Raw genomic sequence first — 57,671 nt, forward strand, 5'->3', positions numbered from 1 at the left:
GCTACTGGTGGCACGCCACCGCCCGCTACATAGAAATCGTTGGTTGAACCTGCTCTAGCCCAAATCGCAATACCAATATATAAAGCGAAGGTAGCGCCAACCACGATAAATGTGAGTGTTTTAATATCCATCGGGTTTACTCCTCCTCAACTTTATATTTTTTATCGAGCGTATTCATTTGCTTGATATAAATGAATATCAACACGATAAAGGTGTAAATTGCGCCTTGTTGTGCAAACCAAAAGCCCAACTTAAAGCCGAAGAAGGTGATGTTGTTTAAAACATCTACCAGTATGATACCGAACCCAAAAGAAACGATGAACCAAACCGATAATAGCTTGAGCATTAACGAAAGGTTCTCTTTCCAATAGGCCTTGGCATGATCTTGCGATTCAAATGCCATGCGTGTGTCCTCCAGTTGTTGTTATCAGTGCCACCCTGTTATCTGTGCGGATGGTTTTTTACCACTTTACCCATGCAAGCATCGTTCATGCCGACACTTTCGGAAATTGGACGTTAGTCTAATATGTATAAACTTGCTGAACCGACGGCCTACCGTGTATCTTGTTAGCTATTCGCTAACGCCTTGCTTGTGGGCATTTCGCCCCGTTGAGCATTCGAAAAAGAACGAACCGAATTTATGACTTGGATTTTAATTGGCGCTGCGCTTGGCTATATCGCCTTATTGTTTCTGATTGCCTTATGGGGGGAGAAGAAACATAGCCTAGGCTACAAGATCAGCTTGCACCCATGGGTTTACGGCCTTTCGCTCGCTATTTATTGCACCACCTGGACCTATTATGGTGCGGTAGGCAATGCGATTGATGGCGGCTGGAGTTTTTTGCCGATTCTGTTGGGGCCAATTTTACTGTACCTATTCGGCATGCCAGTAGTGCGCAAGCTAGTTGCGGTAAGTAAGCAGCAAAACATTACTTCGATTGCCGATTTTGTGGCCTCGCGCTACGGTAAAAGCCATAAAATGGCGCTTGTAGTTACCCTATTCGCTGCCGCCGCAGTAATTCCCTATATCGCTCTGCAACTAAAAGCCGTTGGCATTAGCTTTAATTTGCTCAGTGAATTAAGCCCTGAAGCCAGCGAAAACTCCTTCAAAGAATTAGGCGTAGCCATTTTAATGGCCGTTTTTGCGATCGTATTTGGTACCCGGCGGTTGGAAGTAACCGAATACCGCAGCGGCATGATGCTCGCGATTGCCTTTGAATCAACGGTTAAACTCGTGGCCTTATGTGGCGCCGCAGTATTTGCGTGGATGCTATTTCGCAGCGGTTCCAGCGCAAGTGTTGCCGAGCAACTGGCCACCTTAGATTTAGCTAGTGGTTGGACAATACGAGGCGCCCTAACCCCAGAGTTCTTTATTCAACTGGCTATGGCCGCCGGTGCCATTTTATGTTTGCCGCGGCAGTTTCACGTTACCGTGGTAGACAACGTAAAGCTGGAGCATTTAAGCACCGCGCGCTGGCTCTTTCCCCTGTATTTAGTGCTTACATCTATGGCCATTGCGGCGCTGGCAGTTAGTGGCATGGCGTTATTCGGTGCCAACGATATGAATGTTCCCGGTGTTGGCGGTGAAGTTGATGGCTCGGTGTATCCGTTGTTAATTCCCTTCTTACATGGGCAAACGTGGCTCGCTATTTTGGTATATATCGGTGGTATTTCTGCCGCCACCGCCATGGTAATTGTGGCTACCTTAACCCTAAGCACCATGATTAGTAACGATGTGGTAACGCCGATATGGCTTACCCGCGAAGGCCGCCGGATACCCCAACCACATCGCTTTTCACGCCGCTTAATTCGGGTGCGGCGGCAAGCCATTGTGGTGGTGTTGCTGCTCGGCTGGGCTTGTTATCACCTGTGGGTGGCGCAACTCAATCTGGTAAGCATCGGCTTACTCGCATTCTCGGTAGTACTGCAATTACTACCAGCAATTTTAGGTGGTTTGTTTTGGCGCAAAGGCCACGCGAAAGGCGTATACATGGGCATGATCGCCGGCTTACTCGGCTGGCTTTTTGCGGTATTACTGCCCCTTACGCAATTACCAGCAAGCGAAGCTGAACGCGTTATTACCCACGGCACCTTGATTAGTTTAGCGCTGAACACCGCTGCATATGTTTTATTTAGCTACCTAGCGGTACCTGCGCTCGTGGATAGAATCCAGGCTACTGCCTTTGTGAACCCACGCAAAAGCGGTGAACCAGTGCGCGTTAGCCCAGGTATTCAAGAAACCCGCGTGGCTGATTTACTGCTACTAATGGAAACCTTTTTAGGGGTAGAGCGCTGTGAAGAATTGCTGCGGGCGTATGAACGCCATCAACCGTTAAACCGCCACGGTGCCGCCGATACCCTATTCACCGATTATGCGGAGCGCGCCATTAGTGGTGTGTTAGGTGCAGCAACGGCCCGCTCTTTAGTGAATGCCGCGCTTGAGAATCGCCAGCTTAATTTGGAAGAAGTGGTGCATTTTTTTGATGACACTACCCAAGCCCTGCAAGACCAACAATCGATTATGTTTAGCTCGCTAGAGAATTTGGCGCAAGGCATATCGGTGGTAGATCGCAACCTGCGCTTAGTAGTGTGGAATCGGCGCTATCTAGAGCTATTCGAATATCCCGATGGCATGGTGCAGCCCGGCAGGCCTGTTGCCGATCTAATTCGTTACAACGCCGAACGCGGTGAATGCGGTGTAGGCGAAATTGGCGAACTGGTAGAAAAGCGTATTCGCTACATGAAGCAAGGTTCACCTCATCGCTTTATTCGCCGGCGCTCGGATGGCCGGGTGATTGAAATGGTGGGTAACCCGTTACCCAGTGGTGGCTTTGTTACCAGTTTCACTGATGTAACCGAGCACATTGAAACGCAACAAGCCCTAGAAGATGCCAATATCGATCTGGAAGCACGCATTCGCAGCCGCACCGATGAAGTGCGCGAGATTAACCGCGAGCTTACCGAAGAAATTGATCGCCGGCGGGAAATTGAAGTAGCTCTGCAAGCAGCGAAAGCCGAAGCGGAATTTGCTAATGCCAGTAAAACTCGCTTTTTGGCGCTGGCGAGCCACGATATCTTGCAGCCATTAAACGCTGCTCGGTTGTATCTTTCTGCGGTGGATACGGAAAGCTTAAGCGCGAAAACTAAAGGCTTGGTACATAAAGTAGATAACGCTCTGGATTCTACTGAACACCTGCTATCGGCCCTGCTTTCGATTGCGAAAATGGAACAAGGTGCCATGCAACCGCAACTGAAACACATTGATTTAAATACTATTTTAGGGCCGTTAGTACCCGAGTATTCGGTGCTGGCTGAACAACAAGATCTGCAATTTACCGCTCGTTTGAAAAACTTAACCGTGTATACGGATCCAACTTATTTGCGGCGCATTATTCAAAACTTTTTATCTAATGCCATTAAATATACCCAATCAGGAAAGGTACTGCTTACGGTGCGTAAACGCGGCGAGCATGCTGAACTTGCGGTATGGGATACTGGCCCGGGGATTCCCGAGCAAAAACATGAAGAAGTATTTGAAGCCTTTATTCGTTTACACCAAGGCTCTATCAGCGGTGTTGGGCTGGGTTTAAGTGTGGCTAAACGCATGGCAGAACAGCTCGAGTGTCCATTGCAAATTAAATCAGCGTTAGGCAAAGGCTCGCGTTTTTCGGTACTAGTGCCTCTTGGTTCCGCAGCGCTGGTTATTCCGCGTGTGCGGCCTGAACGTTCTAACCAAGCCTATAGCGGTTTGCAGATATTGTGCGTAGATGATGACCCAGAAAATTTGGCCGCGTTACAAGCATTGCTCAGTAAATGGAATTGCCAAACAGTACAGTTTAGCACCCCGCAAGATGCACTCTCTTGGGCTGCGGAAAACCCTCCACCGGATGGTGCGCTGCTGGATTATCAACTAGCCGAACACGGTGATGGTATTAGTTTGTGGCAAGCCCTGCAGAAAATTTGGCAAAAGCAGGTTCCAGGAGCATTGGTAACTGCGGTGCGTGATCCTGAATTAAAAGCCGAGGCGCGCAAGTTGGGCTTACAGTATTTGGCCAAGCCGGTTAAACCAGCACAACTTAAGGCACTCATGCAACATATGCAGCGGCACAAGGAAACTCATTAATGTATCAATTAGTGATTGCGGATGATCATCCACTTTATCGCGAAGCACTTGCGCATGTGGTGGCACATTATTTTCCTACCAGCACCTTACACAGTGCAGCAAACCTTAATGAAGTATTCAGCTTGTTAGCGCAACAGCAAACGATTGATTTGCTGCTGCTTGATTTGAATATGCCGGGTATGAATGGCTTAAATGGCGTAGCGGAATTACTCGCGGCCTACCCCACTTTGGCCATTGCCATGCTCTCTGCTGAAGATCATAAACAGGTGGTGTTAGAGGCAATGTCGCTTGGCTGTATTGGTTATATTTCCAAAGCTAGCGAGCGTGCCGAGTTGGCTCGTGCCATCGAGCGTATTCTTGCGGGTGATGTGTATATGCCAGCCGAAAGTTTTCGCAGTGGTGAAGCTAATCACTCGCACTCCGATCAGCCAACCATTAGGTTGGCCGAGGCTGCAAGCGCAGGGAACGCTAGTGAGAGCGATCCTTCAATATCACTGGCAGAGCTTACTCGCCAACAAATCCGCGTATTGCGTGCGATGGTGAACGGTGCCGCAAACAAACAAATCGCCTACGAACTGCATATTAGCGAAGCAACGGTGAAATCGCATGTATCGGCGATACTGCGTAAGCTTCGCGTACACAATCGTGTGCAAGCTATCTTGCTCGCCAAAAACGCCAACTTTAGTGCCTATTTAACCGATTAATCCCCACTGTTCACACTCACAAGTTGGCTACCGGCGCAAAGACCGCATCAGCATACGCAACTGCAGTGGCCGCGCCGGTTTGTGCAGAATGCTGTAGCCCAACTGCTGCGCTTGCTCTTGCAACGCTTGACTGTGATTTGCGGTTAACAATAGCACTTGTGGCAACGGTAAACCTTGCTCCGCTCGCTCTTGCAATAATTGTTGCGCCACCTCAGTACCTAAATCATTACCCAAGTGATAATCCACTAACAACATATCCAATGGTACATGCAGCCAGTTACCCTGTTCATGCAATTGCCGCCTGCTCAGCGCAACATGCACCCGATAACCCCAACCCCCAAGCAAGCTTTCAAGCGCTTGGCAAATATTCGGGTCATTCTCGATAATGCCAACCACGCCGCCCTCATCTAATGCACTCTGATTTTCTATACTTTGCACCGGCGCTCTCATCACAACTTCAGTAAGTGGCACCTGAACTGCAAATACAGAGCCGCGATGCAACTGAGAATTTACCTGCAAATCATGTTTCAGCAAGCGCGCTAAGCGTTCCACAATAGCTAAACCGAGCCCTAAACCGCCAGAATGGTGCTGCTCTGCTTCCGGTAAGCGATGAAATTCTTGGAAAATTTGCTGTAATTGCTCAGCAGCAATACCCACACCGGTATCAATTACTTGAACTTCTACTCCATTGGCCCGTCGCCGACAGCCTAGCAACACCTCACCACCCACCGGCGTATAACGATAGGCGTTACTGATAAAATTACGCAGTATGCGCGCCAGTAATGCACTATCGGTACGCACCCACAATCGCGTAGGCTGCACACGGAGGCGGATGTTTTTCCGCGCTAACATAGCTTCAGCTTCATCGGCCAAGCTCTGTAATAAAGGCTGTAACGGCACGGATTCAATTTGCGCCGCTAAAGCCCCCGCATCAAGCTTCGAAAGATCCACCAAAGTGCGTAATAAATCCGCCACATCATCGAGAGAGCGGGCAGCTTTTTTCGCTAATTGCCGAACATTTTCCGCTAACGGCAAATCTAGCATCGCACCATTGAACAACCGCGCTGCATTCAACGGCTGCAACACATCATGGCTTACTGCCGCTAAAAATTGCGATTTAGAGGCATTCGCCTGCTCTGCTTCATTTTTTGCTTGGCTAAGTGCCGCCGTGCGCTCTTGCACTCGCCGTTCCAATAACACATTCGCTTGCCGCAACGCCTCGGAGGTGCGCTTGCGCTCGGTAATATCGCGATTTAACACGAAAAACCCCAGCACGCGCTGTTCGCTATCCATGTTAGGTACATAAGATTTCAGCAAATGGCGAGGTTCGCCTTGCAAATTTTTCTCAGTAATCTCAAACACCACGTTATCGCCTTGCAGTACCTGATAAATGTAAGGCTGCAAACGCGCAAAACCTGTATCACCATGAATATCGGTAATATGGCGGTGTAAAATAGTATGCTGCCGAGGTACGTAAAAATCGGCATAACCGCGGTTCACAAACTCATAAATACCGGCTGCCGATAGGTATGCGATCATCGCCGGCACGTTATCGGTTATCGTGCGTATCCAACGCTCACTTTCAGCCAATGATTCGGCGTACAAGGCATGGGCGGTAATATCAGTAAGCGCCAGTAAATAACCACCATCTGGCAAATGGTGACGTTCGTAAGCAATGGTGCGGCCATCTACTAACGTTTGCTCACCTTTATTTTCGGCAAACAGTAAAACCGGCTGGGGAAATTGGCTTGCCTTAAACAGGGCAACAATATCGCGTTGGTAATGTAATTGGCGAGGCACAATGCCACTGAGCTGCAGGAGTTTTTGGTTCCACACATCAAGCAGGCCCATTTTATTCACCAAGGCCACGCCTTGGGAAAGGTTATCTACCGTGCTTTGCAGCAGAAGCATCTTTTCCGCCAGTGCTTTTTGCTTGCTTACATCGGCACTGTGCTTCAGTGCACGAGTATGCTCGCGCACCTGTTCGGCGAGCACCGCCGCATGCTGAAATGCGGCAAAGGGCGAATGCACTCCATTCAATTGCGGCGATCCGCCCTGCTCAATACGTTGAATAAGCGCCGCATTAATGCGTTGCAATCGCTCTATTTGCGCCTGTTGATCTGCCACCTGCTGGGCCAAAGCGCTGGTATCATAATTTGCCATTTGTTACTCCAACCGCACTGTTGCTTCGGCTAGCCATAACCACCTCGGCCAATAACCACGCCTGAAAAGGTTTGGTTAATATGAATACCATTAAAATGCTCACCATAGGTATTAAAGCCCACCACGTGGTGCTGCTGGTAAAATGCAGAAGCAGCCGCCTGCTCATTACGCTGTTCACATTCAAGGCGGCGAAGCACACAATCACAAGCAATAGTAACCAACGGCATGCCAATTTCTCCTTCTATTGCGGCAAAACGTTGCTCTAAATCAGGCAAAATAGGCTGGGTTTCCATGGCGGTAAGCACTGCACCTTCTCCCACAGCACAATAAAAGGTTAGGCTGCCATCGGCATTAACACGCTGAATTGAGCGCACGAAATATTCATGGCCCATGCGCACGGCCAAGGGCTGCATGGCAAATACCGCAGCATTAAGCTGATCCGTGGTAACACCCACAAACTGAGCGTACGCTGTTGCCGCCGGCTCGGCGTTAAGCTCATATACTGTGCGCGTATCGGCACTGGAGGCCGTTACCACAAACTTTTCCGCTCGTGGTTCCATATGATGAGTACTAAACACTCGAAACGGCAACGCGGTAGTAAACATTAACAACACCGCGGCATTAGTATGAAAGGTGCCAGCATAGTATACATAGGTATCGGTAAGCTGATTATCATCTCCTGCCGAGCCACCAAAATGGGGAATGCGCCCCAAAGCCGTTTGCAATGAAAACAGCGCCAACTCTTCTTGCGCCGAAAGGCCATCAAACAAAGTTAAGGCAAAGCTTTGCCGTTGCGGTTGGCCAAACTCGGCTTCACATGGCAGCAAAGTATCAATTAAGGCTTGCGCTTGCAGTAAATCAAATGTGTCTAGTTGCTGAATAGGGCCAATCGCCACGCTAAACTCATTAACTTCAAAACCTAAAGCCACAATACTGCCTTGCGCGTAACCTTGTAAGTTAAGCTCACCGGCACTGGTGCAGCCACTTTTTGGCAAGCCTGGAAACTCGTGCTCTAGCGCCGCTGCCAATTCCTCTAGCGGATATTCGGTGGAGCAAAAAAAAAGCAAAAAGCCCAAGTTTGCCGAGGCAAACTGGGCTGCAAGTTCCGCTACTGCGGTTGCTGGATTTTTGGCTACCGACATTGCACTAATGATCGGTGTATCCATAGCAAGCTTCCTTATGATTAAACCCCTGCGGGCTTAAAAGAAGCCCATTGGGTTAACATCGTAACTTACCAGCATATTTTTGGTTTGCTGGTAATGATCTAACATCATTTTGTGGTTTTCGCGGCCCACCCCAGATTTTTTATAACCACCAAAGGCTGCGTGAGCTGGGTAGTGGTGATAGCAGTTGGTCCATACGCGGCCTGCTTCTATGCCACGGCCCATGCGGTAAGCTCGGTTCATATCGCGGGTCCATAAACCGGCCCCTAAACCAAACTCAGAATCATTAGCAATAGCCAAGGCCTCTGCTTCATCTTTAAAGGTGGTAACCGATACCACTGGCCCAAAAATTTCTTCTTGGAATACGCGCATGCTGTTATTACCTTTAATCAGCGTTGGCTGAATATAGTAACCTTTGGCGAGCTCGTTGTGCAGCTGCTCTTTATCGCCGCCCATTAAAATTTCCGCGCCTTCACTACGGCCAATATCAAAGTAGCTCATAATTTTATCAAACTGCGCTTGCGAGGCCTGCGCACCTACCATTACTTCGGTATCAAGTGGATTACCGCGCTTAATTTTCTTGGTGCGTTCAATAACCAGTGCAATAAACTTATCATAAATACTTTCTTCAATAAGCAGGCGTGATGGGCAGGTACACACTTCACCTTGATTGAAAAACGCTAACACAACGCCTTCCACACATTTTTCCAAGTAGCTATCTTCATGGTTAAACACATCAGCAAAATAAATGTTCGGTGATTTACCACCAAGCTCTACTGTTGAAGGAATAATATTTTCCGCCGCACACTTCAGAATATGCGAACCTGTTGGCGTAGAACCGGTAAAAGCAATTTTGGCGATGCGCTTGCTGGTTGCCAAAGCTTCACCAGCCTCTTTACCAAAACCATTCACAATATTTAATACGCCAGGAGGTAAAATATCACCCACTAGTTCAATAAACTTCAAAATCGACCAGGGCGTTTGTTCCGCTGGCTTCAACACAATGCAATTACCTGTTGCCAATGCTGGGGCTAATTTCCATGCTGCCATGAGTAATGGGAAGTTCCAGGGAATAATTTGCCCTACAACCCCGAGCGGCTCGTGATAATGATAGGCTACGGTATTGCCATCAATTTCACCAATCGAGCCTTCTTGTGCACGAATAACACCGGCAAAATAACGGAAATGATCAACTGCCAAAGGCACATCGGCGTTTAGGGTTTCACGAATGGCTTTGCCGTTATCCCAAGTTTCAGCAATAGCAATCTGCTCGAGATTCTGCTCTAACCGATCGGCAATTTTTAGTAACAAATTAGAGCGTTCAGTAACCGAAGCTTTACCCCAACTAGCTTTTGCTGCATGCGCCGCATCGAGGGCTAATTCAATATCTTCAGCACTAGAACGAGCAATTTTGCAAAACGCTTCACCGGTTACCGGCGATACATTATCAAAATATTGGCCTTTTACCGGCGCAACCCACTCACCATTAATATAGTTATCATAGTGATCTTTCACCGTTACTTGCGAATCTGCATGGCCTGGATGTGCGTAAATCATATCATTCACCTTGTTGTTTGTTTGCTACAATAAAGCCTATTTAGCCATGCTATGCCTTTCGTTAGGGCAACCGCTATTCACCAAGAGCATGAAAAAATTCATACTTTAGTTGGAGAAGTTATGACCCAATTTAACGCGCAACACAGCTTAGCTGAGCTTGGTTCTTTTTTTTCTCGTGCAGCCAGCCCAAGCGCGGTAAAGGCACCGCAATGGCTAGCCTTCAACAGTGAATTAGCTGAGCAGTTACAACTGCCCAGTGATGTGCTCGCTAATGATGCCGGTTTAGCCATTTGGAGTGGAAATGCAGTAGCCGAATGGGCCCACCCTATTGCCCACGCGTATGCAGGCCATCAATTTGGCAGCTTAGTACCACAGCTCGGCGATGGCCGCGCCATGCTGTTAGCTGAAGCGGTAGATAGCGCCGGAAAACACTGGGATATTCAATTAAAAGGGGCCGGCAGAACCGAATTTTCACGCGGTGGTGATGGCCGTTCGGCGATTGGCCCAGTAATTCGGGAGTATTTACTCAGCGAAGCCATGTATGCACTAGGTGTTCCCACTACCCGAGCCCTGGCCGCTGTGGCTAGTGGTGAATTGGTATATCGAGAACAAGGCGGCGTGCCAGGTGGCATATTTACTCGCGTGGCTAGCAGCCATTTGCGCGTGGGCAGTTTTCAATTTGCATCGCTGCACGGCGGTAGCGAAAAGGTACGTCAGCTGGCTGATTACGCTATTGCTCGGCATTTTTCGGGAATTAACAGCCCTGAGCTCAATACAAACAGCCTTGAGCCCGATACAAACAGCCCTGAGCTCAATACAAACAGCCTTGAGCCCGATACAAACAGCCCTGAGCCCAATACAGCCACCCCTGAGGGCACGGATAAAACAGCAAGTTCGCAGCGTTATTGCGCTTTTTTAACCGCGGTAGCAGAACGCCAAGCAGCGTTAATTAATCATTGGCTGCGGGTTGGCTTTATTCATGGCGTAATGAACACTGATAACACCTCTATTTGCGGTGAAACCATCGATTATGGCCCAGCAGCGTTTTTAGATACCTACCACTCACACAAGAAATTTAGCGCGATTGACCGCCAAGGCCGCTACGCATTTAGCCAGCAAGCCGCAATCGGCCAATGGAACTTGGCTCGTTTAGCGGAGTGCTTTTTGCCGCTGTTGCAACCGAAAGAACAAGCCGTAGCGCTTGCTACGCAAGTGCTGGCAAACTACAGCCAGCATAGTGAAGCGCTATGGCTAGCAACTATGGCAGCCAAACTCGGCATTGAACAGCCAGAGGCGGAAGATGATAATTTAATTCAAGATTTTCTGGTGCTTTTGCAACAACATGAAATTGATTACACCCACGCATTTTGGCAGCTGGCGAATGAACTCGATGGCAGTAGTGCCAGCAGCGGCCCAAAGGCTGCTACTGCAACCTTATTTGCCGAGCCGAATGAGTATTTGCAATGGCGCCAACGTTATCTTCAGCGCCTAGCAGCAAACAGCCGCCCTATTGCCGCTACCATTGCCCGTATGCAAGAAGTGAACCCGGCACTAATTCCACGTAACCATCGTATTATTGAGGCCATAACTGCAGTAGAAGAGCGGGGCTCGCTGGAGCGGTTTTACCAATTGCTGAATGCTTGGCAAACGCCCTATAAAATGCCCAGTACGGAGCTTGAGTTGGAGTTATATGAAGCGCCTGCAGCCAATGAACAAGTGCAACGCACCTTTTGTGGCACCTAAGGTTCTGCCACCTAAGGCAGCTGATTAGGGCGTATTTTCCGGTGGCGAGAGTTGCAAACGTTCGGCCAATAGCACCGCTTGCGTGCGGCTATATACGTTCAACTTGCGGAAAATAGCGGTCATGTGAGCTTTCACCGTAGCTTCGGTGATGCCCAGTTGATAAGCAATTTGCTTATTTAACAAGCCCTCGTGCACGTAATACAGCACGCGGTACTGTTGCGGGGTTAAATCGGCAATTTTCTCTGCTAATTCTTTATCTTCTTGGCTTACATCACCAATTTGTTCGGCCATTCCTTCAGGCAGCCACTCATCACCATCAAGAATGCTAGCAATAGCTTGGGCAATCTCAGCAGAAGCCAATGATTTTGGAATAAACCCAAGCGCACCAAAACCCATGCAACGGCCGATCACTTGCGGATCTTCAGCGCCAGAAATAACCGCTACGGGAAGCATAGGATAATCATTGCGAATACGAATCAGGCCATACAAATCACCTGCACCCGGCATGTGCAAATCGAGCAACAGTAGATCGATATCATCATCCACACTTAAAGCTTCAAGTGTAGAATCCAGAGTATCGGCTTCACGAATATTCAGATCGGCAAAATGATTCGCGAGGGCTCCTCGCAGAGCCTCGCGAAATAAGGGGTGATCGTCGGCGATCAGTAATCGGGTCATAGCACTTTATCCGGAAGCGCTACACACTTCGCTTCCTATCCTTTAGCGGTTTAATCGGTTCTCGATAAGAGAATCTACCACACTAGGATCGGCTAGCGTAGAGGTATCGCCTAAATTACTGTAATCGTTACCCGCTATCTTGCGCAAAATGCGGCGCATGATTTTACCCGAACGCGTTTTCGGTAAACCAGGGGCCCATTGAATGAAATCTGGCGTAGCGATTGGGCTCAGCTCTTTGCGCACCCATTGCACCAATGCTTTGCGCAATTCATCATCCGCATCTACACCATCAACCACGGTAACGTATACATAAATGCCTTGGCCCTTCAGATCATGCGGATATCCTACTACCGCAGCCTCAGCAACCGCCTCATGAGCAACCAGCGCGCTCTCGATTTCCGCCGTACCCAAACGATGGCCAGATACATTCAATACATCATCTACCCGGCCGGTAATCCAGAAATCGCCATCTTCATCACGGCGCGCGCCATCACCAGTGAAATACACATTTTTATACGTACTAAAGTAGGTTTGCTCGAAGCGCTCATGATCACCCCATAAGGTGCGAGCTTGCCCCGGCCACGAATCTTCGATAATTAAATTACCTTCCGTAGCGCCTGCAAGCGGCGTGCCTTCGTTATCTACTAATTTCGGTTTTACGCCAAAGAATGGCAGCATCGCCGAGCCCGGTTTCATATCGGTTGCGGCGGGGAATGGTGCGATTAAAATACCGCCCGTTTCTGTTTGCCACCAGGTATCTACAATCGGGCATTTGCTGTTACCGATGGTTTTGTAATACCACTCCCACGCTTCTGGGTTAATGGGCTCACCCACCGAACCTAAAATACGCAATGTATCGCGCTTACTGCCCTTCGCGGCAGCATCGCCTTTCGCCATTAGTGCACGAATCGCTGTAGGCGCGGTATAGAGAATATTTACCTTATGCTTATCCACTACTTTACCGATACGAGAAACATCCGGATAGGTAGGTACACCTTCAAACATTAACGTTGTAGTTCCATTGGCGAGTGGGCCATACACAATATAACTATGGCCGGTAACCCAACCCACATCAGCGGCGCACCAGTACACATCATCTTCTTTTAAATCAAATACATATTCGTGGGTTATGGCGGCATACACCATGTAGCCACCGGTAGTATGCACTACGCCTTTCGGCTGCCCGGTAGAGCCGGAAGTGTACAAAATAAATAATGGGTCTTCGGCATTCATTACTTCTGCTGGGCAATCAGTATCGCAATCACCTATCAACTCATGCCACCACACATCGCGGCCATCATGCATATCGTAAGCAACATCGGTGTGCTTCAGTACTACTACACTTTCAACTGTTGGGCAGGCATCTTTCGCTAACGCTTGATCTACGTTTGGTTTCAACGCTACGCCTTTACCACCGCGGCGCCCTTCGTTAGAAGTAATCACTACTTTAGCTTGGCAATCGTTCACGCGATCAGCAATTGCATTCGGCGAAAAACCAGCAAAAATTACTGAGTGCACAGCACCTAAGCGTGCGCACGCTAACATGGCATAAGCAGCTTCTGGCACCATGGGCATATAAATCGCCACACGGTCACCTTTCTTCACACCTAGTTTTTTCAAACCATTCGCAAAACGCGCCACATGTTCATGTAACTCGCGGAAGGTAATGTTTTTTTGCACATCAACTTCATCGCCTTCCCAAATAATCGCCGTTTTATCCGCCCGGTTGGTTAAATGACGATCCACGCAATTGTAGCAAGCGTTCAATGTGCCATCGGCATACCATTGAATATCAATGTTGCCCGGCGCAAAGCTAGTTTGCTTCACTTTAGAATAGGGGCTGAACCATGTAATACGCTTCCCTTCTTCACCCCAGAAGGATTCTGGATCGGTAATTGATTCGTTGTATTTGTGCAAATAGTTTTCTGGATTCAGACGCGCAGCAGCTTTTACTGCTTCTGGCATTGGGTATACGTGTGCTGACATTGGCTTTCCTCCTGAATTTTTATAGTGCTCATTTGTACTGATTTCGCGGCCTGAAACCTATTAGACCATAGTCTAGATTGACCAAAACTGCATATTCCCGAATGCTAAGAGAATGCACACATTAGTAACATTACTGCAATTATTCGTGCTGAAGCAATCTGTTGATTGCTAACAACGAGGAATTAACAATGCAACGTTTAAGCACTCCGCGAAAAAAATCAAACCTGAGCTTAAAAATAAGCTCAGTAGCACTCGCCACCAGCCTTATTCTTGGTGGTTTCGCAACAATGGCGAGCGCCAACGCCGAAACAGAATATCAGTTTGGTGGCTATATTAAAGTAGATGCACTCATCTCCCGCACTGATAGCGGCAAGATATCTACCGGTAGCATTGGCCGCGATTTCTATATTCCCAGCCTTACTCCAGTAGGCGATGGCGCCAGTAATACTTACACCGATTTTCATGCACGGGAAAGCCGTTTCTTTTTCCGCGCTACGCAAACCTTGGAAAATGGTGAAAAAATATCGGGATACTTCGAATTTGATTCTCTTGCCACGCCAGGCGGCGATAAGCGCATAACCAACTCTTATTCTCCACGGGTTCGCCACGCCTTTATTCAATACCGAAATTGGCTGGTGGGGCAATTTTGGAGTAACTTCCAAGATGTAACGATTATTCCTGAATCGCCCGATTTCATTGGCGCTCCCGATGGTATTGTGTTCAACCGGCAACCACAGTTACGTTACACCATGGGTAATGGCTGGAGCTTTGCTGTAGAGGCACCGGAAACCACGATAACGCCTAATCAAGGTGGTACTGCTCGCATTACTACGGGTGATACTGCTATGCCTGATTTAACCGCTCGTTATCAAACCAGAATCGATAACGTTCACTACAGCGTGGCGGCCGTAGTGCGCCGCTTAGAGTTTCGAGAAAACGGCGTAAACGATACGGTAAATGGCTATGGTATTAATCTTTCAACCAAAATCGATTTGGGCGCCAATGATATTCGCGTCGGTTTTGTGCATGGTGAAGGGATTGGTCGCTACGTAGGAGTGAACTCTACCAACGATGCAGTTGTGGATGATACCTTAAACTTAGATACCTTAGGGTACACCGGTATCACCCTCGCCTACCGGCATGTTTGGAGCGATCAATACCGCACCAACGTTATTTTTACGCGAGGTAAATTCGAAGATAAACGCGAATACACCGGCATTAACGCCAATGATTACACCCAACGGCTAGCGGCGAACCTGATGTATCAAGTAAATGAAAAGCTTGTAGTGGGCGCTGAAATAAGCCGCGCTACCCGCGAATTACTTAGTGGCAGCAAAGGAAACCTCGATCGCGTGCAATTTAGTGCGATGTACTCGTTCTAGGGGAATCGTTTTAAGAGAATCGTTTTAAGTTGTCCACACACATCAATTCAGCGTAAGCGATGCACTAGTCGTCGCTTACGCTCCTTTTATTTGGCTACCCCCCACAATTTTTTGGTAAACTCCGCTACTCAGGTGTTTTTCGAGTAGCGGAGGTTTTTTATGGCCCACGATGATTCCCCTAGCGATAGCGATTTATTTCGTGAGCTTATGCAGGATGTAAAGCCGTTACCAAGCGCTGATGTTGTGCCCACCACAACCAGCAAACCCACTGCAGAAACGCTTGCCGAGCGCCGCCGTGCGGCTGAAGCTCGGGAAGAGGAAGAAGCAGCAGCCGCGTTAAGTGAAGAAGTGCGCGATTGGCTTGAGCCCACTGATATCATTAGCTGGCGAATAGATGGCATTCAAGACGGCGTGTTTCGGCAATTAAAACGTGGCAACTATGAACCACAAGCCAGCTTGAATTTGCACAAGATGCGGGTAACTGAAGCACGCAAAGAGGTGGCCGGGTTTATTCAAGAGTGCTATCGCGATGGCGTACGCACAGCGTTGGTAATTCACGGCCAAGGGTTGCGCAGCCAACCACGGCCTGCATTGTTGAAATCGCTATGTAATCAGTGGCTACCAGAATTAGAACCGGTATTAGCAATGCATTCGGCACAGAAATTTCACGGTGGCAGCGGCGCTACTTATGTAATGCTGCGCAAAAACCCAACAGTAAAACTCGCCACCAAAGAACAAAATAGAAAACGATAGCTTGCTATTGCAAGAAAAGGGAAATGATTATGTTCAATAAGCCTTGGCAAAAATTAAAAACCACCAGCATCATCTTCATGACTGCGTGTACATTTATGGCACCCCTAGCTAATGCCAGCTCTGCGAACCAAGTTAGCGAACCACCTGAGAAGGTAATTTTGGTGATTGCCGATGGCATGGGCTTTCCATTTTTATCTGCCTACCGCTACTTTAAAGACGGCCGCAATTACACCAAGGCCAACGATATTCAGCCTACGATTTTCGATACGTATCTCGTAGGTGTGGCAAGCACCTTTCCTGCCGGCGAAACCTTGATAACAGATTCGGCGGCAGGAGCCACTGCATTAGCTACCGGTGTAAAAACCTACAATGGCGCTATTAGTGTGGATGCCGAAGGCAATGCCATTCCAACGATCATGCAGCATGCTCGCAAGCAAGGGTGGTTAACAGCCGCAATCGCCACCACCCGCATTACCCATGCAACACCAGCAGCATTTTTTGCTCATGTTCCCTCGCGGCGTATGGAAGATGAAATTGCCGACCAAATGTCTACGCTCAACGCACATGGCAAGCCACCTTTTGATCTGTTACTTGGCTCTGGGCGGCGCCACTTCGTTCGGGAAGATGAGGAAGGTAATCGCTTAAGCCATTTGCGCACATTAAATAACCGCGGTGTTCGTGTAATTGATTCATTTGAACAGTTAAAAACCCAGCAGCGCCTACCTTTACTTGGATTGTTCTATGAAGATTCATTTCCGTACGTAATTGATGACGAAAAGCGTTTAGAAATGATGAGCCGCGAAGGCATCCGCTTACTAGATAACGCCAACAAGCCATACCTGCTAATGATTGAAGCATCCATGGTTGATTGGTGCGGCCATGCCAATGACATCGCTTGCGCCATGCATGAAATGGCCGAACTAGAAGAGCTGATGGAGTACCTTATTGAGTACGCTGCAGAGAACCCTAACACACAAATTATTCTTACTGCCGATCACAGCACGGGTGGTTTAACGCTAGGCGCTGATGGCGAATATAAGTTCCGCGCTGGCGATATTCACCGCATCGGCCGCGGTTTACGTACCATGGCTGTTGATATGAATGAAATGCCGGCAATTGATTGGGATGCCTACATTGATAAGCATCTGCCTTTTCCACTAACGGTTGACCATCAGGAAGCGCTGAAAACACTAGCCCATAGCAGCAGCGATCGCCGCCGCGCTGAGATTCAACAAGTACTCGTAGATATCGTACGTTTTCATACCGGAGCCGGTTGGACAACGGGCGGCCATACGGGCGAAGATGTTCCGGTAATCGCCATCGGCCCTTGGTCTGATCACTTTCGTGGCTTCCAAGACCAAACCGATATCGCCAAACAACTCTTCGAGTGGGTGCGTTAAAGCCTGCTTCCTTGGTTCCGCGCCGCTTTTGCAGGGAGTGGGGTCAGCTACCGCAGGGACGCCGCTTTTGCAGGGGGTGGGTTTAGCTATCGTAGGGACGCCGTGAACCCATCCATGGGGGCTTGGCTGCCGCATCCATGCGGCAGACACCCCACGATAGCTAAACCCACCCCCTGCATGCGGCAAATACCCTACGATAGCTAACCCACCCTCTGCATGCGGCGAAGACCCTACGATAGCTAACCCACCCCCTGCATGCGGCGAATACCCTACGATAGCTAACCTAACCCTTGCATGCGACATAGCCACTTCGTTTACTAGTTGTAAACTATGGCGGGATGGTCTATAGTTTACAGATAGTAAACGGAGTGACTATGCACGTAATATCAAGAAAGCCATTCGCAGATGCAATGACGAAATACCCTAACGATGCTAATGCAATTGCAACGGCATATCGCATATTGAAACTAGGAAATTCCACATCCCCAGAGCAGTTAAGGGCAGTTTTTAAATCGCTAGATAATTTCAAATACAAAGAAAAGTGGTGGGTAATTGATATTGGCGGTAATAATTTAAGGCTTTTAGCTTTTATAGAATTCAAGCACCAGCGCCTTTATGTAAAACACATTGTTACCCATACCAAGTATGAGCAGCTGTGCCGAAAGTATAGGAATTAACGAGGTTGGTTATGATTTTAGAAGCAGATATTACTGAAATGGCTGCACAAATAGTGGAACGATATCCCGTGCTGAGTGAAATCAACTCTGCGGCAGACCATGAGCAAGCTTTAGCAATCATGGAAGATTTGCTCGAACACTATGATGCTAACGTTGTTTTAATAAACGCGCTAAGCAATTCCATAGAACGTTATGAAAATAGTGCAGATGAATTCACAGATTTTAACAACGCTGTGGAGCAGAAAGATGGTGGGATCGCCACCTTATCGTTACTAATACAGCAACATGGCTTAACTATTTCTGATTTCGAACATGAAATTGGCAAAAAAAGTATGGTTTCCCAAGTATTGAACGGTAAACGCAATCTCACCAAAGAACACATTGCAAAACTAGCCAAACGCTTCCAGATCAGCCCCGCCCTCTTTTTCTAATCCCCTGCAACAGCGGAGCGCGGAAGCGCTTTAGTGGTACAAGCGTTTCCGCAGGAGTTTGCTAGCCGAGCTGTTTGCGCGCGTTACGGAACAGGCGCAGCCAGGCGCCGTCTTCGCCCCATGATTCTGGGTACCATGAGTTGCTAATGGCGCGGAATACGCGTTCTGGGTGTGGCATCATAATGGCTACGCGGCCATCGGCACTGGTAACACCGGTGATGCCGCCTACTGAGCCGTTCGGGTTCGCAGGATAGGTTTCGGTAACCTTGCCAAAGTTATCAACGTAACGTAATGCCACCTGTTGCCCTGCGGTTAAGCCCGCTAACGCTACATCGGCGCTGTTACGGCTGAATTCTACTCGCCCTTCCCCATGAGAAACTGCGATTGGCATGCGTGAGCCCGCCATGCCGCTGAACCATGGTGAATTGTTCTCTTGTACTTCAACCATGGCTACGCGCGCTTCAAAGCGTTCAGAGCGGTTGCTAACAAAATGCGGCCAATGTTCCGCGCCCGGAATCAGTTCATGCAAGTTTGAAAGCATTTGGCAGCCGTTACACACACCCAACGCGAGGGTATCGTTGCGCGCGAAGAACGCGGCAAACTCTTCCCGAGCTGCTGGATTAAACAGTACCGATTTCGCCCAGCCTTCACCCGCGCCCAACACATCGCCGTATGAGAAGCCACCACAAGCGGCAAGCGCTTGGAAATCTTGTAAGCTTACGCGGCCGCTGAGCACGTCACTCATGTGCACATCGATAGCGCTGAAGCCGGCACGATCAAAGGCAGCTGCCATCTCGTAATGGGAGTTTACGCCCTGCTCGCGCAAAATCGCGATTTTGGGTGCTACGCCTTTTAAGATATACGGCGCAGCAATATCGTTTGCTGGGTTATAACTTAACTGTGCGTGTAACCCTGGATTAGTAATATCTTGTTTCGCGGTGAACTCTTCGTCGGCGCATGCTGGGTTATCACGCAAACGCTGCATTTGATGCGTAGTTTCTGCCCACACTGCTCGTAAGCGCGAGCGCGGCGCTGTGTAGATAACGCTATCGCCTTGGCTGATCTGAATATGGTTATCGCTACTTACGGTACCCAAATCAACCAGCATATCGGCATTACCAGCAGCTTCACAAGCTGCGGTAATTCGTGCAGCAACTTCCACAGATACTTGCAACACGCCACCAAGTTCTTCGCTAAATAATGCCGCTACTGGATCGATTCCGGTAGGCAAGCTAATTTCCACGCCACAATTACCAGCGAACGCCATTTCGGCTAGGGTTACCAGCAAGCCGCCATCGGAACGATCGTGATAGGCTAAAAGCTCTTCGTTGGCTACCAACTCTTGCAGCAAGGTAAAGAAGAAGCGCAGATCTTCTGGGCTCTCTAAATCAGCCGGCACATCACCAAGTTCACGATACACTTGTGCTAATGAAGAAGCGCCTAAACGATTCTTGCCGCGGCCTAAATCAAGTAATAACAGGCGGCTGTCCTCGCGCTCTGCCCGTCCTGTTCGTAACATAGGGGTTACTGTTTTACGCACATCGGTAACTCGGCCAAAGGCGGTGATTACCAATGATAGTGGCGAGATAACAGCTTTATCTTCGCCGTTATCCTGCCAGCGTGTTTGCATCGACATGGAATCTTTACCCACCGGAATGGTAATTCCTAACGCTGGGCACAATTCTTCACCAATCGCTTTTACCGCTTCGTATAGGCCGGCATCTTCGCCTGGGTGGCCAGCTGGAGCCATCCAGTTTGCCGATAGCTTAATATGTTTGAAATCACCAATTGCGGTACCCGCGATATTGGTGATTGCTTCAGCCACCGCCAACCGTGCTGATGCCGCGTGGTTTAATAGTGCTACTGGGGTGCGTTCACCCATTGCCATGGCTTCACCAGCATAGCTATCGTATGACGCTGCGGTAACACCGCAATCCGCCACTGGAATCTGCCATGGGCCTACCATTTGATCACGGGCAACTAAGCCCGTTACGCTGCGATCGCCAATGGTGATTAAGAAAGTTTTCTCCGCAATCGCTGGTAAACGTAATAAGCGTTCTACCGCTTCGTTGATGGCAATTTTGCTAGTTTGTAACGCTTCGCCAAGCACTTTGGTTGATTGCGCTTCCCGATGCATTTTCGGCGCTTTGCCTAGTAACACTTCCAAAGGCATATCCACTGGATAGTTATCGAATACTTCATCGTACAAGCGCAAGTGTTGCGCTTCTGTGGCTTCACCCACTACCGCATATGGCGCGCGCTCACGCGCACAAATATCGGCAAATACCTGTAAGCGCTCTGGGACAATGGCTATCACGTAACGCTCTTGTGATTCATTACTCCATACCGCCATTGGTGACATGCCCGGCTCATCATTTGGAATAGCGCGTAGCTTAAACTCACCACCACGGCCGCCGTCATTTACGAGCTCTGGCAATGCATTCGATAAACCACCGGCACCAACATCATGAATAAACACGATTGGGTTTTCGCTACCTAGCTGCCAACAACGATCGATCACTTCTTGGCAACGGCGTTCCATTTCCGGGTTTTCCCGTTGCACTGAGGCAAAATCGAGTGCTTCCGAAGAATCGCCTGAGGCCATTGAAGAGGCTGCGCCACCACCTAAACCGATGTTCATTGCTGGGCCACCGAGTACAACTAGCGGCGCGCCTACTGGAATTTCATCTTTTTCTACATGTTCTTCGCGGATGTTACCCAGGCCACCGGCAATCATAATTGGCTTGTGGTAGCCACGAATTTCCATGCCATTAAAACTATTTACGCGCTCTTCATAGGTGCGGAAATAGCCAAGAATATTTGGCCGGCCAAATTCGTTATTGAACGCAGCACCACCAAGCGGGCCTTCTAGCATAATATCTAGCGCACTCACTATGCGTTGCGGGCGGCCAAAATCTTCTTCCCAAGGCTGTTCAAAGCCAGGAATGCGTAAGTTGGAAACGGAAAAACCAACCAAACCAGCTTTTGGCTTCGCACCAATACCGGTAGCTCCTTCGTCACGAATTTCGCCACCTGAACCAGTAGCAGCACCCGGATATGGAGAAATTGCGGTGGGGTGATTATGGGTTTCCACTTTCATAAGAATATGGATGGGTTCGCCATTGTAACGATACTCTCCGCTACCTGCGGTTGGGAAAAAGCGGCCTGCTTCTGAGCCGGTCATTACTGCCGCATTATCTTTATATGCCGATAACACATACTCTGGCGTAGCTTCATAGGTGCGCTTAATCATCTTAAATAATGATTTTTCTTGCTCAACCCCATCGATTGTCCATGAAGCGTTAAATATTTTGTGGCGGCAATGCTCCGAGTTTGCTTGCGCAAACATATACAGCTCTGCATCTACTGGATTGCGGCCAAGTTTTTCGAAGTTTTCCGTAAGGTAATCGATTTCATCATCGGCAAGTGCTAAACCTAGCTCGGTATTGGCGTTTGCCAATGCAGCGCGCCCTGCACCCATGATATCTACTGTGGTATAAGCGGCTGGCTGTTGGCTTTGGAATAATGCACTGGCTGCAGATAAATCGCCAAAAGTGCTTTCGGTCATGCGATCGTGCAACAGATAACTGGCACGCTGCATATCATCTGCGCTTAAATTACCTTCAAGGTAATAGGCTACACCACGCTCGATACGCTCAATTTCCTGTAACCCGCAGTTACGCGCGATATCAGTAGCCTTTGAGGCCCATGGGGAAATTGTACCTACTCGCGGGGTTACCAGCACCAAGCTACCTACAGGTGCGTGTGCCTCTCGCTTTGGCCCATACTCTAGCAACTTTTCCAACACTTGCTGCGCGCTTGCAGTAAGCGGCAAGGTAGTGTGCACGAAGTGCGTATATTCAGCATACACCGAGGTAACCGCTAGGCCCTCTGCATGTAAACGTTGAAGTAGTTTTTCAGCACGAAAATCAGACAAAGCAGGCGAACCGCGCAGGATATCCACTGGTTAAGCTCCGGATTACTTTTGAGGAATAAGGATGGGCTAATATTATAGAGAAATTTACACACTTTTGCGACACAAATGACAATGCAGAATATACGCTCTTCTGTTATAACTTAGAAAGACGCACAGGATTGAATTTGGTGAATATGGTTATTTACGGAACACTTCAACAGAATGAAAGGATGCGGCGCCGATGGTTACCAAGTGGCTTGCTGTTATTGCTAATCCTATTCATTAGTGGCTGCGGCATTGAGAGCACTAAAGAGCGCATCGATCAGAATCAACTTGAGCGTATTCAAGCTCGCGGGGTGGTGCATGTGGGCACCATGATGAACCCAGTAAATTATTACATTGGCCATGATAATCATGATGCTGGCTTCGAATTTGAGCTGGCCCGAGGCCTTGCGCAGCAACTTGGTGTGCAACTGAATATGGTTCATAGCTACGATCTTCGGGAGCTATGGCGGCAACTCGAAGCGGGCGAAATTGATTTTATTGCAGCTGGTATTGATGTTACTGAAAACCGCTTGCAGTGGCTGAAATTCTCGCCGCCTTATCAAATGGTTGAGCAAAAGCTGGTGTTCCGCCAAAATGCCGTTAATCGCCCCCGCAATTGGCTTGATGTAACAGGGAAAATTCGTGTTGTAGCCGGCAGTAGCCACGAAGAATATCTGCAAAGCTTAAGTGAGGTATACCCGCATCTGGATTGGACCAGCACCCATCTTTACGATTCAGATGAGTTGTTAGAACATGTGATACGCGATGAGATTGATTTCACCATTGTAGATTCCCACCATCTCGATATTAAACGGCGCGCATTTCCTAATTTGAGCATTGCCTTTACCGTGCGCGATAATGTACCGATATCATGGGCATTCCGCTCGGGTAGCGATGATTCTCTCTATGCGGCAGCCATCGAGTACATTGGCGAACATTATGAATCCGGCGAGTTAGCGCAACTATGGGATCGTTATTTCGGCCATGTTGCGGAATTTAATTTTGTCGATACACGCGCTTTCATTGCCGCCACAGAAAACTTATTACCCGATTATCTCGAACTGTTCCAAGAGTATTCTGGCGATCTTGATTGGCGCCTATTAGCGGCATTAAGCTATCAAGAATCACACTGGGATCCTTGGGCCCGCTCAGCAACTGGGGTGCGTGGTTTAATGATGCTCACCTTGCCTACAGCGCAAGAATTGGGCGTAAATAGCCGCTTAGACCCAGCACAAGCGGTACGCGGCGGTGCCGAGTACTTGCGCCGCTTACACCAGCGGTTACCCGATCGCATTCAAGAGCCCGATCGGATGTGGATGGCACTTGCGGCCTATAATGTTGGCTTAGGGCACCTCGAAGATGCCCGGGTTCTTACGCAACGCCAAGGCGGCAACCCGGATTACTGGGTAGATGTGCGAGAACGATTGCCCCTACTTCGGCAAAAACAATACTACCGCACTACGCGCTTCGGTTTTGCCCGGGGCGATGAGCCCGTACAATATGTTGAGAACATTCGGCGATATTTTGATACGCTGGTATGGCTTGATGAGCAAGGGCGCTTACCGGCAATGGAATCCGTGTTTACTGAACGGGCTCACTCCCCAACTACGGCAGAATAATATGGCTTTAAAATCGAGATTTAAACGCAATGAACGCCGGCAACAACTGTTAAAACGGCACGGCCGAGCAATTGTTGATCGCCGTAATAAATGGTTTTACCTCACTGAAACCTGCAATCGGCTGATGATTTGCCCGAACACACCCGATCCAGAAAGTGGCAACTTCAATAAAGTAGAGAAAGAATAAGGTTCGTTACGATGATTCGCCGCGCAAGCGCTGCTTAAGTGCTTTTTTCCGCGCGCGCTGCGCCGCAAAAAAGCCGGATAATTGTGCCGAACACTCTGTTTGCAGCACACCACCGGTAATCTCTACCTGGTGGTTCAACCCCGCATGTTGCAACAAATTTAGTAAACTTCCCGCTGCCCCAGTTTTCGCATCTGCAGCCCCATATACCAAGCGGGTAATTCTGCTATGCACCAACAAGCCAGCACACATTGGGCAGGGTTCTAAGGTTACGTACAACGTAGTATCGAGCAAACGGTAATTACCGATGGCTGCCGCCCCTTCGCGAATAGCTTCCATTTCCGCGTGTAAGGAAGGATCCAACTTGGTAATCACCCGATTGCGGCCTTCACCAATAATCTTGCCTTGATACACCAACACCGCACCTACAGGCACCTCGCCCACAGCTTCGGCCTCAGCAGCGAGCTCCATAGCGCGCCGCATAAAAGTAATATCTGCCTGCTGTTGCTCGCTCGTAATCTCGGTCATGGCAGTGCGTCTCTTTCGCCTAAATTATTGGTGCAGTTTATTGCCAATACAGTTGCTCTCACTATCAACCGCTCACCATCAGCCCAGCAATTAAATACGCAATTGTAGCCAATGCAGCGGCCAAAAATGCGTAAGGCAACTGCGTACGCACATGGTCGATGTGCTCAGAGCCAGATGCCAACGAGGCAATAATCGTAGTATCACTAATGGGTGATGAGTGATCACCGAAAATACCACCCGCTAATGAAGCACCTACAAACAAGGCTACGGGAAGATCCAACCCTACCGCCAATGGAATCGCTAATGGTAACATTATAGCGAACGTACCCCAGCTCGAACCAATCGCGAAGGCCGTAAGCGCCGATAGCAAAAATATTAACGCTGGCAACAACCACACCGGTAAGCTTGCATTCAACACGCCTGCCAAGTACTCACCCGAACCCAAGGTACGCGTGGCATCACCTAGCGCAATCGCCATCCATAGAATTATCGCCAGCGGTAAGATTTTCCAAGCACCGCGCAAAATAGCAGAAATGATCAGCTTTGCCGACGTTCGCAAAGTAATTACCGAACCGATAATAGCAATCACCAACGCTACGATAATTGCCACAAACACGCTCAGCATGCCTTTACCTGCAATCATGCTGCCATCGCCCGTGTACCAAAGCATTACCGGCACCATGAGTACCATGGTAACTAAACTAATAATTACGGTAGCCACCGCACCACGATTTACCGCGTCGGTAGCATGATGGTGTGGCTCCGCCTCATAACGCTGCTGAGCCTGCTGCTCAAAAGCGCGCATCGGCCCGAATGCCCAGCCACTCCAAGCCACAAATAAAGCCAAGAACAGGGCAATGATGGCATAAAAGTTCAAGCCAATAGCGGCAACAAGCGTACTAATGGGATCACTCACACCTTGGTTGCCAATCAGGCCAAGGTTAAAAGCCCCCCACGCATTCAATGGAATTAAGATACACACCGGAGCGCAGGTAGAATCAATAATATAGGCAAGCTTTTGCCGAGAGATACCGAGCCTATCGTACACCGGGCGCGAGGTAGTGCCCGAGGTCATAATTGATACATTCGATTCAATGAATACCAGTACACCCAAAATCCAAGTGAACAAGCGTGCTCTGCGTCGGTTGGGTACCCATTGTTTTTGCTGCAGTGCAGTAACAAAGTGGCCGAAGGTGCCACCGCGTTCGAGCACGCCAAACAGTGCGCCGATGGCCAGGGTAAAGCCCCAAATCAATTGATTTGATGGCGCTATCAGCACTTCACCAAGGCTGATAACACCCGATTGCAGGCCTGTGCCAAATGCTGGCATAAATAATAGAACATGAGCAAGCAACACGCCGCCCAACAACGCCCACACCACTCGGCGGGTAAGAATGGCAAACACAATCGCCAATAACGAAGGGAGTAAACTTATCCAGCCGAGCTCTGTATTCATACAGCACCTTTATTATTGTTTTTGCTAGCATATTGAGCAACCATAAGCTGCCGATTTAACAGCAAAGATAGCATTATTCACCCTATTTTTTTATCTATATTTCCCGTACACCCATCAGTTCACAAGGAAATTTGAGCCTGCGCGCTGAATACGCTCTGCGCTCACTCCCCATCTGGTATTGCAGCCGAAGCTATCAGCGTGGAATGAATCATAAAAACCGCAATGGCTTCGGCAAAACTAAAGCCGAAAAACTCCATCATTACGGTACTAATGACATGCAATGACAGCGATCGTTTGTAACTTTCTTTGTAAAAAAGCCCCAAAAATGGGGCTCTTTGTAACTTTTTTGTAACTCGCAATTCGTTATTTTTCAATAACTTAAAGACCGCAGACTACTCCCATTCAATAGTAGCCGGCGGTTTGCCTGAAACATCGTAAACTACGCGCGAAATACCATCAATTTCATTGATAATACGATTGGAAACGCGGCCCAATAACTCATACGGTAAGTGTGCCCAATGCGCGGTCATAAAATCAATGGTTTCAACCGCGCGTAAGGAAATTACCCAATCGTATTTGCGGGCATCACCCATTACGCCCACTGAACGTACCGGTAAGAACACCGCAAATGCTTGGCTAACTTTGTGATATAAATCAGCTTTATGCAACTCTTCAATGAAAATCGCATCGGCTCGGCGGAGTAAATCACAATATTCTTTCTTCACTTCGCCTAACACACGCACACCCAAGCCCGGCCCTGGGAACGGATGGCGGAACAACATATCGTAAGGTAAGCCCAGCTCAAGACCAATTTTACGCACCTCGTCTTTAAACAATTCGCGCAGCGGCTCTACCAATTTCATGCGCATTCCCGGCGGTAAACCACCCACATTATGGTGTGATTTAATTACGTGCGCTTTACCCGTTTTCGAACCGGCAGATTCGATTACATCCGGATAAATAGTACCCTGCGCCAACCAATCTACTTCGGTAAGCTCTTGCGCTTTTTCATCAAACACTTCAATAAATGAACGGCCAATCGCTTTGCGTTTCGCCTCTGGCTCATCTACACCCGCCAATGCATCTAAAAAGCGATCTTCAGCATCTACGCGAATAATGTTCAAACCAAAATGATCACCGAACATTTCCATAACTTGATCTGCTTCATGCAAACGCAATAAACCATTATCTACAAATACACAGGTAAGCTGATCGCCGATTGCACGGTGCAATAACATCGCGGTAACTGAAGAATCTACCCCGCCAGAAAGACCAAGCATCACTTTTTCCGTGCCTACTTGCTCACGAATGCGCGCGATTGCATCATCAATAATGGCGCCCGGTGTCCATAGCTTTTCACACTTACATACATCAATTACAAAGTGCTCAAGCATACGCAACCCTTGGCGCGTATGCGTTACTTCCGGGTGGAACTGTACGCCATAAAATTGCTTCTCTTCATTCACCATCGCTGCATGTGGGCAAGTATCGGTTTTCGCCACCGTTTTAAAACCCGGCGGAATATCGCTTACCTTATCGCCGTGGCTCATCCATACATCGAGTAACGGCAAGCCCTGCTCACTCACGCCGTCTTCGATATTGGTAAACAGCAAACATTCGGCAATTTGCTCTACGCGGGCATAACCAAATTCACGTAAGTTTGAACCCTGTACCGCCCCACCAAGCTGGGCAGCCATGGTTTGCATGCCATAACACACACCAAACACTGGCACACCAGCTTCGAACACATACTCAGGTGCGCGCGGCGAATTCGGCGCAGGTACACTTTCTGGCCCACCCGAAAGAATAATGCCGTTCGGATTAAAGTTCTTAATATCCTCAGCATCCACATCCCACGCCCACAGTTCACAGTAAACGCCAATTTCGCGAATACGGCGCGCAATGAGCTGGGTATACTGCGAACCAAAATCTAGAATCAAAATTCGGTGCTGATGAATATCGTGTGTCATGTGCCTTCCATTCTCTATTAAAACCAAAATTAAATCGTTCGCGGCTTTCGCTACATGCTCCCGTGGACGTACTTGAGCGATTCTCACAATCAGTGATGGCCATCGTGGAAGCATTCCATGATGGCAATCGTCAGCACCTACTTTAGCCCATGCGGTAGTTCGGAGCTTCTTTGGTGATTTGCACATCGTGTACGTGCGATTCACCCATACCAGCGGCGGTTACTTTAATAAACTGTGGCTTGGTGCGCATTGTTTCGATATCGGCAGAGCCAGTTAAGCCCATTGCCGAACGCAGGCCACCCATTTGCTGATGAATAATGTTTGCAATTGGGCCTTTATACGCCACTCGCCCTTCAATTCCTTCTGGAACCAGCTTCTCAGCTTGATTGGAAGATTGGAAATAACGATCTGAAGAGCCATGGCTTTGGTTCATTGCGCCTAGTGAACCCATGCCGCGATACGATTTGTAATAACGGCCTTGGTAAAGTTCTACTTCACCTGGTGATTCTTCAGTACCGGCCAACATACTACCTACCATTACGCAGCTTGCGCCAGCAACGAGGGCTTTAGCGATGTCACCCGAGAAACGGATACCACCATCGGCGATTACTGGAATATCCCGGCCTTCTAAGCCTGCTACTGCGTTTGAGATTGCGGTGATTTGTGGCACACCACAACCGGTAACAATACGCGTAGTACAAATAGAGCCTGGGCCAATGCCCACTTTTACGGCATCTACGCCAGCATCTGCAAGCGCTACAGCGCCTTCTGCAGTTGCTACGTTACCGCCAATAATATTCAACTCTGGGTATTCTTTGCGGGTAGCTCGTACGCGCTCTAAAACACCTTCGGAATGGCCGTGTGAGGTATCAATTAACACTACATCAACGCCTGCATCTACTAACGCAGCGATGCGCTCTTCGGTGCCAGCGCCAACGCCTACAGCTGCGCCTACGCGCAAGCGGCCTTGAGCATCTTTACAGGCGTTTGGTTTGTTCGCTGCTTTTTCAAAATCTTTCAGCGTGATCATGCCGCGCATTTCATGAGCGTTATTTACGATAAGAATTTTTTCAATGCGGTGTTTGTGCATGAGCTGCAGAATGTCTTTGCTTGGCGTGTTCTCACGAACGGTTACTAAGCGATCTTCTGGGGTCATTACATCAGAAACAAGCTTATTGTTCGCTTCTTCAAAACGGGTATCACGGCCAGTAACAATACCAACTAATCGGCCGTTATCTACTACTGGAAAACCATGAAAACCATGCTCTGCAGCAAGCGCTTTCACCTGCTTTATGGTGGTTTTCGATGTTACCGTTACCGGATCGGCAACTATGCCACTTTCGAATTTTTTCACTTTACGAACGTGTGCCGCTTGCTCACTGATGCTCATATTCTTATGAATAAAACCGATTCCGCCTTCTTGCGCTAAGGCAATAGCGAGATCAGCTTCGGTAACCGTATCCATGGCAGCAGAAACAAGTGGGATATTTAACGAAATGGAACGGGTTAAACGCGTATTCAAATTAGCTGTATGCGGCAGCACAGTAGAGTGCGCAGGCAACAGGAGTACATCATCAAAGGTGAGGGCTTCTTGGGCAAGTCTTAGCATGGCAACATCTCTCGTTAGAGGTGAATGACTAGATCAATGTTGCGGCGGTATTTTACTCACTATCAGGCTTTAGGTAAACAAAATCTTACGCTTTTTCTTTAGAATTTAGTTCTGTTGCCGTTTATATTGTGCTTAATGCGCATTTTGCTGCTAAAAAATATCGCCATTCCCTGCGCTATTCCTGCTAGTATTTGTTCTGTAATTCTCCCCGTTTGGTACCACTCGTGAAAGGATAGTAATCACTTATGTTGGACGATATTCCTGCAGACAATGCACAACGGCAAATATTTACGGTTTCGCGGTTAAATAGCGCGGTGCGCCGTTTGCTAGAAGCGCAGTTTGGCTCGTTGTGGCTGCTCGGTGAAATCTCTAACTTTTCTGCCCCCGGCTCTGGGCATTGGTACTTCACTTTGAAAGATGAACAAGCGCAAGTACGATGCGCCATGTTTCGCGGTAATAACACGCGGGTGCGCATGCGGGTAGGTAATGGTATGCAAGTATTGGTGCGTGGACGCCTTAGCTTGTACGAACCACGCGGCGATTATCAACTCATTATCGATAGCATGGAGCCGGCTGGCGAAGGCTTATTGCAGCAGCAATTCGATGCGTTGAAAGCTAAGCTGCACAACGAGGGCTTGTTCGCCAGTGAACGGAAACAGCCGTTGCCTACCCCCATTCGCACCTTAGGTGTGATTACATCACCTACTGGGGCCGCCATTCGCGATGTATTGAGTGTATTACAGCGGCGCGATCCGCAATTGCGCGTAATTGTATACCCTACTCAGGTTCAGGGCGCCCAAGCCGCCGCGCAAATTCGGCAAATGCTTGCCGTTGCCATTGCGCGAAATGAAGTAGATGCACTGTTACTTACCCGTGGCGGTGGTTCATTGGAAGATATGTGGTGTTTCAATGACGAAGGCTTGGCGCGAGATATTGCTGCTTGCCCTATTCCTACAATTAGCGCCGTAGGCCATGAGGTTGATTTTTCCATTGCGGATTTTATTGCCGACGTGCGAGCGGCAACCCCTTCAGCTGCAGCTGAGCTGGTAAGCCAAGATCGCAGTGAAACCATGCGCTACTTGGCAATGCTTACGCAACGCTTAACGCGCAGCCAACAACAATACCAACAACAACGAATGGTGCAATTTCAGCACTTATTACAGCGTTTAAAACCACTTAGCCCGCAACAACGGTTGGAAAGTAAAAGCCAGCAGCTAGATGAATATACGCAGCGGCTACAACGCGCTTTAACCCGCAACCTCAATACCACTAAACAGCACCAGCAACAACTTCAGCAGAGGCTATGGCGAGAAAATCCGCAATTACAAATTCAACAACTGCAAACACGAATCGAGCAGCTACGCCAACAGGGCTTGCAAGCGTTAACAGTGCAGCTTAATCGCGCTAATGCACGGGCAGCAGCCACCCACCAGGCGCTAAGTATTGTTAGCCCGCTGAATACCTTGGAGCGTGGTTATACGATTAGTTTTGCTGAGAATGGCGATATTGTTCGCAGCGCTAAGCAGTTAAACACTGGCGATATGTTGCGTACGCGCTTTGCTGAAGGTGAAGTGATCAGTAAGGTGGAGCGAATTGCAGCGGGTGGCGACAAAGCCGATAGAAAGTAGCTTTGTCGCTAACCCGGAAAACCTTAGATTTAGTTCGGCTTAACTTTTGTTACTCTTTGCTTGCGAGTTTGCCAGCCTGCTCAGGGTTTACAATCCGCAGTTCATTTACTTCCCCTTTAGGGTGATGTAAATGCACATCCATTTGTGGGAATGGAATTCCGATATCATTCTCATCAAGAGCATTTTTAATACGTTCCATAGAATCCCAGTACATTGGCCAGTAATCGCCGCTATTTACCCATGGGCGCACTATGAAATCTACTGAAGAATCATTTAATGCGGTTACTGCAACACGAGGCGCCGGATCTTGCAAAGTACGCTCATCCGAAGTAATTACTTGCATCAGTACTTCTTTAGTTTTCTTTAAATCTGCACTGTAAGAAACACCAATTACCATATCTACGCGGCGAATTGGTTCTTGCGAGTAATTGGTGATTTCACTGCCGGTTATTTTTGAGTTGGGCACCACTACTGTTTTGTTGTCTGGTGTTTTTAGCACTGTAGTGAACAGCTCAATGCGCTGCACGCTTCCGGCTACACCGCCCGCTTCTACATAATCACCTGATTTAAATGGGCGATAAATCATGATCAGAACACCAGACGCAAAGTTCGATAGCGAGCCTTGCAAAGCCAAACCAATGGCCAAGCCGGCGGCACCCAAAATGGCGATGAACGAAGTGGTTTGTACACCGATATGCGAGAGCGCCATGAGTAACGCGGCAATAATAATAATGGTGCGGATAATGCCAGCCATGAAGGACACAACCGCATTATCAATTTTGCTTTTATCGAGGCGCTTGGTCATGGTGTTGGTTAGAATACGCGCGATCACCATACCGGCTACCAAGATACCAACCGCAACCAACAGCTTGCCTGCAAATAACAGCAGGGCTTCTTGGTTTTCGCCAAACCATTCAATTAGTTCATTCATGGGCCTTTCCTTTTTAGCGGATAAAACAGCTAAGCTATTGTTTCAAAGACTGTAATTATAGCCGAAAGTTAAAATATCTTCGACCTTGGCTATCCGGCTCACCAAACCACTCGATCAAATCGCGAATACCTTGCGGGGCTTCTGCTGTGGGCGCGATGCCAATGCGCAAATCCACACCATTTGGCGATACCCAGCCGGTGATGCTTAACCCCAGCATATTGTTATGGGGCATATCGATGCCTAAACGGCCTTCTGCGCAACCAAGTTGGGTTTCATAATCACCCAAGTTTTGCCACTGATTACCAAGTTGCGCATTAACCTGCGCACCCAACGCATTGCCATTCATTGCGCTACAAAACGGCTGCCCGAGAATGAATTCTTGCACATGCAAGCTCAAGCCACCGCGAATAGGAATGGGGGTTTGAATCGGGCTGAATAACATTAGATCTTCTAAATCACCAGCAAAGCGAGCATCGCGGATACTTAGCGCATTGTTACTGGCATTTAATGTTAATGAGCCCTGTAAAATATTGCGCTGCTGCGCTGGAATGTTCACGTTAACTTCAGCACTGAGGGTTAGCAGCGCCAATGGTGATAAGCGCCACTCCACATCATACAGGCTGATATCGCCATCAGAGCCACCGCTTATTACCAACCGCTCTACTGAGCCATTCCATATACTACCGTTGATCTGGCCTAATTGAATCGTGCTTGGCAATGGTGCAAACGCCGCCACTACTCGTGCAGGAAATAACACCACTAAACCAATAATATAGACGAATATAAGCAAGCTAATCAGCTGCCACTTCTTCATTCGTTACTGCTCCAATTCATAACAAAAACAACATCTCGAAAAACTTAAGTTACTTAAGTTACTTAAGTTACTTAAGCTAGGCACGAACTTGTAGGCGGCGCACCCGCACTACACCAGGTTCATTGGTTTCTGATACATCAACTGCCTCTATCATTACTTGCCGCTCCGCCAAGCGCACTAAAAATTCAACCAAGCGATTAAACTCCACCTCATTAAAAACCAGTATCAATGATTCATTTTGCGGTTGCATGCGAGTTACTTCAATGTTCAGGTTATTACTTAACGTGTTAATCAAACCACTGAGTTGATTGGCAGTTATTGCTTGCGCGCCGGATTGGCCTGCTCTTCGGGCTTGCAATACTCGAGCTACTTGCTGTTCTACATAGCGTTGCGTGCTATATTCAGCCGCTAATCGGGCTTCTGCCCGTGCGGTACGCTCATGTAGCGGCTGCCAAATTGCAAACCAAACAATAATCACCACTAAAAAAACGCCTAGCCCTTGCAATACCCTTTGTTCACGGGCTTCTAAGCGCTGCCAACGTTGCTGCGCTTGCACCGAAACTTTATCCCAATGTGGGCTAATGTACTCACGGATTGGCGTGGTAACTTTAGCAATCCTGGTTTTTATCATTGCGCTCATGCTCCGCTCCTTACTACCAAGGTACCGTTAATTTGCCCCGCACGGCTAGTGAGTTGCCCTTGCTCAACCACTAAGCTCTGCTCTCGCGCTATTTGTGTAAAGCGCTCAAATGCTTGAAAGTTGGCACCATTCGCTTGCATGCGTAATTCGCCACGGTTGTGATCATATTGCAACATGGTAAGTTCCATGGGCACCGCGTTAAAGGCCGGCTGCAGTTGCTCAAGCAGGCGGATAACTTGCGCTGCATCACCACTACCACCACTTTGCACTTGGTTAGCGAGCTGGCTGCGAATATTCACAATCCGCGTAGCCTCTGGAAAGGTTTGCCGATACAAGGTTTCATATTGTTCTTGTACTGCACGTGCTTCACGCTGAATGCTGGAACCCGTAACCCACTCATTCACAAACATAACGGCAAGAAACACACTGGCTGCAATCGCTGGAAAGCGCCATTGTCGCCAATTCGTAGAGCTGGCCTTTTGCATGCGAAACTCGCCCTGCAAAACATTCACTACATTTACCGCGTTCACCGCCAACTCCAATGGCAATGAAGGATCGCTACTTCTCACTGGTGCTGGCGGCTCCGCCCATTGCACATCGCCATACGCTACGATTTCAGTTAATACTGCTTCCGGCTCTTCGTAATCATGGGTAAGCATTCCTTGTGCTAATTCGGGCTCCAATACCACTCCCTGCCATGCGCTTTGGCGAATCACCCACTCCGTGCCATAGGCTCCTCTGAATACCGCAATGCTCCAGGCATTCTCAAGCTCCGGCAAAAGGAAAATATCCGGATATAACGCTTGGCTATGAATACCCGCTTGCGCTAATTGGGTAAGCCAGCTTTCTACTTGTTGCTTGCGCACCACAAATACTGGTATCGATTCACTTTTCGGCAGGTTCTCTGGCCAAAAGAAGTGCAATAGCTCGATATCTTCCGCTACTTCATCTTCTAAGGCATACGGAATTAACTGCTCAAGATGGCGACGCGATTTCGCGGGCACCTCAACGGTGTGGAAACCGATAGCCGCCGAACTCACGTATACTTTAACGCTGCGATTCTTGGCTTTCTCCGCCAATTGGTTGAGCTCACTAATATCATCTAACTCACCACTTGCTACTACGGCTTGCTCAGCAAAATGCCAAATCAGCCAACTCACTGGCTGTTGCTCTGCACTGTGTTCACCTGCGGGAAGGCGAATAATTAATTGTTCATTCATCTTGCTGATATCCTCCACGGGAACGGTGCAGTATAAATGCCGCTCCGTCACGAATAAGCATCTGGCTTACTCCATAATATTCTAGATCACCATATTGCACTTGGGCCTGCAACTGAAAATATTCGCTGGCCACAGTTAACTGCTCAAGTTCAGATAACGCCGTGCCAACACTTAATAAATTCTGAATCTCGCCTTGCTGGCGTATCGCCTCTACATCTTCGAAGCCATCTCTTGGCCTAGCACTTAGTAAACTTTGCGCGGCGTTCATATCCAGCTGACCACGGAAAAAGGCCGTTACAATTTGTGGTTTGTTTTCTGCCACCGTATTGAGATTCAGCCGCCACTCGGTAACTGCCGGTATAACGCACACATAAGGCGCCAGTGCTTCGTATACCGTTTGATTATAGCCTGCTATTTGGCGTAATTCCGAGATATGCGAGAGGAGATTATTGCCCGCTTGGTAGGGCTGCGGCAACGATTCATAATCTGCATCTTCTGCGCCAAACGAATTGTGTAATTCCGAATTCTTATCTAACCAATCGATTAAGCTAGCGGTAAGGCGCTCTGCTTGAAATTCATCAATTTCCAGCACCTGTAACAATGCTTGATACTGTTCTACTGCCAATACGAATCGAGCATTGGTAATATCATCGGTATACAAACTATTGAGGTTAAAGCAGCTGTGTAAATCCTGTATGCGCCCACCAATGGCACCGCCCCGCACTGGAAATGGGCCTTGTTGCAACGCCCAATTTTGTTCTAAATGCGCGCGCCCTTCGCTTTCTTCAAGTTCAGTGAGTAATACTTGCCGCACCAAAGCTTCCGCACTTAACCAATGCCAATAGGCCTGCTCGGCATAATCCGAGCTTGCTACGCGTGCTACCTGGATACGCAGCCGGCCACTCATTTGCATCGCTAGCACCGCAATAATTGCCACCACTAAGAGCACGGTGATAATGGCAAAACCTTGCTGCTTCTGCCTTGCTCCAGCGTTACGATAGCTCCACCGCGTTTTATAGAGGTTCATCATGGCAGTGGCTCCGGCTTAGTACCCGAAGTAAGCAACCAACGCTCCACATCACCAAAGTTTTCTATCTCAATGCGTACCACAACGATATCTGGCAAGCTGTTCGCGATAAGCCAGCTATCATAGTTTTCGTCATTATGGCGGAAGGTAACACGCAACTCGCTCACACCATGTAATAAATCCTGCACGGCTTGATCGCCGCTGGTATCATCCACAAACGGCCGATACACGCGCTGTAGCACGTTATCACGTACCCGATACACAACCGGCTGTAATTCACTGCGCGGCAGCATCATGGCCGGATTAGTCCAGCCGGCGCGCACAAATGCCAAGCCACCACTATCGCTATCAATTAGTGCTGAATCATTACTTACGTAAATTCCACGGGCTTCTTCAGGAATAGCCCGAACCTGCCGCACCACCATTTGCCGCACATCGCGATCAAGGGTAAGCAACGCAAATTGAATTTCTGCCAAGCGCTCATGGCGGAGCTTACTATTTTCTTCAGAATCGATCATTTGCGTAAGCACAATAGCGCTCGCCAACCCGATGAGCGCCAGAATTGCCATGGCAATCAGCACCTCAATCAGGGTAAAACCCCGCGCTCGCTGCGATAGTTGCATTAGCGCCGCCCCACATACGAGCTAAGTTCTACCACAACTTGGCCTTCGGCAGTATCCCGCACGCGAATAGTTACTTCACGCAAATCAGGCGTTACCGTTTCCAATACTTGCTGTTCCCAAAACCACTGCGTGCCGGCCATTTCCATTTCACCGCTAAACTCATCAACTGGCGGCCACACTGTTTGATTACGTGCTTCTAAATGTACTTCAGCCATGCGATTGCTGGCCACTTGCTGAGCAAAATAACGGGTTTCTAGAATACTAGTGCTGCGCAATTGTTCGGTAGCCATATTCAATGCGGCGAGCGCTCCAATGGCAAAAATAACCAAGGCAAACATGGTTTCAACAAGGGTGAAGCCGCCTGCACGCTGCGTTTCTTGGTAGCGGATAGCACCCATTATTTGGTCCTTAGCTGAGTTTGCATGTGGTTTACCATTGTGGCCCTTCCTCAAGCGTTAGCTGAATACCACTGCGGCCGTTCACTGTTACCGCAGTATGCATCGCTTGGCGATTGTGGAAATAGATACGAAAGGGCACAAATTCGGTACTTTCAAAAATAAGTACGGTGGGGCGTGGTATGCGCTTGTCAGGATCTTCCCTGCGCTCATCTCGGCCAAAAATCGCATCGCGCCCTTCACTCATATTATCGAGTAAACGGAAATCGCCCATTTCTAATTCAAAATAATAGGGTTCGGAGAGGATTACTGGCCGCAGCGGCGGCTCTGCTTGCAACTGCCACTTGTTCTCGTACCACCGATAAAAACGGTAGGTACTTTCGGCTTCATCAAATTCAATGCCATACACATAATTACGCAATAACGCTTGCTCGCGGGCGTGATGCACCTGCTGTAAAAAGCGCTCGGCATTGCTATTCACATCTTCATCAAAACGCGCGGTACTCGGTAAATTGAGCACCACAACCATGGCCCCAAGGCCGATAATTAAAATCGTTAGCATCACCTCAATAAGCGTGAAGCCCTGCGCACGATTGCTATTTTTCTTAGGCCTACCGCGATTGCGAGTGGCAAAAATGCCACTTAGCAAACTTACTGTGGGCAGCTGTATCAATCGCGTTTGCAGCATACTGAGGCTATTGATCTTCTTGGCGATCGTGCATATTCCAAGTACCGATATCATCATCAGTGCCTGGTAAACCATCTGGGCCTACGCTAAAAATATCGTAACGGCCGAACTGGCCTGGGCTCAATAGGCGATACTCATTACCCCACGGATCATCAGGTAAGCGGCGAATATAGCCACCTTCGCGGAAACTACGCGGGCGCGGATCAATTTGCGGTGGTGTTACTAATGCCTCTAAACCCTGTTCGGTAGTTGGATACACACCATTATCAAGGCGATACATTTCCAGCGCATTTTCTAATGCGGTGATATCCGACACCGCTTTTTGCCGTGTTGCCTGCTCGCGCTGGCCGAACACTTGCGGCACAACCAAGGTAGCGAGAATGCCCAAAATCACAATCACCACCATTAACTCGATCATCGAGAAACCTGTTTGTTTCTGCATTTTCATAATTAACCACCTGCTAACGTATTAAGAGCCATTATTGGCATCAGTACTGCCAATACAATAAATAGAACTACAAATGCCATGGTTACAATTAATAGTGGCTCGAATATCTTCAAGCTTACATTTACCACAGCAGAAAACTCACTATCTTGGTTATCTGCACAGCGCCGCAACATTTGTTCTAGTTCACCACTTTTCTCACCTGATGCAATCATATGCAACATCATCGGTGGGAATAATTTGCTATCCGCCAATGCGGCTTTCAGGCTTGTACCTTCGCGCACTCTATCTGCGGCAATTTCTACTACTTCACGCATACGCATATTGCCAAGTACCGATCCGGTAATGCGCAAGCCCTCCAATAAGGGTACCGCCGAGGCAGATAGAATACTGAGCGTACGGGCGAACCGCGAGGTATTAACAGTACGAACAAGATTACCAATGAACGGCATTTTCAGTAGGCGTTTATCATATTTGTAGCGGTACTTTGGAACGAGTAATAAGCGCCGCATAACAATCACAGCAATGATTAGCGCCACTAACATATAGACACCGTAATCGCGCAAAGTTTCACTAATCGCGATCAAGATCTGTGTTACCACAGGCAAGCCTTGGCCCAAATCTTCGAACTGCTCCACAATTTGTGGCACTACTACAGCAAGCAAAAACGCCACCACACCAAAAGCTACAATCGAGAGCACAATGGGATACACTGCCGCCTGTTTAATTTGGCTATTCATTGCTTGGCGTTGCTCGGTGTAATCGGCTAAACGATTCAACACTTCATCTAGATGGCCGGATTTCTCGCCCGCGCCCACCATGGCACAATACAAATCATCAAATACTTTTGGAAAATCGCGCATACCATCGGCAAGGCTATAGCCTTCAACTACTCGGCTTCGCACCGACATCAACATTTTTTGTAAGCGCGGCTTATCGGTTTGCTCGGCTACAGCTAGTAACGCTTGCTCAATAGGCAAAGCCGCCGCCACAAGCGTTGCTAATTGGCGGGTAATTAATGCTAAATCATGGGTTTTAATTTTACTTTGCAAGAAACTGAACTTGCGTGAGTTCGCCGTTTCTTGCGCACGAGCCGGTTCCACTGCTATTGGCAACAAGCCTTGTTCGCGCAATAGGGTACGAATTTGCCGTTCGGTATCGGCTTCTAATACGCCGTTCTTCTTGCGCCCTTGTTTATCGAGCGCTTCGTATGCATAGGCTGGCATCGCTTATTCCTCTCGCGTAACGCGCAGCACTTCTTCTAACGCAGTAATGCCGGAAAGTACTTTATCACGGCCATCTTGGCGAATGCCCGGCGCTATTTTACGAACATAACGTTCAATCGCCTGCTCGCCTTTACCGTTGTGCACGAGCTCACGCACTTGCTCATCCACCATGAGCATCTCATGGATACCTGTGCGGCCGCGGTAGCCGGTATGGTTGCACTTTGCACAACCTTTGGGACGATACAGATGAACAGGCTCTGCGCTACTTACACCAAGTAATTCACACTCTTCTGCAGAAGCGGTATGCGGCTGTTTACAATCTTTGCACAGCGTACGCACTAAGCGCTGGGAAATTACCGCTAACAAGCTAGACGATAGTAAGAATGGCTCGATACCCATGTCTTCCAAACGTGTGAGGGCGCCAGCGGCGGTGTTGGTGTGCAAGGTGGATAGTACTAAGTGGCCAGTAAGTGACGCTTGCACCGCAATTTGCGCGGTTTCACTATCACGAATTTCACCTACCATCACCACATCCGGATCTTGCCGTAAAATGGCCCGTAGCCCGCGCGCAAAGGTCATATCTACCCGCGCATTCACCTGCATTTGGCCAATCCCTTCAAGGGCATACTCAATTGGGTCTTCCACCGTTAAGATATTGCGATCTTTAGTGTTAATTTCCGAAAGCCCCGCATACAGAGTGGTACTTTTACCGGAACCCGTAGGCCCTGTTACTAAAATAATGCCATGCGGCTTATGAATCAGTTCTGAGAATATTTTTCGGTTAGCGGCGGTCATGCCTAGCTGCGTTAAATCTAAGCGGGCATTGTTCTTATCAAGTAAACGTAATACCACTCGCTCACCATGGTTAGATGGCATGGTAGATACCCGCACATCAACCGCACGGCCAGCAATCAATAATGAAATACGGCCATCTTGCGGTAACCGTTTTTCCGCAATATCAAGCTGCGCCATTACCTTAATACGCGATACTAATAAGCTGGCAAGCTTACGATTCGGCCGTAAAATTTCTCGCAGTACACCATCTACGCGAAAGCGGATTACCAAATCTTTCTCGAAGGTTTCGATATGAATATCAGAAGCACCTTCTTTAATAGCTTCACTGAGCATCGCGTTGATCAGTTTAATAATCGGCGCATCATCTTCACTATCGAGTAGATCTTCCGTTTGCGGTAATTCTTCCGCCAAAGAAAATAAATTCACTTCATTACCGATATCCTCCATCAACTGCTTCGCTTCCGAAGAATCCCGTTGATAGGCTTGGCTGAGTAAGCTATCGAAATCAGCAGCCGGGTGCACCTGCACTTGGAATGGCTGGCTTAATAAACGCCGCACTTCATGCAGTGTTTGCGGTTTAGGATAACTGCGGCTATGCAGAATCGGCTGCTCATCTTGGTAAGTGAGCACCACCGAAAAGCGCTTGGCAAACGCATAAGGCAAGCGCTTATGCGGGCTATCTTCGCTCACTTCATCAAGTTCAGCCTCATTCGGCAACTGCTCAATTGCTTGCTTTACCGAGTTGCTGTCCGCTTCAATAAAACCGGTTTGCGGTGCTTGCTGCTCGCCCATTACTGGCCTCCGCGTTCTGCTTCACGGCGGAGTTCTTCAGTTTCTCGGCGCCATTCATCAAGGAAACGCTGATATTCGAGCGGTAAATCGGCATCATCGCCCCACTCGGGTAATACCGGAACAATATCGTTGCGGCGCAATGAAATTCCACGTTGGCGCTGTTCAATCTGTTGCGCACGAATGTAGCTATACTTGCGCTCGCTCAATTGCCCCATTCGCGTATCATCACGAATAATAGTAGGGCGAATGAACACCATAAGGTTACGTTTGCGCGTAGTTACGCTGGTTGATTTGAATAAATGGCCAAACAGCGGAATATCACCCAGTAACGGAACCTTCGATAGGCTTTCCTGGACATCTTCATCAATCAAGCCACCAAGCACAATAGTTTCACCATCACGAGCCAATACTGTGGTGCTTAATTCCCGCTTGTTAAACGTGATATCCACTGCAGTTGAACCTGCAACACTAGAAACTTCTTGCTCAATAATCAGTTGCACCGAATCACCTTCGTTAATTTGCGGTGTTACCCGCAACCGCACACCTACTTCTTGGCGGTTAATGGTTTGGAACGGATTATCGTTATTCGCACTTGCTGTAGAGCCTGAAAGTGTTGGCACTTCTTGGCCCACTAAGATGCTTGCCTCTTGGTTATCAAGGGTAGTAATACTCGGTGCTGAAAGAATATTGGAATTGGTAGTAGTAGCAACCGCTTGCACTACTGCCGCCCAGCCGTCTTGTACTGTACCTAACAACAAGCCATTGGCATTACCGAGTAAATTCGCTAGTAAGGTGAAATCACCTGGCCGATCTGGTTCGCGAGTAGTAAATTCATTGCCTGCGTTATCCACGCGAGTTACTTCTGAGCCACGTTGCGTTCGTGCCGCCAATGCGCCCACGCCGAGTTGACCAATAGGTACCATTTGGCCGTTACTATGTTGCATTAGGCCAATATCTTCGCTGCCCCACTGAATCCCGAAGTTAGTGCCATCGCCTTCGAATACTTCAACGATAATCGCCTCTACTAATACCTGTGCACGGCGAATATCCAGTTGACTAATAACCCCTTCAATGGCGCGAATTACATCTAACTGCGCGGTAACCACAATGGCGTTGGTAGATTCATGGGCTTCAATGCTTACCTCGCCGGCACGCCGCTGCTGACCCTGGCGCGCACTAGTGCCACCACTGCCGCCTGATGCTACTGCGCGCTCTTCAGCAATAATGGTATCGGTCATACCACGTAGTAACTGCACCATATCTTCAGCTTTCGCATAACGAAGATAGAAAACGCGCGTGTTGCCGCTGGTTTGCATTTCTGTATCTAGCTGAGTAATTAACCGAACTACACGCTCGCGAGCGCGGGGTTCACCGCTTACCAACACGCGATTGGTGCGTTCATCCGCAGCAATACGTGGAATTAATAATTCCGGAGTGCCTGAGGTTTGCTGAAAAATACTTTGTGCAATGCGCACCATTTCTGCTGCAGAAGCATGCTTCAATTGCACCACTTCAACATCTGAATTGCCCGCGCGATCTACGCGCTGAATAATTTCCGCTAACCGATTCAACAACGAAGCCCGACCAGATAGCATTACCACGTTCGATGGATCGTAAGTCATTACGGCACCGCCGCTCGTTTGCTCGTTCAACTGGCGTAGCAAAGGTCCAAGTTCACGAACGGTTACATTTTGCAGGGGAATCACCCGCAACACCCATTCATCACCACTGTAGCTATCGTCATCTACCACAGGAACTGGCGAAGATTTCGCATCACGATCCCGAATAACCTTGAGAACGTTGTTGTCCATGCGCACCACGGCATACCCGTAAACTTCCAATACGTTTAAAAAGAAACTGTAATATTGCTCGCGATCCATTGAGTAGTAGCTACGCACATTAATACGCCCACGCACTTCCGGATCAATAATAATGGTTTCTTCTAGGTTTCGGCTTACGGCCTGAATAAACTCGTTAATATCGGTGTTTTTGAAGCTTGCAGAAAACTCCTCTTGCGATATCGCGCTTGTTGGCACTAGGGCAATACTTGCGGCAAATGTAAGAGAAAATAATCGAGATAGCATGCGCATGTTGATCTTACCTATTCGTTAGGAATACTTAATTCTAGTTCTACTAAATCACCGTTGCGAAGCACCACAACGGTGGCGCTAGAAAGCAATTCGAGTTCATTCATTAAAGCCAATGCTTCTGCAGCATTGGTTAGATCGTAACCATTTAAGCTCATCGCGATGTCACCATCTTGAAAGCCTGCGGCACGAAATAATTCTGGGCTTGCCTTCGGAGAAAGCCGGTAGCCAACTAACTCACCCTCTCGTTGCACGGGGGTAATGTTGATGAGGTCATTAATATTGGTGTAATTCACCTCACCAATAGATTGTGGTAGCTCTCCGCTAGTGGCTGTATTTACTGGCGGAACTGGGGCTGCCCGTGCAGGGGCTGAACTGGTAAGTGAAAGCCCGCCATCGGAACCATCGCGGCCATCTAACATTAGGGTTTCTAATCGGCCATTGTTTTCAAGAATAATGCGATCCGAATAAATCTCTCGTATAACCGCGCGGCTTGAGGAAATCGTTTCATCAATAATGTAGGTATTTTGATTACCACCTTGCTGAATAATTGCCGCTGAACGGCTTGGCGTGGATGCTGCAGTAACTCCCACCAAAGTGATATTCAAAGTAGTTTGCGGCGCATCTTGCGGCTGCGAACGGGTTGGCGCAGCAGCGCCTCGTTCCCCAAATAGATTCATCTGTGTAATACGTTGGGTTTGCAGTGGTTGCGCGCGCTGTGTGCCACTTGGTGCGGCAGACACATTTAAGGATGTGGGTTCTGGTGGTGCGAGCATTTGCCACGTAATAGCCGCTGCAAGCCAAGCAGCCCAGAGCAACAACACTATTGCGATAGCGTTTATGGCAAGCTTAAACAAACGCTGTGGAGATGCGCTGATGCCTGTTCCTAATTGCCCTATTGCAGATTGCCCTGTTGCGGATTGCCCCGTTGTGGATAACCCTACTCTGGTTTTTTTAAAGGCGAAACGCTGCAAGGAAAATGTTTTTTTCATATATCTCATGCCTAAACGGCTATTAAATTTTTGTTATAATATAGTTCATTCTAGCCTGCTAATGTTCGAACAACAATGCGCAAAGGTGTAAAAATCTCCAAGTCTAAATGCTACACTAACAAGCATTCATTCCGGTATTCATTACGAAGGTATTACAGATGGCTGATGCAGCTGCAGTGCGCCTCGATAAATGGCTTTGGGCCGCCCGTTTTTTTAAAACTCGAGGCTTGGCCCGAGGTGCTGTGCAGGCAGGTAAAGTAACCTACAATGGCCAGCGAAGTAAACCCGCTAAATTAGTTGAAGTAGGTGCGGTAATTGTTACCCCTAGGGGCTTTGATAGTATGGAAATTAATGTACTCGCGCTCAGCGAACAGCGCAAGAACGCCACCGAAGCGCAGAAGTTATATGCCGAAACAGCGGCTAGTGAAAAGCAACGTGCTGAGAATGCTGCTGCGCGCAAGCTACAGCAAATGTATAATCCCCATCCAGACCACCGCCCTGATAAAAAAGAGCGGCGCGAGCTCATTAAATTTAAGCATCAGTAACAGGATCCAATATGTCTGTACAACAAGATTCAATTGCCCGCTTTTCGTTCACCAACCATGATGTACGTGGCGAACTGGTGCGCTTACAAAATAGCTATAAAAGCTTACTGCAAGGGCACGATTATCCACAATCGGTGCAACAGTTACTAGGCGAATTGATGGCTGTTACCAGCTTACTTACCGCTACTTTGAAGTTTGCAGGGCACATTAATGTGCAAATTCAAGGCACAGGCCCGTTAAATTACGCCACAGTAAATGGCAGCCATAACCTTGAACTACGAGGTGCAGCGCGCCTAACAGAAGCCCCAACCGGAAGCTCTTTTCGTGATTTAGTAGGCGATGGCGCGTATTTGGTAATTACCTTAACCCCCGAACAAGGCGAGAAATATCAAGGAGTTGTTGGTATTGAGGGTGATTCGTTAAGTTCAGCTGTAGAAAGCTATTTCCTGCAATCTGAGCAACTACCCACACGAATTTGGCTGTTTGCTGATCCAGGCCAAGGCGTGGCGGCAGGTTTATTTTTGCAGGTACTACCAGCGGGCACCAACACTGGCTCAAGCTTTGAACACGTAAATGCATTGGCAGCTACCATTACTGCGCAAGAACTGTATCAGTTATCTACAGAAGAAGTGTTGCACCGTTTATATCATGAAGAACAAGTAGAACTTTACCCCGAGCAAGCCGTGCAGTTTTTCTGTGGTTGTTCGCGGGAAAAAACTGCAGCAGCACTGCGCAATGTTCCACTTGCCGAGTTACATAACATTATTGCGCAAGATGGTGAGCTACGTTTAACCTGTGATTACTGCCTTACAGATTACGTATATAACAGCTTCGATGTGGAAGCGTTAAAAGCACATACTGCGCCCTCTCAGGCGCAGTAATCGGTGCTATTAAACTTCGCTGCTATTAGCGTGGTTGTATTAGCGTTTCTTCACAAACTTCAGCAAGCGCTTACGCTTACGTTGTTGCGATAGGGTAAGATTATTTTTCTTGCCCGCGAATGGGTTCTTACCCTCGCGGAACTCTACTTTGATTGGTGTACCCATTAGTTTTAGTGATTTGCGGAAGTAGTTAATAAGATAACGCTTATAACTATTCGGCAAATCGGTAACTTGGTTACCATGCACCACAATTAATGGTGGGTTGTAACCGCCGGCATGGGCAAATTTCAGTTTTACTCTGCGCCCACGTACTAATGGTGGCTGGTGTTCTTCTTGCGCCGATTCCATAATACGCGTGAGCTGCGCTGTGCTAACTCGCTGGGTAGCACTGGAATAAGCCTCTTGCACCGATTCAAATAAATGCCCAACGTTGGTACCGTGCAAAGCAGAAATGAAGTGCAAGCGGGCGAAATCAACGAAGCCCAAGCGGCGATCAAGCTCTTGCTTAATCCACTCTTTTGCTTCGGTATCGAGCCCATCCCACTTATTTACTGCAAGTACAACTGAACGGCCAGCATTCAACACAAAACCGAGCAAATTCAAATCTTGGTCACTAATGGTTTCCCGGGCGTCGATCACCAAAATAACAACGTTGGCACCTTCAATTGCTTGCAGGGTTTTCACCACAGAATACTTTTCCACAGCCATATCAATGCGGCCGCGGCGGCGAACACCGGCGGTGTCGATCAGAACATATTCACGCCCTTCTCGTTCCATTGGAATGTATACGCTATCTCGCGTGGTGCCAGGCATATCGAACACTACTACCCGCTCTTCACCAAGAATACGATTGGTAAGGGTAGATTTTCCCACATTTGGGCGGCCAATAATGGCCAACTTAATGGGCTGCGCTTGTAACCGCGCAATCTCTGCCTCTGCATCTTCCTCGGTAAGCTCTGTTGCTACTGCCTCTTCCTGGTTTTGCAACATATCAGGGAACTGGTTTGCCAACGGATCGAGCGTAGCACGCAGCAACTGGCTAATACCGCGTCCATGAGCGGCTGCAATTTGCCATACATCACCAAGGCCCAGGCTAAAGAAATCGGCCGATGCTGCATCTGCATCGATACCATCAACCTTGTTCACTACCAAATGAATTTTCTTGTTTTGTTTACGTAGGTAATCAGCAATAAATTCATCTGCGGCAGTAATGCCCTCGCGGGCATCCACTAAAAACATCACTACATCGGCTTCATCAACCGCTTGCAGCGATTGCCGAGCCATCATTAAATCAAGGCCTTCTTCTTTGCCGTGAATACCACCGGTATCCACAACAACGAATTTATAATCATCATAACGACCTTGGCCATACTGCCGATCTCGAGTTAACCCCGGGAAATCAGCAACCAGTGCATCACGGCTTTGGGTAAGCCGATTGAATAATGTAGATTTGCCCACATTCGGGCGGCCAACCAATGCGATCACTGGTAACATGCTTATTTTACTCGCTGTGAAACTGCGTAAATATAACCCTTGGCATCTTGCACATAGAGTATATCGTCGGCAACTATCGGTGCCGACTGAAGGGCTACATCATCATTTAACTCTAAACGGCCAGCTAAAGTACCACTGGTGCGATTGAACCAGTGTAAGTAGCCGAAGCGATCGCCAGAAATTAAATATTGGCCAATTACCGCAGGTTCGGTAAGGCTACGATTGAAGAGATCCGAATTCCGCCACCGCTCAAGACCATTGTTGCGGTCTATACTGAGCATGTGGCTATCTTGATTTACTAAGGCAATGCGATTTACTGCGAGCACAGGCGAACGCCAAGCGCCGTGATTTTGTTTCCAAACCACTTCACCTGAACGTAAATCCAAGGCTACAAGTTCACCATTGAATGCACTCATCACAAAATTAGTGCCCAATACTAAAGGTGCGCCATCCACATCAACTAAACGCTCTAGTTCAGTAGAACCTGATGGTGTTGCTAAGCGCTCTTCCCAGGCTAATTGGCCATTCTGGCTTAGTAGCACTACTGCTTTGCCGGTTGCTGAACCAAAAATCACACCGCCACTGGCAATTACTGGGCGCGATACGCCACGCAAAGAAAGTAGCGCTACTTCCTCTTCGTGTAGCCACTGCTGTTCGCCAGTACGAGCAGACAGGGCAACGATATAGCCGCTACCTAAATGCAATACCACGCGGCCTTCGCCTACTGATGGTGCCGAGAGCACCTCACCAGGAACGCGCTGTTCCCACTGCACTTCACCAGTATCGCTATCTAGGGCATACACTTTGCCGTTCTCTGAGCCTACGAACAACATAGAACCAGCAGCAGTGATGCCACTTAAGCGTGCCGGTTCGCCACGGAACCAACGATTAAGAATACCTGCTCGGCCACCTAAGCGTTGTTGCCATACGCGCTGGCCATTATCTTTGTTCAGTGCAACCACAAGGCCATGCCAATCAGCAGCGAAAATAAGGTTATCTTGCACTTGCGGCGCTAACCGAGAATAGTGTTCACCGGCACCGGTACCAACACGGGTTCGCCAAATAACGGTAGTATCTACTTCCGCTGAAATGGTGTTTAACTCGGCGTAAGTTGGCCCTTCAACTGAAGAACATGCAGCTAAAAAGCTTGCAGCTGCTATTACGCCGAGCCAACGTTTAAATCCAATCATTATCGACCTGCCAGATTATCAATTTTCATTTGCAGATAAGGTGAAGCATTTTCACCTTGGCGTGAAGCCGCAACTTCATAAGCATCTCGCGCGGCTTCATAATTACCCTGCGCAACGTACAAATCACCCTGCACTTCGCTTACTAAGCCAGTGAAAGCGGCACTTGTTACTGCATTTAAGTGGCTTTCGGCGTTGCTGAAATCACCTGTAGCAATGGCTACACGAGCTAATCGCACGTTAATAAGCGCACGCAGTTCATCTACGCGAGTAGCATTCAGCGCATTGCTTAAATGCTCTTGCGCGGTTGTTAAATCAGCGTTATTCACTGCCACTTGGGCCAATTGTAAATGCGCTAATGCGGCCTGCTCGGTATTGCCAAGCTCAGCAGCTAATTGTTGCGCTTGGCCAAAGGCTACATCATCTTCAGCGAATTGCAGCGAATCAATAATTTCTTGATACGCGGTAGTACGATCTTGTGCTGCAGCAAGCTGGTTATCTTGGTAATACCGCCAGCCGAATAAAGAACCTAGCCCAATTACAAGGCCAGCTACTACCCATGGGGCATATTCCTTAATAAACTTTTTAATCTGTTCAACTTGTTGATCTTCGTTTTCCACCGCTATTCCCTCTTGTTCTTTATTCTGCGATTAGGGTACGTAATACCGCAACCAACTCTGCATAAGCTAATGATTCTTGTGCCTTATCAAGGCGCAAATGTTTTACTGTAATTTGTTCTGCTGCTACTTCATCGGCGCCTAAGATCAGCGCAATTTCCGCACCACTTTGATCGGCTTTTTTCAGTTGTTTAGCAAATTTTCCGCCACCACAATGCAGCATTACTCGTAACTCTGGAAGATCATCACGAATTCTTTCGGCAAGAGCCATCGCCGGAAGTTCCGCCACCTCCCCTACCGCGGCCAGATAAATATCTACAGCGCGCGGTATTTTGAAACTTTCCAGCTGTTCCAGCATTAATACTAAACGCTCTATACCCATCGCAAAGCCAACCGCAGGGGTTGCCTTACCACCGAGCTGCTCAACTAAACCATCATAGCGGCCGCCAGCACACACCGTGCCCTGCGCTCCAAGGCTATCGGTTACCCACTCAAACACCGTGCGATTGTAATAATCTAAACCTCGCACTAAGCGTTCGTTATGCACATATTGGATGCCTGCAGCATCAAGCCGAGCACACAAACCTGCAAAGTGTTCGCGCGATTCATCATCCCAGTACTCACTGAGTTTCGGAGCCGCAGCCAGCATTTCTGCCAGCGCCGGGTTCTTCGAATCCAGAATACGTAATGGATTGCTCTCAAGCCGGCGCACACTATCTTCATCAAGTAAGGCTTCATGTTCACGCAAATACGCAGTTAGTGCTTCGCGGTAATTTGCCCGCGCACTATTCGAAGCTAATGAATTCAATTCCAGCGTTAAATAATCATTTAAACCAAGCTGCTTCCATAACCGCGCGGTCATTAGAATCAGTTCAGCATCAATATCTGGGCCTGCTAACCCAAATGCTTCTACGCCCACCTGATGAAACTGGCGATAGCGGCCCTTTTGCGGGCGCTCATGGCGAAACATTGGGCCCATGTACCACATGCGGCGGGTTTGATTGTAAAGCAAACCGTGTTCATTACCAGCGCGCACACAACTTGCCGTGCCTTCTGGGCGCAAGGTTAAGCTATCACCGTTGCGATCGGCAAAGGTGTACATTTCTTTTTCAACGATATCGGTTACTTCACCTATGGAGCGCTTGAATAAATCAGTTTGCTCCACAATAGGCATACGAATTTCGCTGTAACCGTAACCTGCAAGTAACTCACGCATTACTCGTTCTAGCTGCTGCCAGCGGCCAGTTTGTTCTGGCAGAATATCGTTCATGCCACGAATGGCTTGGATCTGCTTTGCCACAGTTATTTATTTCCTGTATTAAAAAATGACGGCTGCCAATGACACCCGCCATTCAACTTAATTTGGCCACATTATACGCTTTTGCGCGCGGCGGCGAAACACTGCTTGGCAGCGTATTGCCAACAAACCACCGCGTTAAGAATCGATTTGCTGAATTGCTATGGGTTGCTCTTTCTCTTTTCGGGCTACATAAGCACGTATCTGCGCCTCTAAATCATCCACAATAGTGTTGTTATCGATGCGCAGTTTTTGCCGAGCACCATCCATATAGAAGCCGCTTTTATTCTTCGCGCCCGCTAAGCCAATTTGGGCAACCATTGCTTCGCCAGGGCCATTCACAACACAACCGATAATGGATACATCCAACGCTGTAGTAATATCTTCAAGGCGCTGTTCAAGGCTATTTACCGTAGAAATCACATCAAACTCTTGCCGCGAACAACTTGGGCAGGCAATAAAATTAATACCGCGGCTGCGAATGCGCAGTGATTTTAAAATATCGAAGCCAACTTTTATTTCTTCAACTGGATCAGCGGCAAGTGAAACCCGAATTGTGTCGCCAATGCCCTCGTTCAATAACATACCCAAGCCAATAGCTGATTTAACTGCACCAGCTCGGGCACCACCTGCCTCGGTAATACCTAGGTGCAAGGGTTGTTCAATCTGTTTCGATAATAAGCGATAAGCTTCCACGGCAAGAAACACATCTGAGGCTTTTACGCTCACTTTGAAATTTTGGAAATCGAAGCGATCTAAAATATCCACGTGGCGCATCGCTGATTCCACTAAAGCGGCACCTGTTGGCTCGCCATATTTCTCTTGAATTTCTTTTTCGAGTGAACCGGCGTTTACACCAATTCGAATGGGAATGTTTTTATCTCGCGCGGCATCTACTACCGCGCGAATGCGATCTTCGTGGCCAATATTGCCTGGATTAATACGTAAACAATCCACCCCATATTCAGCCACTTTTAAGGCGATACGGTAATCAAAATGGATATCAGCTACCAGCGGCACATTCACCTGCTCGCGAATTTTTTTGAAGGCTTCTGCAGCATCCATAGTAGGCACTGAAACGCGCACAATATCACCACCTGCAGCTACGATTTTATTAATCTGGGCAACGGTGGCAGCAACATCGGTAGTAAGGGTATTGGTCATGGATTGCACGGCAATAGGTGCGCCATCACCGATCGGCACATTACCAACGTAGATACGGCGGGTTTTTCGGCGTGTAATTGGGGATTCGTGCGTCATCGTTTCATTACTGCTCTATAAATGTGAACTAGTTACCAAGAATATTGTGTTACTGAAAATACTGCGTTACTGAAAACATTATGCAACTGAGAATACTCGGCATACTGTGTAGTACGTTTATTAATTGCGAGGCAGATTAAACCGCGCAATACGGCCGCCACCGAAATCGCTAATATCTACGCGCTCACCTTGAAAGTAAACTGTTACCGAGGTTGGCGCTCCAAGCGTTAACGAGTAAGGAGCTTGGCCATTTAATGGCATAGTATAGCCATCTACTTTTACGCCGTAGGCAATCGCTTCGCCAGTGGCATCTTCAATGCGCACCCAGCTATCACCACTGAATACCAATACTAGCTCGCCTAATGCGGCTGGATCTGTAGCATCACTACTATTCGTTTGGGCAGGTTCCACGCTCTGGGCAGTTTCCGCGCTCTGGGCATTTTCGCCGCTCTGGGCATTTTCGCCGCTCTGGGCAGTTTCCGCGCTCTGGGCAGTTTCCACGCTCTGGGCAGTTTCGCCGCTGCCAGATCTTTGCGTAGTTTCTGTGTTCTCAACTACCGTAGGTTCTAGCCGAGGTTGTTCGGTAACCGTAGTATTTGTAGCAGTATTGTTGCTGGTATTCACCGGCAGTTCGCTTGGCCCTGGAGTTTGCGCTGCAGCTCTCTCCGCTGCCGAAGGCTCTTCAGTAGCCTCCAGTGCAATTGGCGTGGTGCTTTGCGCATTTACTGAGCTAGAACTGCTTTGTGCGCGATCTTCAGAAAATTGTTGCCATACGAACACAGCCACTGAACCAATCAAAATAAGTACAATAATCCAAGTAATAATCATTAAACGATTATCTTGTGATTCAATATTTTTCTTATTCGAAAAGGTTTGCATGGCGCCAGCAGGCTTTTGCTCACCAAAATGTTGCCGATAAGCGGCCATGATTTCGGATTCATCAAGCTGCAAAATTTTCGCATAAGAACGGAGGTATCCACGAATATAAGTGTCACTAACGTGTTTGGAAAATTCATTCTGCTCGAGTTCTTTAATTAGCGTTTGCCGCAAGCGCAAGCGATCGGCTACTTGGCTTATTGATAAGCCAGCCGCTTTCCGCGCTTCGCAGAGCATTTCTCCTGGAGTACGGGAGTGTTCGAGCAACTCCTCTACAGCGTCTGGCTGTATGTTCTCGTGTGCGTCTGTGTTATTTGTCATGATAGCCTGAAGTTCACCACTAGAATTGCAATCCATGCTGTTATTCGGGTACCCAGTTAACCGACAATATTAACTTGAATCGGTTCCCCAGATTTCTGTTTTTGTTGTTTTTTTAAGAGCCGTTTGGTGCGGTCAATCACATCCCCCACCAACTGTCCGCAAGCCGCATCAATATCATCACCGCGCGTTTTTCTTACGATAACTGTATATCCATATTCCATCAACACTTTCGAAAAGCGATCGATGCGCGAATTACTGGAGCGCCCATAATCAGACCCCGGAAATGGATTGAATGGAATCAAGTTAATCTTACTTGGAGTATCTTTCAATACTTTCGCCAACTGATGCGCAAGCTCTGTTGAATCATTAACGTGGTCTATCATGACATATTCAACGGTTACTTTCGTCTGCGCTTTTGAATTTTCAACATATTTACGTGAAGCGGCTAAAAACTCTTCAATTGGGTACTTTTTGTTAATTGGCACAATCTCATTACGCAACTCATCATTCGGTGCATGCAATGAAATAGCTAAGGCAACATCAATTTGGCCAATCAGTTTCTCTAGCGCTGGTACTACCCCAGATGTACTCAAGGTTACCCGCCGCTTCGATAAACCGAACCCATAATCTTCCAACATGAGCTGCATTGCTGGCACTACGTTCTTCACGTTCAATAATGGCTCGCCCATGCCCATCATTACTACGTTTGTTACAGGTTTCACATTGGTGTCTGCAAAGGGGCCTAATAATTTACTTACACGCCACACTTGGCCAATAATTTCGGCAACTTTCAAGTTGCGGTTGAAGCCTTGCTGGCCGGTTGAGCAGAATGTGCACTCTAAAGCGCAACCAACTTGTGATGATACACACAAGGTAGCGCGATCTTCTTCGGGAATCCACACCGATTCAATCTCTTGGCCATCTTCCAATTCCATAACGAACTTAATGGTGCCATCGGCAGATTGCTGCTGCACTTTAATCTTTGGTGCTTTAATTTCGGCGATCTCTTTTAACTTGCCACGTAAACCTTTATTCAGGTTGGTCATGTCATCGAAGTCATCAATGCAATAATGATATACCCACTTCATCACTTGATCGGCGCGGAAAGGTTTTTCTCCCAATTCGGCGAAGAAATCACGAATACCTTGGCGATCTAAATCGAGTAGATTGATTTTCTTAGTGGTGGTTGTCATTACGTAACCTCGTTTCCAACAACTGCTATAAAAGTCAAAAAAGGGGCTAAACGCCCCTTTTTTATTACACGCTTCACTAATAGTTTAGCGGGTGCGTGCGCAAACTTCTTCATCAGAGAAGAAATAAGCGATTTCGCGCGCTGCTGATTCAACTGCATCTGAACCATGTACCGCATTTTCATCGATGGTTTCCGCGAAATCTGCACGCAATGTACCAGCGGCAGCTTCTTGTGGGTTAGTAGCACCCATGATTTCACGGTTTTTGCGAACTGCGTCTTCGCCTTCAAGCGCCATTACTACGATTGGGCCAGAAGTCATGAATTCAACTAAAGCACCAAAGAAAGGACGTTCGCTATGCTCAGCATAGAAGCCTTCAGCTTGTTCTTTGCTTAAGTGCATCATTTTCTGACCTACAATACGAAGGCCAGACGTTTCAAAACGGTTTACGATGGCGCCGATTACATTTTTTGCAACCGCGTCAGGCTTGATGATGGACAAAGTGCGTTCCAAAGCCATTGTTTACTCCCGGTAATTGAGGCTCTGCTGAGCCATTCAAAGTGGTTAAAAAAGACGCGCGGATTATACGTGAATTCCGCGCAATTTCCCAATAAATTTGCGCTGCGTAGCAAACTGGCGTTCTTTTTCAAGAATATTTACGTAGATCACGCTAAAGGCTATTGGCAAATCCATGCAGCTGCTGTAGTTTAGACGGCTAGATGGTTAAATGCGTTTAGCTCATTCGCACTGCTATTACAGCGTTTCTTTGTTACAACAATGCTACAACAATTACATGAGGTATGTATGGCCACTACATTTCAGGAAGCAACTCTTGCCGGCGGCTGCTTTTGGTGTCTGGAATCGGCTTTCAAGCAACTGGAAGGCGTAATTGATGCGCAATCCGGGTATGCCGGTGGGCAACTTGAGAACCCAAGTTATGAGCAGGTGTGCTCTGGCACTACTGGCCATGCTGAGGTGGTTCGCTTGCAGTTTAACCCTGAGCACATTAGTTTTCGCGAAATCTTAGAAATCTTTTTCGCCCTCCACGATCCAACCCAACTGAATCGCCAAGGCAATGATATTGGTACCCAATATCGCTCAGCTGTGTTTTATCACAACGCTGAGCAACGTGAACAAACCGAAGCTATTATTGCAGAAATTGAACGTGAGCAGATATGGCCCGGTGCTGATGGCAAGGGTAAGGTAGTAACGCAAGTTGAGCCTCTTGATCGCTATTATGCTGCCGAGGAGTATCATCGCGATTACTTTTTACGCAATCCAGAAAACCAATACTGCCAAGCAGTGGTTTCGCCTAAGCTAGCCAAATTTCGCCAAACCTTTGCTGCGCGTTTAAAACAAGACGCCTAGAGAAAGGCATCATCAAGCGGTGTTTAGAGCTGCCATAACGATTCCGCATTGCGCAGCTCGGGCACCACGCGATTTAGCAATGCCACCGTGTACTCGATTTCTTCCGCACTCGTGTAACGCCCCACACTAAAGCGTATCGAGCTATGCGCCAGCGCATTTGATAGGCCCAGAGCTCGCAAAACATAGGAAGGTTCAACACTTGCCGATGTGCACGCCGAACCAGTTGAAACAGCCAAATCTTGGATCGCCATCAGCAATGCTTCACCTTCAATATCGGCAAACTGAACATTCAAAATGCCCGCCACTGAATTGTTTAATGAACCATTAATGTGCACGCCTGGTAATGCGCTGATGCCTTCCCATAGTTGAGTTTTTAGTGCTAGTAAGCGATCACTTTCGCCATTATGTAATTGTTCTTTCGCGATGCGCGCCGCTTCGCCCATACCCACAATTTGGTGCGTTGGTAGGGTACCGGAACGCATACCACGCTCGTGCCCTCCGCCATGCATTTGCGCATGTAACTGAACCCGCGGTGTGCGGCGAACATACAGCGCGCCAATTCCCTTTGGGCCATACATTTTATGTGCTGAAATCGAGAATAAATCGATGTTCAACGCGCGTACATCTACTGGAATTTTGGCAACACTTTGCGCGCCATCTACATGCAAGAGAATATCGTGTTGTTTACACCACTGGGAAATCGCCGCAATATCTTGAATTACGCCAATTTCGTTATTTACCTGCATAACACTGAGCAAGATGGTATCTGCTTGCCGTGCCTGCTCCAACACCGCCAAATCTAAACCACCATCCGTTTGTACGGGCACGTAAGTAATGGTATAGCCCTGTTGCTCAAGCTCCGCACAAGTATCTAAGGTGGCCTTATGCTCGGTGCATAACGTAATAAGATGCTTGCCTTTATGTTGATACGCGGCAGCAGCGCCTTTGAGAGCTAAATTAGTGGCTTCCGTAGCACCGGAGGTAAATACGATTTCGCGGGGATCGGCATTTATCAATTCCGCTATTTGTTCCCGGGCTGTGTCTACAGCCTCTTCGGCTTGCCAACCAAAGCGATGCGAACGTGATGCAGGATTGCCAAATACGCCATCTACAGTAAGGTAATTAGCCATCTTTTCAGCCACTAAAAAATCTGCTGGCGTAGTTGCGGCATAATCGAGATAAATCGGTAGGGTAATCTTACTCAAAGTACTTAAACCTGTATGTTCAGTGCTATCTTCTGCTCTTCTTTCGCGGCAAATTTGTTTTGCTGCCGTTTTGCAACTTCCAACACATCCTGTTGATTCACTAATTCAGCAAGCGTGATATTGGCGAGAAAATCATCAATACGTTCGCTTAAACTAGACCAGAGTGAATGCGTTAAACAGCGGGTGCCCCCTAAGCAATCTGATTTACCTTGGCAACGGGTTGCATCAATACTTTCATCCACCGCGTGAATTACTGCCGCAATGGAGATATCAGCTGCTGGCCGGCCTAGTTGATAGCCACCACCTGGCCCACGCACACTACTTACAACGCCGCTGCGGCGTAAGCGAGCAAACAGCTGTTCTAAATAGGATAATGAAATACCTTGCCGTTCGGATATATCCGCAAGGGGTACCGGGCCGTGCTCACAGTGTAAGGCTACATCTATAATAGCCGTTACGGCATAGCGCCCTTTCGATGTTAATCGCATGCTCACTACCTCAGGTTAACGTAGCTTCGAGGGCGTTTTGCAGCCTACAAACACCCTCGATAATAGGCAAAACTTTACCATTCCCGAGTATTTCTATCAAGTATTTACCCTAGTAAAACACTCAAGCTTTAGAGTTCGGCAGATGCTTCTCCAGCGATGCTAAAACCCCGCGAAGAATATTCAGCTCATTTTGCTCTAGCCGCGTGCGGGTGAATAATCGCCGTAATTTGGTCATTACTAATCCAGGGTGTTGGCGCACAATAAAGCCGGATTTGGTAAGTACTTGTTCAAAATGCTCATAAAAGCTTTCTAGCTCTTTATGTAACGGATATTCATCAGCCGCTGCTGGTACCCGTTCTTGGGCAGCTAAATACGCCATGCGCAGCTCATAACTAACAGTTTGTACCGCCATTGCTAAGTTTAACGAGCTGTAATCGGGGTTCGCCGGAATATGAATATGGAAATTGCTTTGCTGCAGCTCTTCGTTAGTAAGGCCACTGGCTTCGCGGCCAAATACGATAGCGATCTTTGCACCCTGCAACCCTTCTTGAA

50 protein-coding genes (2 of these 50 cut by a window edge) are annotated in these 57,671 nt (G+C 48.2%); 14 read left to right on the plus strand and 36 right to left on the minus strand.

All coding sequences use genetic code 11. The features are described from left to right. Positions 1-131: the start of a sodium:solute symporter family protein gene (locus ACNA7P_RS00295; protein ID WP_416256602.1), read on the minus strand. The gene continues 1,576 nt to the left of window position 1, outside the view; only the first 131 of its 1,707 coding nucleotides appear in the window; it begins with the start codon at positions 129-131; the stop codon falls past the left edge of the window. 5 nt (positions 132-136) lie between these two features. Continuing rightward, complete coding sequence (locus tag ACNA7P_RS00300; RefSeq protein WP_416256603.1) at positions 137-403, minus strand: DUF4212 domain-containing protein; 267 nt, start codon at positions 401-403, stop codon at positions 137-139. Positions 404-640: 237 nt separating this feature from the next. On the opposite strand from ACNA7P_RS00300, the gene ACNA7P_RS00305 reads away from it, so the two are divergent. Both ACNA7P_RS00305 and ACNA7P_RS00310 read left to right on the plus strand, forming a co-directional pair. After that, positions 641-4,123, plus strand: coding sequence for a PAS-domain containing protein (locus ACNA7P_RS00305; protein ID WP_416256604.1), 3,483 nt, complete (start codon positions 641-643; stop codon positions 4,121-4,123). Next, a complete protein-coding gene (locus tag ACNA7P_RS00310) occupies positions 4,123-4,827 on the plus strand; it encodes a response regulator (protein ID WP_416256605.1) in 705 nt (234 codons plus the stop codon). Before ACNA7P_RS00305 ends, ACNA7P_RS00310 begins: the two co-directional genes overlap by 1 nt. Before the next feature lie 27 nt (positions 4,828-4,854). Here ACNA7P_RS00310 and ACNA7P_RS00315 read toward each other — a convergent pair whose 3' ends face one another. Genes ACNA7P_RS00315 through ACNA7P_RS00325 form a run of 3 tightly spaced genes read right to left on the minus strand, consistent with a single transcriptional unit; the run spans position 4,855 to position 9,710 of the window. Further along, positions 4,855-6,990 carry a NahK/ErcS family hybrid sensor histidine kinase/response regulator gene (locus ACNA7P_RS00315; protein ID WP_416256606.1) on the minus strand — a complete coding sequence of 712 codons (2,136 nt, stop codon included), beginning with the start codon at positions 6,988-6,990 and terminating at the stop codon, positions 4,855-4,857. 29 nt (positions 6,991-7,019) lie between these two features. Next, positions 7,020-8,156 carry a nitric oxide-sensing protein NosP gene (gene nosP / locus ACNA7P_RS00320; protein ID WP_416256607.1) on the minus strand — a complete coding sequence of 379 codons (1,137 nt, stop codon included), beginning with the start codon at positions 8,154-8,156 and terminating at the stop codon, positions 7,020-7,022. 33 nt (positions 8,157-8,189) lie between these two features. Further along, a complete protein-coding gene (locus ACNA7P_RS00325) occupies positions 8,190-9,710 on the minus strand; it encodes an aldehyde dehydrogenase family protein (RefSeq protein WP_416256608.1) in 1,521 nt (506 codons plus the stop codon). 120 nt (positions 9,711-9,830) lie between these two features. Here ACNA7P_RS00325 and ACNA7P_RS00330 point away from each other — a divergent pair, with 120 nt between their 5' ends. Beyond that, the gene (locus ACNA7P_RS00330; protein ID WP_416256609.1) at positions 9,831-11,453 is read left to right on the plus strand and encodes a protein adenylyltransferase SelO; all 1,623 of its coding nucleotides are present in this window, start codon (positions 9,831-9,833) and stop codon (positions 11,451-11,453) included. 24 nt (positions 11,454-11,477) lie between these two features. Here the strand turns inward: ACNA7P_RS00330 and ACNA7P_RS00335 are convergent, their stop codons facing one another. Together ACNA7P_RS00335 and acs are read right to left on the minus strand one after the other, a co-directional pair. Beyond that, the gene (locus tag ACNA7P_RS00335) at positions 11,478-12,131 is read right to left on the minus strand and encodes a response regulator transcription factor (RefSeq protein WP_416256610.1); all 654 of its coding nucleotides are present in this window, start codon (positions 12,129-12,131) and stop codon (positions 11,478-11,480) included. Positions 12,132-12,173: 42 nt separating this feature from the next. Continuing rightward, positions 12,174-14,117, minus strand: a complete 1,944-nt coding sequence (gene acs / locus ACNA7P_RS00340) for an acetate--CoA ligase (RefSeq protein ID WP_416256611.1) — start codon at positions 14,115-14,117, stop codon at positions 12,174-12,176. A 188-nt stretch (positions 14,118-14,305) separates the two neighbouring features. Between acs and ACNA7P_RS00345 the strand changes: the two genes are divergently transcribed. The 5 genes from ACNA7P_RS00345 to ACNA7P_RS00365 all read left to right on the plus strand — a co-directional run bounded on the left by ACNA7P_RS00345 (position 14,306) and on the right by ACNA7P_RS00365 (position 18,760). Continuing rightward, positions 14,306-15,499: a DcaP family trimeric outer membrane transporter gene (locus ACNA7P_RS00345; RefSeq protein ID WP_416256612.1), complete on the plus strand. Its 1,194-nt coding sequence runs from the start codon at positions 14,306-14,308 to the stop codon at positions 15,497-15,499. Positions 15,500-15,658: 159 nt separating this feature from the next. Next, positions 15,659-16,252: a DNA endonuclease SmrA gene (smrA, locus tag ACNA7P_RS00350; RefSeq protein ID WP_416256613.1), complete on the plus strand. Its 594-nt coding sequence runs from the start codon at positions 15,659-15,661 to the stop codon at positions 16,250-16,252. 29 nt (positions 16,253-16,281) lie between these two features. Continuing rightward, positions 16,282-17,652, plus strand: coding sequence for an alkaline phosphatase (locus ACNA7P_RS00355; RefSeq protein ID WP_416256614.1), 1,371 nt, complete (start codon positions 16,282-16,284; stop codon positions 17,650-17,652). A 374-nt stretch (positions 17,653-18,026) separates the two neighbouring features. Then, entirely contained in the window at positions 18,027-18,329 is a 303-nt protein-coding gene (locus tag ACNA7P_RS00360; protein WP_416256615.1) for a type II toxin-antitoxin system HigB family toxin, read from the plus strand. A gap of 11 nt (positions 18,330-18,340) precedes the next feature. Continuing rightward, a complete protein-coding gene (locus ACNA7P_RS00365; RefSeq protein WP_416256616.1) occupies positions 18,341-18,760 on the plus strand; it encodes a helix-turn-helix domain-containing protein in 420 nt (139 codons plus the stop codon). A gap of 61 nt (positions 18,761-18,821) precedes the next feature. Here the strand turns inward: ACNA7P_RS00365 and purL are convergent, their stop codons facing one another. After that, on the minus strand, positions 18,822-22,724 hold the full coding sequence (gene purL / locus ACNA7P_RS00370; protein WP_416256617.1) for a phosphoribosylformylglycinamidine synthase: 3,903 nt from the start codon (positions 22,722-22,724) through the stop codon (positions 18,822-18,824). Positions 22,725-22,906: 182 nt separating this feature from the next. On the opposite strand from purL, the gene mltF reads away from it, so the two are divergent. Then, positions 22,907-24,340: a membrane-bound lytic murein transglycosylase MltF gene (mltF, locus tag ACNA7P_RS00375; protein WP_416256618.1), complete on the plus strand. Its 1,434-nt coding sequence runs from the start codon at positions 22,907-22,909 to the stop codon at positions 24,338-24,340. 1 nt (position 24,341) lies between these two features. Next, the gene (locus tag ACNA7P_RS00380; protein ID WP_416256619.1) at positions 24,342-24,527 is read left to right on the plus strand and encodes a hypothetical protein; all 186 of its coding nucleotides are present in this window, start codon (positions 24,342-24,344) and stop codon (positions 24,525-24,527) included. A gap of 6 nt (positions 24,528-24,533) precedes the next feature. On the opposite strand, the gene tadA is transcribed toward ACNA7P_RS00380, so the two are convergent. The 4 genes from tadA to guaB all read right to left on the minus strand — a co-directional run bounded on the left by tadA (position 24,534) and on the right by guaB (position 30,087). Beyond that, the gene (tadA, locus tag ACNA7P_RS00385) at positions 24,534-25,052 is read right to left on the minus strand and encodes a tRNA adenosine(34) deaminase TadA (protein WP_416256620.1); all 519 of its coding nucleotides are present in this window, start codon (positions 25,050-25,052) and stop codon (positions 24,534-24,536) included. Positions 25,053-25,116: 64 nt separating this feature from the next. Then, positions 25,117-26,508 (minus strand): Na+/H+ antiporter NhaC family protein, encoded by a 1,392-nt coding sequence (locus ACNA7P_RS00390; RefSeq protein ID WP_416256621.1) that lies wholly within the window; start codon positions 26,506-26,508, stop codon positions 25,117-25,119. Positions 26,509-26,900: 392 nt separating this feature from the next. Beyond that, a complete protein-coding gene (gene guaA, locus ACNA7P_RS00395) occupies positions 26,901-28,478 on the minus strand; it encodes a glutamine-hydrolyzing GMP synthase (protein ID WP_416256622.1) in 1,578 nt (525 codons plus the stop codon). Between the two features lie 142 nt (positions 28,479-28,620). Beyond that, a complete protein-coding gene (guaB, locus tag ACNA7P_RS00400) occupies positions 28,621-30,087 on the minus strand; it encodes an IMP dehydrogenase (RefSeq protein ID WP_416256623.1) in 1,467 nt (488 codons plus the stop codon). A 245-nt stretch (positions 30,088-30,332) separates the two neighbouring features. On the opposite strand from guaB, the gene xseA reads away from it, so the two are divergent. Beyond that, on the plus strand, positions 30,333-31,715 hold the full coding sequence (gene xseA, locus ACNA7P_RS00405) for an exodeoxyribonuclease VII large subunit (RefSeq protein ID WP_416256624.1): 1,383 nt from the start codon (positions 30,333-30,335) through the stop codon (positions 31,713-31,715). A gap of 49 nt (positions 31,716-31,764) precedes the next feature. Here the strand turns inward: xseA and ACNA7P_RS00410 are convergent, their stop codons facing one another. From ACNA7P_RS00410 to gspC, 13 genes are all read right to left on the minus strand, one after another. Further along, positions 31,765-32,646, minus strand: coding sequence for a mechanosensitive ion channel domain-containing protein (locus tag ACNA7P_RS00410; RefSeq protein ID WP_416256625.1), 882 nt, complete (start codon positions 32,644-32,646; stop codon positions 31,765-31,767). Positions 32,647-32,701: 55 nt separating this feature from the next. Next, positions 32,702-33,460, minus strand: coding sequence for a type II secretion system protein N (locus ACNA7P_RS00415; RefSeq protein ID WP_416256626.1), 759 nt, complete (start codon positions 33,458-33,460; stop codon positions 32,702-32,704). Positions 33,461-33,536: 76 nt separating this feature from the next. Then, complete coding sequence (gspM, locus tag ACNA7P_RS00420) at positions 33,537-34,100, minus strand: type II secretion system protein GspM (protein WP_416256627.1); 564 nt, start codon at positions 34,098-34,100, stop codon at positions 33,537-33,539. Next, positions 34,097-35,320: a type II secretion system protein GspL gene (gene gspL / locus ACNA7P_RS00425; RefSeq protein ID WP_416256628.1), complete on the minus strand. Its 1,224-nt coding sequence runs from the start codon at positions 35,318-35,320 to the stop codon at positions 34,097-34,099. Before gspL ends, gspM begins: the two co-directional genes overlap by 4 nt. Beyond that, on the minus strand, positions 35,313-36,350 hold the full coding sequence (gspK, locus tag ACNA7P_RS00430) for a type II secretion system minor pseudopilin GspK (RefSeq protein WP_416256629.1): 1,038 nt from the start codon (positions 36,348-36,350) through the stop codon (positions 35,313-35,315). Before gspK ends, gspL begins: the two co-directional genes overlap by 8 nt. After that, on the minus strand, positions 36,347-36,970 hold the full coding sequence (gspJ, locus tag ACNA7P_RS00435; RefSeq protein ID WP_416256630.1) for a type II secretion system minor pseudopilin GspJ: 624 nt from the start codon (positions 36,968-36,970) through the stop codon (positions 36,347-36,349). Before gspJ ends, gspK begins: the two co-directional genes overlap by 4 nt. Then, a complete protein-coding gene (gspI, locus tag ACNA7P_RS00440) occupies positions 36,970-37,368 on the minus strand; it encodes a type II secretion system minor pseudopilin GspI (RefSeq protein WP_416256631.1) in 399 nt (132 codons plus the stop codon). The genes gspJ and gspI overlap by 1 nt, the downstream gene beginning before the upstream one ends. A 31-nt stretch (positions 37,369-37,399) precedes the next feature. Then, entirely contained in the window at positions 37,400-38,053 is a 654-nt protein-coding gene (locus tag ACNA7P_RS00445) for a pilus assembly FimT family protein (protein ID WP_416256632.1), read from the minus strand. Positions 38,054-38,060: 7 nt separating this feature from the next. After that, the gene (gene gspG, locus ACNA7P_RS00450) at positions 38,061-38,501 is read right to left on the minus strand and encodes a type II secretion system major pseudopilin GspG (protein WP_416256633.1); all 441 of its coding nucleotides are present in this window, start codon (positions 38,499-38,501) and stop codon (positions 38,061-38,063) included. Between the two features lie 2 nt (positions 38,502-38,503). Next, positions 38,504-39,724, minus strand: a complete 1,221-nt coding sequence (gspF, locus tag ACNA7P_RS00455; protein WP_416256634.1) for a type II secretion system inner membrane protein GspF — start codon at positions 39,722-39,724, stop codon at positions 38,504-38,506. Between the two features lie 3 nt (positions 39,725-39,727). Next, complete coding sequence (gene gspE / locus ACNA7P_RS00460; protein ID WP_416256635.1) at positions 39,728-41,311, minus strand: type II secretion system ATPase GspE; 1,584 nt, start codon at positions 41,309-41,311, stop codon at positions 39,728-39,730. After that, positions 41,311-43,401: a type II secretion system secretin GspD gene (gspD, locus tag ACNA7P_RS00465; protein WP_416256636.1), complete on the minus strand. Its 2,091-nt coding sequence runs from the start codon at positions 43,399-43,401 to the stop codon at positions 41,311-41,313. The genes gspE and gspD overlap by 1 nt, the downstream gene beginning before the upstream one ends. A gap of 11 nt (positions 43,402-43,412) precedes the next feature. Continuing rightward, a complete protein-coding gene (gene gspC, locus ACNA7P_RS00470) occupies positions 43,413-44,390 on the minus strand; it encodes a type II secretion system protein GspC (RefSeq protein ID WP_416256637.1) in 978 nt (325 codons plus the stop codon). A gap of 158 nt (positions 44,391-44,548) precedes the next feature. On the opposite strand from gspC, the gene hslR reads away from it, so the two are divergent. Both hslR and hslO read left to right on the plus strand, forming a co-directional pair. After that, positions 44,549-44,935 (plus strand): ribosome-associated heat shock protein Hsp15, encoded by a 387-nt coding sequence (gene hslR, locus ACNA7P_RS00475; RefSeq protein ID WP_416256638.1) that lies wholly within the window; start codon positions 44,549-44,551, stop codon positions 44,933-44,935. Positions 44,936-44,946: 11 nt separating this feature from the next. After that, a complete protein-coding gene (hslO, locus tag ACNA7P_RS00480; RefSeq protein ID WP_416256639.1) occupies positions 44,947-45,816 on the plus strand; it encodes an Hsp33 family molecular chaperone HslO in 870 nt (289 codons plus the stop codon). 39 nt (positions 45,817-45,855) lie between these two features. Here hslO and der read toward each other — a convergent pair whose 3' ends face one another. The 8 genes from der to ndk all read right to left on the minus strand — a co-directional run bounded on the left by der (position 45,856) and on the right by ndk (position 54,577). Then, entirely contained in the window at positions 45,856-47,310 is a 1,455-nt protein-coding gene (gene der, locus ACNA7P_RS00485; RefSeq protein WP_416256640.1) for a ribosome biogenesis GTPase Der, read from the minus strand. A 2-nt stretch (positions 47,311-47,312) separates the two neighbouring features. Further along, positions 47,313-48,500, minus strand: a complete 1,188-nt coding sequence (gene bamB, locus ACNA7P_RS00490; protein ID WP_416256641.1) for an outer membrane protein assembly factor BamB — start codon at positions 48,498-48,500, stop codon at positions 47,313-47,315. Next, entirely contained in the window at positions 48,500-49,117 is a 618-nt protein-coding gene (locus ACNA7P_RS00495) for a YfgM family protein (protein ID WP_416256642.1), read from the minus strand. The genes bamB and ACNA7P_RS00495 overlap by 1 nt, the downstream gene beginning before the upstream one ends. Before the next feature lie 19 nt (positions 49,118-49,136). Further along, a complete protein-coding gene (gene hisS / locus ACNA7P_RS00500; protein WP_416256643.1) occupies positions 49,137-50,414 on the minus strand; it encodes a histidine--tRNA ligase in 1,278 nt (425 codons plus the stop codon). A 135-nt stretch (positions 50,415-50,549) separates the two neighbouring features. Next, on the minus strand, positions 50,550-51,671 hold the full coding sequence (gene ispG, locus ACNA7P_RS00505; protein ID WP_416256644.1) for a flavodoxin-dependent (E)-4-hydroxy-3-methylbut-2-enyl-diphosphate synthase: 1,122 nt from the start codon (positions 51,669-51,671) through the stop codon (positions 50,550-50,552). A gap of 120 nt (positions 51,672-51,791) precedes the next feature. Further along, positions 51,792-52,868 carry a RodZ domain-containing protein gene (locus tag ACNA7P_RS00510; protein WP_416256645.1) on the minus strand — a complete coding sequence of 359 codons (1,077 nt, stop codon included), beginning with the start codon at positions 52,866-52,868 and terminating at the stop codon, positions 51,792-51,794. Positions 52,869-52,924: 56 nt separating this feature from the next. Then, complete coding sequence (locus ACNA7P_RS00515) at positions 52,925-54,061, minus strand: bifunctional tRNA (adenosine(37)-C2)-methyltransferase TrmG/ribosomal RNA large subunit methyltransferase RlmN (protein ID WP_416256646.1); 1,137 nt, start codon at positions 54,059-54,061, stop codon at positions 52,925-52,927. A gap of 84 nt (positions 54,062-54,145) precedes the next feature. Further along, positions 54,146-54,577, minus strand: coding sequence for a nucleoside-diphosphate kinase (gene ndk, locus ACNA7P_RS00520; RefSeq protein ID WP_416256647.1), 432 nt, complete (start codon positions 54,575-54,577; stop codon positions 54,146-54,148). Between the two features lie 285 nt (positions 54,578-54,862). On the opposite strand from ndk, the gene msrA reads away from it, so the two are divergent. Then, a complete protein-coding gene (gene msrA, locus ACNA7P_RS00525; protein ID WP_416256648.1) occupies positions 54,863-55,426 on the plus strand; it encodes a peptide-methionine (S)-S-oxide reductase MsrA in 564 nt (187 codons plus the stop codon). A gap of 23 nt (positions 55,427-55,449) precedes the next feature. Here msrA and ACNA7P_RS00530 read toward each other — a convergent pair whose 3' ends face one another. From ACNA7P_RS00530 to trmJ, 3 genes are all read right to left on the minus strand, one after another. Beyond that, positions 55,450-56,622, minus strand: coding sequence for an IscS subfamily cysteine desulfurase (locus ACNA7P_RS00530; RefSeq protein ID WP_416256686.1), 1,173 nt, complete (start codon positions 56,620-56,622; stop codon positions 55,450-55,452). 14 nt (positions 56,623-56,636) lie between these two features. After that, positions 56,637-57,119 carry a Fe-S cluster assembly transcriptional regulator IscR gene (gene iscR, locus ACNA7P_RS00535; protein ID WP_416256649.1) on the minus strand — a complete coding sequence of 161 codons (483 nt, stop codon included), beginning with the start codon at positions 57,117-57,119 and terminating at the stop codon, positions 56,637-56,639. A gap of 121 nt (positions 57,120-57,240) precedes the next feature. Then, a protein-coding gene (gene trmJ, locus ACNA7P_RS00540; protein ID WP_416256650.1) for a tRNA (cytosine(32)/uridine(32)-2'-O)-methyltransferase TrmJ crosses the window boundary here: on the minus strand, positions 57,241-57,671 show its 3' portion. It continues 301 nt past the right edge of the window; the window shows 431 of its 732 coding nt (coding positions 302-732); the start codon falls outside the window, past its right edge — the gene reads right to left on this strand; its stop codon occupies positions 57,241-57,243.

The organism is Aliidiomarina sp., from assembly GCF_047920995.1.
Classification (GTDB): Bacteria; Pseudomonadota; Gammaproteobacteria; order Enterobacterales; family Alteromonadaceae; genus Aliidiomarina.

What these genes read in the sequence shown, in the direction of transcription:
- ACNA7P_RS00300 (WP_416256603.1), bottom strand. Translation starts at nt 403, where the DNA reads ATGGCATTTGAATCGCAAGATCATGCCAAGGCCTATTGGAAAGAGAAC.
- ACNA7P_RS00305 (WP_416256604.1), top strand. Translation starts at nt 641, where the DNA reads ATGACTTGGATTTTAATTGGCGCTGCGCTTGGCTATATCGCCTTATTG.
- ACNA7P_RS00310 (WP_416256605.1), top strand. Translation starts at nt 4,123, where the DNA reads ATGTATCAATTAGTGATTGCGGATGATCATCCACTTTATCGCGAAGCA.
- ACNA7P_RS00315 (WP_416256606.1), bottom strand. Translation starts at nt 6,990, where the DNA reads ATGGCAAATTATGATACCAGCGCTTTGGCCCAGCAGGTGGCAGATCAA.
- nosP (WP_416256607.1), bottom strand. Translation starts at nt 8,156, where the DNA reads ATGGATACACCGATCATTAGTGCAATGTCGGTAGCCAAAAATCCAGCA.
- ACNA7P_RS00325 (WP_416256608.1), bottom strand. Translation starts at nt 9,710, where the DNA reads ATGATTTACGCACATCCAGGCCATGCAGATTCGCAAGTAACGGTGAAA.
- ACNA7P_RS00330 (WP_416256609.1), top strand. Translation starts at nt 9,831, where the DNA reads ATGACCCAATTTAACGCGCAACACAGCTTAGCTGAGCTTGGTTCTTTT.
- ACNA7P_RS00335 (WP_416256610.1), bottom strand. Translation starts at nt 12,131, where the DNA reads ATGACCCGATTACTGATCGCCGACGATCACCCCTTATTTCGCGAGGCT.
- acs (WP_416256611.1), bottom strand. Translation starts at nt 14,117, where the DNA reads ATGTCAGCACACGTATACCCAATGCCAGAAGCAGTAAAAGCTGCTGCG.
- ACNA7P_RS00345 (WP_416256612.1), top strand. Translation starts at nt 14,306, where the DNA reads ATGCAACGTTTAAGCACTCCGCGAAAAAAATCAAACCTGAGCTTAAAA.
- smrA (WP_416256613.1), top strand. Translation starts at nt 15,659, where the DNA reads ATGGCCCACGATGATTCCCCTAGCGATAGCGATTTATTTCGTGAGCTT.
- ACNA7P_RS00355 (WP_416256614.1), top strand. Translation starts at nt 16,282, where the DNA reads ATGTTCAATAAGCCTTGGCAAAAATTAAAAACCACCAGCATCATCTTC.
- ACNA7P_RS00360 (WP_416256615.1), top strand. Translation starts at nt 18,027, where the DNA reads ATGCACGTAATATCAAGAAAGCCATTCGCAGATGCAATGACGAAATAC.
- ACNA7P_RS00365 (WP_416256616.1), top strand. Translation starts at nt 18,341, where the DNA reads ATGATTTTAGAAGCAGATATTACTGAAATGGCTGCACAAATAGTGGAA.
- mltF (WP_416256618.1), top strand. Translation starts at nt 22,907, where the DNA reads ATGCGGCGCCGATGGTTACCAAGTGGCTTGCTGTTATTGCTAATCCTA.
- ACNA7P_RS00380 (WP_416256619.1), top strand. Translation starts at nt 24,342, where the DNA reads ATGGCTTTAAAATCGAGATTTAAACGCAATGAACGCCGGCAACAACTG.
- tadA (WP_416256620.1), bottom strand. Translation starts at nt 25,052, where the DNA reads ATGACCGAGATTACGAGCGAGCAACAGCAGGCAGATATTACTTTTATG.
- ACNA7P_RS00390 (WP_416256621.1), bottom strand. Translation starts at nt 26,508, where the DNA reads ATGAATACAGAGCTCGGCTGGATAAGTTTACTCCCTTCGTTATTGGCG.
- guaA (WP_416256622.1), bottom strand. Translation starts at nt 28,478, where the DNA reads ATGACACACGATATTCATCAGCACCGAATTTTGATTCTAGATTTTGGT.
- guaB (WP_416256623.1), bottom strand. Translation starts at nt 30,087, where the DNA reads ATGCTAAGACTTGCCCAAGAAGCCCTCACCTTTGATGATGTACTCCTG.
- xseA (WP_416256624.1), top strand. Translation starts at nt 30,333, where the DNA reads ATGTTGGACGATATTCCTGCAGACAATGCACAACGGCAAATATTTACG.
- ACNA7P_RS00410 (WP_416256625.1), bottom strand. Translation starts at nt 32,646, where the DNA reads ATGAATGAACTAATTGAATGGTTTGGCGAAAACCAAGAAGCCCTGCTG.
- ACNA7P_RS00415 (WP_416256626.1), bottom strand. Translation starts at nt 33,460, where the DNA reads ATGAAGAAGTGGCAGCTGATTAGCTTGCTTATATTCGTCTATATTATT.
- gspM (WP_416256627.1), bottom strand. Translation starts at nt 34,100, where the DNA reads ATGAGCGCAATGATAAAAACCAGGATTGCTAAAGTTACCACGCCAATC.
- gspL (WP_416256628.1), bottom strand. Translation starts at nt 35,320, where the DNA reads ATGAATGAACAATTAATTATTCGCCTTCCCGCAGGTGAACACAGTGCA.
- gspK (WP_416256629.1), bottom strand. Translation starts at nt 36,350, where the DNA reads ATGATGAACCTCTATAAAACGCGGTGGAGCTATCGTAACGCTGGAGCA.
- gspJ (WP_416256630.1), bottom strand. Translation starts at nt 36,970, where the DNA reads ATGCAACTATCGCAGCGAGCGCGGGGTTTTACCCTGATTGAGGTGCTG.
- gspI (WP_416256631.1), bottom strand. Translation starts at nt 37,368, where the DNA reads ATGGGTGCTATCCGCTACCAAGAAACGCAGCGTGCAGGCGGCTTCACC.
- ACNA7P_RS00445 (WP_416256632.1), bottom strand. Translation starts at nt 38,053, where the DNA reads ATGCTGCAAACGCGATTGATACAGCTGCCCACAGTAAGTTTGCTAAGT.
- gspG (WP_416256633.1), bottom strand. Translation starts at nt 38,501, where the DNA reads ATGAAAATGCAGAAACAAACAGGTTTCTCGATGATCGAGTTAATGGTG.
- gspF (WP_416256634.1), bottom strand. Translation starts at nt 39,724, where the DNA reads ATGCCAGCCTATGCATACGAAGCGCTCGATAAACAAGGGCGCAAGAAG.
- gspE (WP_416256635.1), bottom strand. Translation starts at nt 41,311, where the DNA reads ATGGGCGAGCAGCAAGCACCGCAAACCGGTTTTATTGAAGCGGACAGC.
- gspD (WP_416256636.1), bottom strand. Translation starts at nt 43,401, where the DNA reads ATGCGCATGCTATCTCGATTATTTTCTCTTACATTTGCCGCAAGTATT.
- gspC (WP_416256637.1), bottom strand. Translation starts at nt 44,390, where the DNA reads ATGAAAAAAACATTTTCCTTGCAGCGTTTCGCCTTTAAAAAAACCAGA.
- hslR (WP_416256638.1), top strand. Translation starts at nt 44,549, where the DNA reads ATGGCTGATGCAGCTGCAGTGCGCCTCGATAAATGGCTTTGGGCCGCC.
- hslO (WP_416256639.1), top strand. Translation starts at nt 44,947, where the DNA reads ATGTCTGTACAACAAGATTCAATTGCCCGCTTTTCGTTCACCAACCAT.
- der (WP_416256640.1), bottom strand. Translation starts at nt 47,310, where the DNA reads ATGTTACCAGTGATCGCATTGGTTGGCCGCCCGAATGTGGGCAAATCT.
- bamB (WP_416256641.1), bottom strand. Translation starts at nt 48,500, where the DNA reads ATGATTGGATTTAAACGTTGGCTCGGCGTAATAGCAGCTGCAAGCTTT.
- ispG (WP_416256644.1), bottom strand. Translation starts at nt 51,671, where the DNA reads ATGACGCACGAATCCCCAATTACACGCCGAAAAACCCGCCGTATCTAC.
- ACNA7P_RS00510 (WP_416256645.1), bottom strand. Translation starts at nt 52,868, where the DNA reads ATGACAAATAACACAGACGCACACGAGAACATACAGCCAGACGCTGTA.
- ACNA7P_RS00515 (WP_416256646.1), bottom strand. Translation starts at nt 54,061, where the DNA reads ATGACAACCACCACTAAGAAAATCAATCTACTCGATTTAGATCGCCAA.
- ndk (WP_416256647.1), bottom strand. Translation starts at nt 54,577, where the DNA reads ATGGCTTTGGAACGCACTTTGTCCATCATCAAGCCTGACGCGGTTGCA.
- msrA (WP_416256648.1), top strand. Translation starts at nt 54,863, where the DNA reads ATGGCCACTACATTTCAGGAAGCAACTCTTGCCGGCGGCTGCTTTTGG.
- iscR (WP_416256649.1), bottom strand. Translation starts at nt 57,119, where the DNA reads ATGCGATTAACATCGAAAGGGCGCTATGCCGTAACGGCTATTATAGAT.